Origin of the sequence: Caballeronia sp. AZ1_KS37 (assembly GCF_023631165.1) — a bacterium.
In the GTDB taxonomy this organism is placed as follows: domain Bacteria; phylum Pseudomonadota; class Gammaproteobacteria; order Burkholderiales; family Burkholderiaceae; genus Caballeronia; species Caballeronia zhejiangensis.
The window spans coordinates 57,167-111,154 of record NZ_JALQDP010000013.1 but is presented as its reverse complement, the minus strand read 5'-3'; the positions used below and the strand labels follow the sequence as shown (position 1 = coordinate 111,154).

At 64.2% G+C, this 53,988-nt stretch carries 57 protein-coding genes and 2 tRNA genes (2 of these 59 only partly in view); 31 read left to right on the top strand and 28 right to left on the bottom strand.

Annotation, left to right across the window (positions count from 1 at the left end; genetic code table 11):
- On the bottom strand, window positions 1–1,032 hold the 5' portion of the coding sequence (locus NCS00_RS10425) for a M48 family metallopeptidase (protein ID WP_008342330.1). Its footprint begins 237 nt before the window's first position; only the first 1,032 of its 1,269 coding nucleotides appear in the window; it begins with the start codon at window positions 1,030–1,032; its stop codon lies off the left edge, out of view.
- Between the two features lie 103 nt (window positions 1,033–1,135).
- On the opposite strand from NCS00_RS10425, the gene orn reads away from it, so the two are divergent.
- Entirely contained in the window at window positions 1,136–1,744 is a 609-nt protein-coding gene (gene orn, locus NCS00_RS10420; protein ID WP_033537098.1) for an oligoribonuclease, read from the top strand.
- Here orn and mog read toward each other — a convergent pair.
- Window positions 1,741–2,349 carry a molybdopterin adenylyltransferase gene (gene mog, locus NCS00_RS10415; RefSeq protein ID WP_250440032.1) on the bottom strand — a complete coding sequence of 203 codons (609 nt, stop codon included), beginning with the start codon at window positions 2,347–2,349 and terminating at the stop codon, window positions 1,741–1,743. The genes orn and mog overlap by 4 nt on opposite strands.
- Window positions 2,336–2,941 carry a ribosome biogenesis factor YjgA gene (gene yjgA, locus NCS00_RS10410; protein WP_034472813.1) on the bottom strand — a complete coding sequence of 202 codons (606 nt, stop codon included), beginning with the start codon at window positions 2,939–2,941 and terminating at the stop codon, window positions 2,336–2,338. The genes mog and yjgA overlap by 14 nt, the downstream gene beginning before the upstream one ends.
- A gap of 215 nt (window positions 2,942–3,156) precedes the next feature.
- Here yjgA and pmbA point away from each other — a divergent pair, with 215 nt between their 5' ends.
- Entirely contained in the window at window positions 3,157–4,527 is a 1,371-nt protein-coding gene (gene pmbA, locus NCS00_RS10405) for a metalloprotease PmbA (RefSeq protein ID WP_008342321.1), read from the top strand.
- A 62-nt stretch (window positions 4,528–4,589) separates the two neighbouring features.
- On the opposite strand, the gene NCS00_RS10400 is transcribed toward pmbA, so the two are convergent.
- Window positions 4,590–5,087 carry a dihydrofolate reductase gene (locus NCS00_RS10400; RefSeq protein WP_008342320.1) on the bottom strand — a complete coding sequence of 166 codons (498 nt, stop codon included), beginning with the start codon at window positions 5,085–5,087 and terminating at the stop codon, window positions 4,590–4,592.
- A gap of 101 nt (window positions 5,088–5,188) precedes the next feature.
- Window positions 5,189–5,389 (bottom strand): hypothetical protein, encoded by a 201-nt coding sequence (locus NCS00_RS10395; protein WP_008342315.1) that lies wholly within the window; start codon window positions 5,387–5,389, stop codon window positions 5,189–5,191.
- A 107-nt stretch (window positions 5,390–5,496) separates the two neighbouring features.
- On the opposite strand from NCS00_RS10395, the gene NCS00_RS10390 reads away from it, so the two are divergent.
- The 3 genes from NCS00_RS10390 (at window position 5,497) to NCS00_RS10380 (ending at window position 8,546) form a co-directional block, all read left to right on the top strand.
- Complete coding sequence (locus NCS00_RS10390; protein ID WP_250440031.1) at window positions 5,497–5,661, top strand: hypothetical protein; 165 nt, start codon at window positions 5,497–5,499, stop codon at window positions 5,659–5,661.
- Between the two features lie 383 nt (window positions 5,662–6,044).
- Window positions 6,045–7,424, top strand: coding sequence for a sigma-54 dependent transcriptional regulator (locus NCS00_RS10385; protein WP_008342313.1), 1,380 nt, complete (start codon window positions 6,045–6,047; stop codon window positions 7,422–7,424).
- A gap of 150 nt (window positions 7,425–7,574) precedes the next feature.
- Window positions 7,575–8,546 (top strand): thymidylate synthase, encoded by a 972-nt coding sequence (locus tag NCS00_RS10380; protein WP_250440030.1) that lies wholly within the window; start codon window positions 7,575–7,577, stop codon window positions 8,544–8,546.
- A gap of 65 nt (window positions 8,547–8,611) precedes the next feature.
- Here the strand turns inward: NCS00_RS10380 and NCS00_RS10375 are convergent, their stop codons facing one another.
- Together NCS00_RS10375 and NCS00_RS10370 are read right to left on the bottom strand one after the other, a co-directional pair.
- On the bottom strand, window positions 8,612–10,636 hold the full coding sequence (locus NCS00_RS10375; RefSeq protein WP_250440029.1) for a DUF6600 domain-containing protein: 2,025 nt from the start codon (window positions 10,634–10,636) through the stop codon (window positions 8,612–8,614).
- A 134-nt stretch (window positions 10,637–10,770) separates the two neighbouring features.
- Entirely contained in the window at window positions 10,771–11,520 is a 750-nt protein-coding gene (locus NCS00_RS10370) for an ArsR/SmtB family transcription factor (RefSeq protein ID WP_008342310.1), read from the bottom strand.
- A gap of 146 nt (window positions 11,521–11,666) precedes the next feature.
- Here NCS00_RS10370 and NCS00_RS10365 point away from each other — a divergent pair, with 146 nt between their 5' ends.
- The gene (locus NCS00_RS10365) at window positions 11,667–11,810 is read left to right on the top strand and encodes a hypothetical protein (RefSeq protein ID WP_200889189.1); all 144 of its coding nucleotides are present in this window, start codon (window positions 11,667–11,669) and stop codon (window positions 11,808–11,810) included.
- 52 nt (window positions 11,811–11,862) lie between these two features.
- Complete coding sequence (locus NCS00_RS10360; protein WP_033537097.1) at window positions 11,863–12,384, top strand: acyl-CoA thioesterase; 522 nt, start codon at window positions 11,863–11,865, stop codon at window positions 12,382–12,384.
- A gap of 27 nt (window positions 12,385–12,411) precedes the next feature.
- On the opposite strand, the gene fumC is transcribed toward NCS00_RS10360, so the two are convergent.
- The 4 genes from fumC to NCS00_RS10340 all read right to left on the bottom strand — a co-directional run bounded on the left by fumC (window position 12,412) and on the right by NCS00_RS10340 (window position 17,717).
- Window positions 12,412–13,818 (bottom strand): class II fumarate hydratase, encoded by a 1,407-nt coding sequence (gene fumC / locus NCS00_RS10355; RefSeq protein ID WP_175980381.1) that lies wholly within the window; start codon window positions 13,816–13,818, stop codon window positions 12,412–12,414.
- A 26-nt stretch (window positions 13,819–13,844) separates the two neighbouring features.
- Window positions 13,845–15,419: a phospholipase D family protein gene (locus NCS00_RS10350; protein ID WP_033537110.1), complete on the bottom strand. Its 1,575-nt coding sequence runs from the start codon at window positions 15,417–15,419 to the stop codon at window positions 13,845–13,847.
- Between the two features lie 406 nt (window positions 15,420–15,825).
- Window positions 15,826–17,274: an MATE family efflux transporter gene (locus NCS00_RS10345; RefSeq protein ID WP_034472804.1), complete on the bottom strand. Its 1,449-nt coding sequence runs from the start codon at window positions 17,272–17,274 to the stop codon at window positions 15,826–15,828.
- Between the two features lie 221 nt (window positions 17,275–17,495).
- A complete protein-coding gene (locus tag NCS00_RS10340) occupies window positions 17,496–17,717 on the bottom strand; it encodes an RNA-binding S4 domain-containing protein (protein ID WP_008342305.1) in 222 nt (73 codons plus the stop codon).
- A gap of 298 nt (window positions 17,718–18,015) precedes the next feature.
- Here NCS00_RS10340 and NCS00_RS10335 point away from each other — a divergent pair, with 298 nt between their 5' ends.
- From NCS00_RS10335 to NCS00_RS10325, 3 genes are all read left to right on the top strand, one after another.
- A complete protein-coding gene (locus NCS00_RS10335) occupies window positions 18,016–18,432 on the top strand; it encodes a hypothetical protein (RefSeq protein WP_250440028.1) in 417 nt (138 codons plus the stop codon).
- A gap of 70 nt (window positions 18,433–18,502) precedes the next feature.
- Complete coding sequence (locus tag NCS00_RS10330) at window positions 18,503–18,760, top strand: hypothetical protein (protein WP_250440027.1); 258 nt, start codon at window positions 18,503–18,505, stop codon at window positions 18,758–18,760.
- Window positions 18,761–18,910: 150 nt separating this feature from the next.
- The gene (locus tag NCS00_RS10325) at window positions 18,911–21,031 is read left to right on the top strand and encodes an ATP-dependent helicase (protein WP_250434973.1); all 2,121 of its coding nucleotides are present in this window, start codon (window positions 18,911–18,913) and stop codon (window positions 21,029–21,031) included.
- Between the two features lie 8 nt (window positions 21,032–21,039).
- On the opposite strand, the gene NCS00_RS10320 is transcribed toward NCS00_RS10325, so the two are convergent.
- The 6 genes from NCS00_RS10320 to NCS00_RS10295 all read right to left on the bottom strand — a co-directional run bounded on the left by NCS00_RS10320 (window position 21,040) and on the right by NCS00_RS10295 (window position 25,542).
- Window positions 21,040–21,804 carry a DUF4088 family protein gene (locus NCS00_RS10320; RefSeq protein ID WP_008342301.1) on the bottom strand — a complete coding sequence of 255 codons (765 nt, stop codon included), beginning with the start codon at window positions 21,802–21,804 and terminating at the stop codon, window positions 21,040–21,042.
- Between the two features lie 163 nt (window positions 21,805–21,967).
- Complete coding sequence (locus NCS00_RS10315; RefSeq protein WP_008342300.1) at window positions 21,968–22,291, bottom strand: AzlD domain-containing protein; 324 nt, start codon at window positions 22,289–22,291, stop codon at window positions 21,968–21,970.
- A complete protein-coding gene (locus tag NCS00_RS10310) occupies window positions 22,288–22,989 on the bottom strand; it encodes an AzlC family ABC transporter permease (RefSeq protein ID WP_250440039.1) in 702 nt (233 codons plus the stop codon). The genes NCS00_RS10315 and NCS00_RS10310 overlap by 4 nt, the downstream gene beginning before the upstream one ends.
- 137 nt (window positions 22,990–23,126) lie before the next feature.
- Window positions 23,127–23,948, bottom strand: a complete 822-nt coding sequence (locus NCS00_RS10305; protein ID WP_008342298.1) for a helix-turn-helix transcriptional regulator — start codon at window positions 23,946–23,948, stop codon at window positions 23,127–23,129.
- Between the two features lie 74 nt (window positions 23,949–24,022).
- Window positions 24,023–24,499, bottom strand: coding sequence for a CreA family protein (locus NCS00_RS10300; RefSeq protein ID WP_250440026.1), 477 nt, complete (start codon window positions 24,497–24,499; stop codon window positions 24,023–24,025).
- Window positions 24,500–24,798: 299 nt separating this feature from the next.
- On the bottom strand, window positions 24,799–25,542 hold the full coding sequence (locus NCS00_RS10295; RefSeq protein ID WP_034472660.1) for a FadR/GntR family transcriptional regulator: 744 nt from the start codon (window positions 25,540–25,542) through the stop codon (window positions 24,799–24,801).
- A gap of 110 nt (window positions 25,543–25,652) precedes the next feature.
- Here NCS00_RS10295 and NCS00_RS10290 point away from each other — a divergent pair, with 110 nt between their 5' ends.
- Genes NCS00_RS10290 through NCS00_RS10280 form a run of 3 tightly spaced genes read left to right on the top strand, consistent with a single transcriptional unit; the run spans window position 25,653 to window position 28,362 of the window.
- Window positions 25,653–26,396 carry a (Fe-S)-binding protein gene (locus NCS00_RS10290; protein WP_250440025.1) on the top strand — a complete coding sequence of 248 codons (744 nt, stop codon included), beginning with the start codon at window positions 25,653–25,655 and terminating at the stop codon, window positions 26,394–26,396.
- Window positions 26,393–27,784 carry a lactate utilization protein B gene (locus NCS00_RS10285; protein WP_008342293.1) on the top strand — a complete coding sequence of 464 codons (1,392 nt, stop codon included), beginning with the start codon at window positions 26,393–26,395 and terminating at the stop codon, window positions 27,782–27,784. The genes NCS00_RS10290 and NCS00_RS10285 overlap by 4 nt, the downstream gene beginning before the upstream one ends.
- Window positions 27,781–28,362, top strand: a complete 582-nt coding sequence (locus NCS00_RS10280) for a LutC/YkgG family protein (protein WP_250440024.1) — start codon at window positions 27,781–27,783, stop codon at window positions 28,360–28,362. Before NCS00_RS10285 ends, NCS00_RS10280 begins: the two co-directional genes overlap by 4 nt.
- 66 nt (window positions 28,363–28,428) lie before the next feature.
- Here the strand turns inward: NCS00_RS10280 and NCS00_RS10275 are convergent.
- From NCS00_RS10275 to fdxA, 3 genes are all read right to left on the bottom strand, one after another.
- A tRNA-Asn gene (locus tag NCS00_RS10275) sits at window positions 28,429–28,504 on the bottom strand.
- Window positions 28,505–28,582: 78 nt separating this feature from the next.
- Window positions 28,583–28,658 (bottom strand) — tRNA-Asn (locus NCS00_RS10270).
- Window positions 28,659–28,777: 119 nt separating this feature from the next.
- Window positions 28,778–29,101 (bottom strand): ferredoxin FdxA, encoded by a 324-nt coding sequence (fdxA, locus tag NCS00_RS10265; RefSeq protein WP_008342289.1) that lies wholly within the window; start codon window positions 29,099–29,101, stop codon window positions 28,778–28,780.
- A 290-nt stretch (window positions 29,102–29,391) separates the two neighbouring features.
- On the opposite strand from fdxA, the gene pncB reads away from it, so the two are divergent.
- The 5 genes from pncB to NCS00_RS10240 all read left to right on the top strand — a co-directional run bounded on the left by pncB (window position 29,392) and on the right by NCS00_RS10240 (window position 35,257).
- Window positions 29,392–30,582, top strand: a complete 1,191-nt coding sequence (pncB, locus tag NCS00_RS10260) for a nicotinate phosphoribosyltransferase (RefSeq protein WP_008342288.1) — start codon at window positions 29,392–29,394, stop codon at window positions 30,580–30,582.
- 136 nt (window positions 30,583–30,718) lie between these two features.
- Window positions 30,719–31,390: a LutC/YkgG family protein gene (locus NCS00_RS10255; RefSeq protein WP_034472649.1), complete on the top strand. Its 672-nt coding sequence runs from the start codon at window positions 30,719–30,721 to the stop codon at window positions 31,388–31,390.
- Window positions 31,391–31,394: 4 nt separating this feature from the next.
- Entirely contained in the window at window positions 31,395–32,807 is a 1,413-nt protein-coding gene (locus NCS00_RS10250; RefSeq protein WP_250440023.1) for a sodium:proton antiporter, read from the top strand.
- A gap of 9 nt (window positions 32,808–32,816) precedes the next feature.
- A complete protein-coding gene (locus NCS00_RS10245; RefSeq protein ID WP_250440022.1) occupies window positions 32,817–33,800 on the top strand; it encodes a 2-hydroxyacid dehydrogenase in 984 nt (327 codons plus the stop codon).
- Window positions 33,797–35,257: a DNA recombination protein RmuC gene (locus NCS00_RS10240; protein ID WP_250440021.1), complete on the top strand. Its 1,461-nt coding sequence runs from the start codon at window positions 33,797–33,799 to the stop codon at window positions 35,255–35,257. Before NCS00_RS10245 ends, NCS00_RS10240 begins: the two co-directional genes overlap by 4 nt.
- A gap of 13 nt (window positions 35,258–35,270) precedes the next feature.
- On the opposite strand, the gene NCS00_RS10235 is transcribed toward NCS00_RS10240, so the two are convergent.
- From NCS00_RS10235 to NCS00_RS10210, 6 genes are all read right to left on the bottom strand, one after another.
- Complete coding sequence (locus NCS00_RS10235) at window positions 35,271–35,690, bottom strand: GNAT family N-acetyltransferase (RefSeq protein ID WP_051078884.1); 420 nt, start codon at window positions 35,688–35,690, stop codon at window positions 35,271–35,273.
- 56 nt (window positions 35,691–35,746) lie between these two features.
- Window positions 35,747–36,022: a hypothetical protein gene (locus tag NCS00_RS10230; RefSeq protein WP_008342276.1), complete on the bottom strand. Its 276-nt coding sequence runs from the start codon at window positions 36,020–36,022 to the stop codon at window positions 35,747–35,749.
- Window positions 36,023–36,082: 60 nt separating this feature from the next.
- Window positions 36,083–37,387, bottom strand: a complete 1,305-nt coding sequence (moeA, locus tag NCS00_RS10225; RefSeq protein ID WP_250440020.1) for a molybdopterin molybdotransferase MoeA — start codon at window positions 37,385–37,387, stop codon at window positions 36,083–36,085.
- A gap of 102 nt (window positions 37,388–37,489) precedes the next feature.
- Complete coding sequence (mobA, locus tag NCS00_RS10220; RefSeq protein ID WP_235366333.1) at window positions 37,490–38,044, bottom strand: molybdenum cofactor guanylyltransferase MobA; 555 nt, start codon at window positions 38,042–38,044, stop codon at window positions 37,490–37,492.
- A gap of 82 nt (window positions 38,045–38,126) precedes the next feature.
- Window positions 38,127–39,233 carry a GTP 3',8-cyclase MoaA gene (gene moaA, locus NCS00_RS10215; protein WP_250440019.1) on the bottom strand — a complete coding sequence of 369 codons (1,107 nt, stop codon included), beginning with the start codon at window positions 39,231–39,233 and terminating at the stop codon, window positions 38,127–38,129.
- A 214-nt stretch (window positions 39,234–39,447) separates the two neighbouring features.
- The gene (locus NCS00_RS10210; protein ID WP_250440018.1) at window positions 39,448–42,717 is read right to left on the bottom strand and encodes an Rne/Rng family ribonuclease; all 3,270 of its coding nucleotides are present in this window, start codon (window positions 42,715–42,717) and stop codon (window positions 39,448–39,450) included.
- 495 nt (window positions 42,718–43,212) lie between these two features.
- Here NCS00_RS10210 and NCS00_RS10205 point away from each other — a divergent pair, with 495 nt between their 5' ends.
- From NCS00_RS10205 to NCS00_RS10185, 5 genes are read left to right on the top strand one after another with little or no spacing between them, the layout of a single operon-like run.
- Entirely contained in the window at window positions 43,213–43,569 is a 357-nt protein-coding gene (locus NCS00_RS10205) for a hypothetical protein (RefSeq protein WP_144403826.1), read from the top strand.
- Window positions 43,570–43,614: 45 nt separating this feature from the next.
- Entirely contained in the window at window positions 43,615–44,613 is a 999-nt protein-coding gene (locus NCS00_RS10200) for an RluA family pseudouridine synthase (RefSeq protein ID WP_250440017.1), read from the top strand.
- The gene (locus NCS00_RS10195; RefSeq protein ID WP_008342265.1) at window positions 44,614–45,273 is read left to right on the top strand and encodes an HAD-IA family hydrolase; all 660 of its coding nucleotides are present in this window, start codon (window positions 44,614–44,616) and stop codon (window positions 45,271–45,273) included.
- The gene (locus NCS00_RS10190; RefSeq protein WP_008342264.1) at window positions 45,270–45,644 is read left to right on the top strand and encodes a Rieske (2Fe-2S) protein; all 375 of its coding nucleotides are present in this window, start codon (window positions 45,270–45,272) and stop codon (window positions 45,642–45,644) included. Before NCS00_RS10195 ends, NCS00_RS10190 begins: the two co-directional genes overlap by 4 nt.
- Before the next feature lie 25 nt (window positions 45,645–45,669).
- Window positions 45,670–46,632, top strand: a complete 963-nt coding sequence (locus NCS00_RS10185) for a S49 family peptidase (RefSeq protein ID WP_008342262.1) — start codon at window positions 45,670–45,672, stop codon at window positions 46,630–46,632.
- Window positions 46,633–46,634: 2 nt separating this feature from the next.
- Here NCS00_RS10185 and NCS00_RS10180 read toward each other — a convergent pair whose 3' ends face one another.
- Window positions 46,635–47,354 carry an SAM-dependent methyltransferase gene (locus NCS00_RS10180; RefSeq protein WP_008342260.1) on the bottom strand — a complete coding sequence of 240 codons (720 nt, stop codon included), beginning with the start codon at window positions 47,352–47,354 and terminating at the stop codon, window positions 46,635–46,637.
- Window positions 47,351–47,968 (bottom strand): Maf-like protein, encoded by a 618-nt coding sequence (locus tag NCS00_RS10175; RefSeq protein WP_250440016.1) that lies wholly within the window; start codon window positions 47,966–47,968, stop codon window positions 47,351–47,353. The genes NCS00_RS10180 and NCS00_RS10175 overlap by 4 nt, the downstream gene beginning before the upstream one ends.
- A gap of 322 nt (window positions 47,969–48,290) precedes the next feature.
- On the opposite strand from NCS00_RS10175, the gene NCS00_RS10170 reads away from it, so the two are divergent.
- The 8 genes from NCS00_RS10170 to fabF all read left to right on the top strand — a co-directional run.
- Window positions 48,291–48,911, top strand: a complete 621-nt coding sequence (locus NCS00_RS10170; RefSeq protein ID WP_250440015.1) for a DUF177 domain-containing protein — start codon at window positions 48,291–48,293, stop codon at window positions 48,909–48,911.
- 119 nt (window positions 48,912–49,030) lie between these two features.
- Entirely contained in the window at window positions 49,031–49,210 is a 180-nt protein-coding gene (gene rpmF / locus NCS00_RS10165) for a 50S ribosomal protein L32 (RefSeq protein WP_008342254.1), read from the top strand.
- 138 nt (window positions 49,211–49,348) lie between these two features.
- Complete coding sequence (gene plsX, locus NCS00_RS10160) at window positions 49,349–50,500, top strand: phosphate acyltransferase PlsX (RefSeq protein ID WP_033537090.1); 1,152 nt, start codon at window positions 49,349–49,351, stop codon at window positions 50,498–50,500.
- Window positions 50,500–51,489, top strand: a complete 990-nt coding sequence (locus NCS00_RS10155; RefSeq protein ID WP_008342249.1) for a beta-ketoacyl-ACP synthase III — start codon at window positions 50,500–50,502, stop codon at window positions 51,487–51,489. The genes plsX and NCS00_RS10155 overlap by 1 nt, the downstream gene beginning before the upstream one ends.
- A 121-nt stretch (window positions 51,490–51,610) precedes the next feature.
- Window positions 51,611–52,543 (top strand): ACP S-malonyltransferase, encoded by a 933-nt coding sequence (fabD, locus tag NCS00_RS10150; RefSeq protein ID WP_250440014.1) that lies wholly within the window; start codon window positions 51,611–51,613, stop codon window positions 52,541–52,543.
- Between the two features lie 11 nt (window positions 52,544–52,554).
- On the top strand, window positions 52,555–53,295 hold the full coding sequence (gene fabG / locus NCS00_RS10145; protein ID WP_034473531.1) for a 3-oxoacyl-ACP reductase FabG: 741 nt from the start codon (window positions 52,555–52,557) through the stop codon (window positions 53,293–53,295).
- Window positions 53,296–53,545: 250 nt separating this feature from the next.
- Window positions 53,546–53,785, top strand: a complete 240-nt coding sequence (acpP, locus tag NCS00_RS10140) for an acyl carrier protein (RefSeq protein WP_004197638.1) — start codon at window positions 53,546–53,548, stop codon at window positions 53,783–53,785.
- 143 nt (window positions 53,786–53,928) lie between these two features.
- Window positions 53,929–53,988, top strand: partial view of a beta-ketoacyl-ACP synthase II gene (gene fabF / locus NCS00_RS10135; protein ID WP_008342106.1) — the beginning only. 1,179 nt of this gene lie beyond the right edge of the window; only the first 60 of its 1,239 coding nucleotides appear in the window; the start codon lies at window positions 53,929–53,931; the stop codon falls past the right edge of the window.

Sequence of the window (53,988 nt, the reverse complement as noted above, 5' to 3'; positions counted from 1 at the left end):
CAGCACGAGCATGAAGAGCACGAGCGCGAGCCCGTTATTGCTGCCGACGAGCGACGGCCGCACGCCGAGACCTTCGTAGAACCACGTCGTCTGAATGAGCCAGCCGAGCAGCGCGAGCATCGCGAGGCTGATGCCGAACATGACGACCATCAGCTTCAGAACGTGACGGCGCTTGAAATGGCCGAGTTCGTGCGCGAGCACCGCTTCGATTTCGTTGCCGGAAAGCCGCGCGAGCAGCGTGTCGAAGAACACGATGCGCTTTGCCGCGCCGAAGCCGGTGAAATACGCGTTGCCGTGCGCCGAGCGGCGGCTGCCGTCCATCACGAACAGGCCTTTCGCGGCGAAGCCCGTGCGCGACATCAGATTCGTGATGCGTGCGACGAGTGCTTCATCCTTCAGCGGTTCGAACTTGTTGAAGAGCGGCGCGATGAAGGTCGGATAGATGATCATCGCGAGCAGCTGGAAAGCCACCCAGACCATCCACGTCCACAGCCACCAGAAGGTGCCGGCGCGATCCATGAGCCAGAGCGTGAGCAGCAAGAGCGGCGCGCCGATCACGATGGCGAGCACCGTGCCCTTGACGAGATCGACGAAGAAGAGCTTCTTCGACATGCGATTGAAGCCGAACTTTTCCTCGATCACGAAATGGCGGATGTAGTCGAACGGCAGATCGATGACGCTCGTGATCGCCACCACCGACGCCACCAGCGCGATCTGTCCGAGATAGCCGCGGCCGAGCCAGTCCGAAATGGCGAGATCGAGCGCCTGGACGCCGCCGAGCAGCGTCAGCGCGACGAGCACGACCGCGCTCGTGACGACTTCGATCATGGTGAGGCGCGTGCGCTCGACGGTGTAATCCGCGGCGCGCTGATGCGCCGTGAGCGGGATCGTGCCGCTGAATTGCGCGGGCACGCCGTTGCGATGCGCGGCGACGTAGCGGATCTGGCGCGATGCGAGCCACAGCTTGGTCGAAACCATCGCGACGAGGGCGACGACGAAGATCGTCGAGAAGGCGAGAGTGAGGTTGGTCATCCGGGAATTCCGATTGAACTATGCGAGAATTATAGGTTCTAGGCCGTGCCGGCGCGCTCAGAAACTGTGCGGCATGGCTTTCCCATCTTTCAGGCCGCTTTTCATGACCGACATCTCCACCACGCCCGAATCAGAAGAAAACGCGCTCGCGCGCAGCGACATGAACCTCGTGTGGCTCGACATGGAGATGACCGGCCTCGATCCGGACAACGATCGCATCATCGAGATCGCGGTGGTCGTCACGAATTCGACGCTCGACAAGATGGTCGAAGGCCCGGTCCTCGCGATTCATCAGACGGAAGAAGCGCTCGGCCGCATGGACGAGTGGAATCGCAACACGCACGGCCGCTCGGGGCTGACGGAGCGCGTGAAGGCGTCGACGGTCGATGAAGCCGAAGCCACGCGCCAGATCCGCGATTTTCTCGGGGCTTACGTGCCGCCCGGCAAGTCGCCGATGTGCGGCAACTCGATCTGCCAGGACCGACGCTTCATGGCGCGCTGGATGCCCGAACTGGAGACGTTCTTCCACTATCGCAATCTCGACGTCAGCACGTTGAAGGAACTGTGCCGCCGCTGGCAGCCGGCGATTTACAAGGGCTTTCAGAAGCGTGCGATGCACACGGCGCTCGCCGATATCCACGAGTCGATCGACGAGCTCAAGTACTACCGCCAGCATTTCCTGATTCCGTCGGCGAGCGCAGCCGCGTCCTAATTCTTCGGCGGGCGGATCGCGCTCTTCGGACGAAACGCGGCGACCACTTCCGGCCGCGTTTCGATATACGGCCCGCCGATCAGATCGATGCAATACGGCACGGCCGCGAAAATGCCCGGCACTTTCGTTCTGCCGTCTGCGTCTTTCAGACCTTCGAGCGTTTCGCGGATCGACTTCGGCTGGCCCGGCAGATTGATGATGAGCGCAGCGTGGTCTTCCGTTTCGCGAATCACCGCGACTTGCCGCGAGAGAATGGCCGTCGGCACGAAATTCAGGCTGATCTGGCGCATCTGCTCGCCGAAGCCGGGCATCGGCTTGGTGGCGACGGCGAGCGTCGCCTCGGGCGTCACGTCGCGGCGGGACGGGCCGGTGCCGCCTGTCGTCAGCACCAGATCGCAGCGGTGCGTATCGACGAGCTCGACGAGCGTCGCGGAAATGGTCGCGGCGTCGTCGTGAATCAGCCGCGTCTCGGCTCGAAACGGCGTCGAGAGCGCCGCGTCGAGCCACTCGACGAGCGACGGCAAGCCCTTGTCCTCGTAGACGCCGGAAGACGCGCGATCGCTGATCGACACCAGTCCGACTATCAGTTCGTCACGCGTCGTCATCGCGATCGTCCTCGTCGTCTTCGACATCGTCGTCTTGCGCGCCCGACGCGTTCTTGATCCACTGGAAGAGTTCGCGGTAATAGCGCGGCGGCTTTTGCTGCTCGCGCTCCTTGCGCGCGTTGCGGATCAGCGTGCGGCCTTCCTGCGGATCGACGCCCGGATGCGTGCGGATGAATTCGGTGAGCGCGGCGTCATCGGCGAGCAATTGTTCGCGCGTGCGCTCGATCCAGTGCATGCGCGCGGTTTCGGCCTTGTTCACGCCGCGATGGGTGTCGAGCGCGGTGCGCAGCGCGGCGACTTCGTCTTCGGTCAGCGAGCGCATGACCTTGCCGACGTACTGCAACTGACGGCGCTTGCCTTCGTGATCGGTGATGCGGCGTGCCTCGCGCACGGCGTCGCCGAGATCCTCGGGCATCGGCATGCGTTTGAGCGCATCCTTGGGCAGCGCGATGAGCGCTTCCCCCAGCTCCTGCAGCGCGTGCATTTCGCGCTTGAGCTGGGATTTGCTCGGACGGTCGTAGCCGTTTTCGTCGGCCTCGCGATCGTCGTCGCGGCCGGAATCGATCGGTTGAATGCGGGTTTTACGGTTCATCCCGACATTGTAGCTTGCGCCCGCATCGCTTTTGCCGGGTCGCGGCCGGCGCTGCGACAAACCTTGGCGGGTGAATGCACGCCGTCCTTGCTATGATCGCGTGATACGCCGGTCCCGCTTTGCGATGCTCGACGACGAGCGCATCTGGCCGGGAATCCCGAAGCAATCACGACATGCGCGGGCGCGACACGCCCGACTTCCAAAGGCAACCAAAAATGGCAGCAGACATGGACGTCAAGCAACGCTACTTCCCGCATACGCAGGACGAGCTGAAGGAGATCGCCTCCGACATCCTGCGCTACGCGAAGGAACTCGGCGCGAGCGATGCGGCCACCGAGATCTCCGAGGGCGACGGCCTGTCGGTGAGCGTGCGGCGCGGCGAAGTGGAGACCATCGAGCACAATCGCGACAAGATGGTCGGCGTGACCGTGTTCATCGGCAAGAAGCGCGGCAACGCGAGCACTGCGGACTTCACGCGCGACGCATTGCGCGACACGGTCGCGGCCGCGTACAACATCGCGCGCTTCACGGCGGAGGACAGCGCGGCCGGCCTCGCGGAAGCCGAGTTGCTGGAAAAGTCGCCGCAGGACCTCGATCTTTATCACCCGTGGGACATCGACGCCGAAGAGGCCGCCGAGATCGCGCGCCGCGCGGAGGCCGCAGCGTTCGCCGTCGACAAGCGCGTGACCAATTCGGAAGGCGCGAGCGTTTCCGCGCAGCATTCGCAGTTCGTGCTCGCGACGTCGCGCGGCTTCATGGCGGGCTATCCGTACTCGCGTCACTACATTGCGTGCGCGCCGATCGCCGCGGCCGGCCGCGACATGCAGCGCGACGACTGGTACACGTCCAAACGCGATGCATCCGCGCTTGCGGCGCCCGAAGCCGTCGGCCGCTACGCCGCCGAGCGGGCGCTCGCGCGGCTCAACGCGAAGAGCCTCGACACGCGCAAGTGCCGCGTGCTGTTCGAAGCGCCGCTCGCGGCGGGCATTCTCGGCGCGTTCGTGCAGTCGGTGAGCGGCGGCGCGTTGTATCGCAAGACTACGTTCCTCGTCGATAGCCTCGGCAAGCCGGTGTTCGCGCCGCATATCCAGATCGTCGAGGATCCGCATGTGAAGGGCGGCATGGGCAGCGCCCCGTTCGACGAAGAAGGCGTGCGTACGCAACGCCGTAACGTCGTCGAGGATGGCGTCGTGCAGGGCTATTTCCTCTCGACGTACTCCGCGCGCAAGCTCGGCATGCAGACGACCGGCAACGCGGGCGGCTCGCACAATCTGACGATGACGAGCGCGCACACGAAGCCCGAGGACGACTTCGAAGCGATGCTGAAGAAGCTCGATACCGGCCTCCTGCTTACCGAACTGATGGGGCAGGGCGTGAACTACGTGACGGGCGACTACTCGCGCGGCGCGTCGGGTTTCTGGGTCGAGAACGGCAAGATCGTGCATGCCGTCGAGGAAATCACCGTGGCGAGCACGCTGCAGGAGATGTTCCGCCATATCGAGGCAATCGGCGCGGATACCGTCGTGCGCGGCACGAAGGAAATCGGCTCGGTGCTGATCGAGCGGATGACGGTCGCGGGCCAGTAAGCCGCGCCGGTCGAGAAGAGACAGGCTCCGGAGCGCATCCGGAGCCTTTTTTCATTCCGGCTTCATTCCGACGAGGCGATGCGCTCGTAGGTCACGAAGGCGAACGCGAAATCGTTCGGCGCCGCTGCGCGATGCGGCTCGCGCGACACTTCGCGCCACAACTCGGGATCGGGCGCCGGAAAGCGCGTGTCGCCATCGAAATCGGCGTCGATCTCGGTGACGATCATCTTGTCCGCACGCGCAATGGCATCCTGATACAACTGCGCGCCGCCGATCAGAAACGCTTCCTTCGCCGGTTCGAGCGCGAGCGCCGCTTCGAGGCTCGTCACGACATCGCAGCCTTCGTAGCGCCGGGTGCCGTCGCGCGACACGACGATATTGCGCCGCCCCGGCAGCGCCCTGCCGATGGATTCATGCGTCTTGCGGCCCATGATGATGGGCGCGCCCATCGTCGTGCGCTTGAAGAAGGCGAGATCCTCGGGCAGGCGCCAGGGCAGTTGGTTTTCGCGTCCGATCACGCCATTGCGCGCTCGGGCGACGATCAGAGTCAGCGTCGTCATGGAATAGAAGTCCGGCAAGCTGGCGCGCGCGGGCAGCGCGGCCGGGTGACGATTCTAACCGACGCTTGCGGCGCGGCCAGCGCTCGGCGCGCCGCGCGGGCCTACGCCTCCGGCGCTTCGTCGCCGAGCGGCAGCGTCGTGTGCCATGGGGGCGGCGCGATCTCGTCCCATAGCGTCACGCTGACGCCCGAGCCAGTCGGACGATCGTCGGGCAGGCCCGACGCGGCGGATTCGTCCGCGTTCTCGCCATTTTGATGCGCGTCGGTTGTTTCTCCGCGCCTTAAAGAACTATCGCGTGCCATCGTGACGACATAACCAAGTAATAAATTCCCGCCACGGAAATATCCGGAAATAAAGTAATCACTTTCTCGGTAAAACGATTAAGCGGGAGTCGAATGCAGGGATAAAGATGAACGCTCGTTCGGCAGCGAGTATTGCTTACCTTCGGGCGCGGTTCTATTGGAGCGAATTGCGTGCCATGTCCGGCAGAGCGTTGCTGCGCAATGAATGGCGAAAATCCGACGAAAGTCCGCAGCAAAAATTCGGCTGTAAACGTTTCACTGCTGAAACATGAAGGCAGAAAAACGTGAACTTCCGGCGAAATCGGTATAAGATTTTGTCTTATTAAATTGTGCGCAATCTCGTTGATAATCGTGTGAGAAATTCTTGCCAAGGCCGTCCTGTCAAGGTTTTGTGGCTAATCCGGCGACTCTCGCGATATTTGTTTCCGGGGTTTCTGGGTTATAGTAGTCTCTCAAAAACGGCGCAGAATCAGACATAAAGGGTTTCGTGGAAGGGTGCGTGGTGTTTCGCGCCGTGTCCCGGGGGCGACGGTTCGAATGGCAAATCCTCTCCAGACGTTTGCGAGCAACGTGCGAGGGCAACGAAGTTTGCGATGTAGCGCGAGCCTTGAACTACGTGACCTTTTCAACGAATGTTGAACAAAGGATCTGAATAATGGACGTCGCTCGGCGGCAACTCATCTATGTGACTCGCGATCCAAGCGAGACGCTGTGCGCGCGATTCGAGGAGCGCGGTTGGCATATCGAAATCGTCGCGAACGCGCGCGACACGCGCAAGGCTTTGCGCAGCGATCTGGCGACCGGCGGGCTGCTCGATCTGTCGAGTCATTTCGAATCTCATGAACTGGCGGCGTTCGAATCGTCGCTGACGATGACCAACGTGGGCTGGGTCGCGGCCACGGTTGCCGGGCAACTGGAAGACGCTGCCGTGCGGCGTCTCATTCGCGACTATTGCTTCGATTACGTGACGCTGCCGACGTCCAACGACCGCATCGTCGATTCCGTCGGTCATGCGTACGGCATGGTTTCGCTGCATGACGCCGCGTCGAACGATGCGCGCAGCGAGGGCCGCGCCGAGGGCGAAATGGTCGGTTCGTGCGACGCGATGCTCGCGCTCTTCCGCTCGATCCGCAAGGTCGCGATGACCGATGCGCCCGTGTTCATCTCCGGCGAATCCGGCACCGGCAAGGAACTCACGGCTGTTGCCATTCACGAGCGCTCGGCGCGCCGCGATCAGCCGTTCGTGGCGATCAACTGTGGCGCGATTCCCGCGCATCTGCTGCAATCGGAGCTCTTCGGTTACGAACGCGGCGCTTTCACGGGCGCGAATCAACGCAAGATCGGCCGTGTCGAAGCGGCCAATGGCGGCACGCTGTTCCTCGATGAAATCGGCGACCTGCCGCTCGAAAGCCAGGCGAGCCTGTTGCGCTTCCTGCAGGAGCGCAAGGTGGAGCGCCTCGGCGGACACGGCTCGACGCCCGTCGACGTGCGCATTATTTCCGCGACGCACGTCGACATGCAGACCGCGATGATCGAAGGGCGCTTTCGCGCGGACCTGTATCACCGGCTGTGCGTGCTGCAGATCGACGAGCCGCCGCTGCGCGCGCGCGGCAAGGACATCGAGCTGCTCGCGAAGCACATGCTCGACCGCTTCAAGAAGGACGCGAGCCGTCGGCTGCGCGGATTCTCGCCGGATGCGATCGCCGCGATCCACAACTACGGCTGGCCGGGCAACGTGCGCGAGCTCATCAACCGCGTGCGGCGCGCCATCGTGATGTCGGAAGGGCGTCAGATCACAGCGCGCGATCTCGAACTCGGCGAATACGTCGAAGTCGCGCCGGTCTCGCTCGCACAGGCGCGCGAGGCCGCCGAACGACAGGCGATCGAACTCGCGCTGCTGCGCCATCGCGGGCGTCTTGGCGACGCCGCGCACGAATTGGGCATCTCGCGCGTGACGCTGTATCGGCTGTTGAGCGCGCATGGCATGCGTCACATCGAGGTCGATGCGCCCTCGGAGCACGCCACGCGCGGCTGACAGCCAGGTCGCGGACGAACACCGGACGGGCGCCACAAGGCGCCCGTTTTTTCGTGCCGCTGCACTAAGCGCCCGCATCCATCGCTTGGTAAAATCGATCGTTTACGCCTTCCGCTCGCGAGGGCGCGCAGCGTACCCAGGGAACATCGAATGAAACAGTATCTCGAGCTCGTCCAGACGATTCTCGATACCGGCACTTGGCAGGAAAACCGCACGGGCATCCGCACGATCAGCATGCCCGGCGCGATGCTGCGTTTCGACCTGCAGCAAGGCTTCCCGGCCGTGACCACGAAAAAGCTCGCGTTCAAGTCGGCGATCGGCGAACTCGTGGGCTTTCTGCGCGCGTCGAAGAGCGCGGCGGACTTTCGCGCGCTCGGCTGCAAGGTGTGGGACGCCAACGCCAACGAGAATCCGGACTGGCTCGAGAATCCGTATCGCCAGGGTCCGGACGATCTCGGCGACGTCTACGGCGTGCAGTGGCGCAAGTGGCCCGCGTACAAGCTCGTCGACGCCTGCGCGGGCGACCAGATCGCCGACGCCACGAATCGCGGCTATCAGCTCGTGACGAGTTTCGTCGAAAACGGGCGCGAGCAGGTGCTGCTGTACAAGGCGATCGATCAGTTGCGTCAATGTCTCGACACGATCATCGAGCGCCCGACCGACCGGCGCATTCTGTTTCACGCGTGGAATCCGGCGAAGCTCGACGAGATCGCGCTGCCCGCGTGCCATCTGCTGTATCAGTTCATCCCGAACGCGGTGACGCGCGAGATTTCGCTGTGTCTGTACATCCGCAGCAACGACGTCGGCCTCGGCACGCCGTTCAATCTGACCGAAGGCGCGGCGCTCCTGCATCTCGTCGGACGGCTGACGGGCTACAAGCCGCGCTGGTTCACGTACTTCATCGGCGACGCGCACATCTACGAAAACCAGCTCGACATGCTGCACGAGCAACTGAAGCGCGAGCCGCTGCCTTCGCCGCAACTGATCATCTCCGATCGCGTGCCGGATTACGCGGTGACGAAGCGCTATGAACCGGAATGGCTGGAGAAGATCGAGCCGAAGGATTTCGCGCTCGAAGGCTACAAGCATCACGACGCGCTCACGGCGCCGATGGCCGTATAAGCCGGGTTTCGTCGGTTTGCACAAGAAAACGCGCGGTCGAGGCCGCGCGTTTTGTTTTTGAGGTCTTAACCGCGATGGTGCTCGTTGCCGCCGCCACGTTGCTGTTGCGGTTGTTGCGGTTGATGAGGCTCCCGATTCTGCATCTGCGGCGGCGGAGCCTGACGAACTTCCTGATGCATCGGCTGACGCGTTGGCTCCTGGTGAGGCTGCAGCCGCTGCGCTTCCGGCTGCGGATGAGGCGGCGGCATCTCATGGCGCGGCTGTTCGACCCGCGCCTGGCGATACGCCTCCGGCGACGCGTGATTGGGCTGCGGCTGCATCGAATGCATCGGCATGCGTTGATCGACGTGCGGCGCATCGTTTGCGCGTTGACGCTGCCACATCGGTTGATGCGCCTGCTGCGGCGCGCGCGGCTCGCGCGAAACGGCATGTCCGCGCGATGAATCCCCATGCGCGAAGCGCGGATCGTTCGCGCCGAATTGCGCAGCCTGCGGCGGATGCGCAACGCCGTAGCCATGCGGCTGCGCAGGCTGAGCGGGAACCGGCGCCGGCAACGCGCCGCCCGCGATGACCGACCGCGCCGGTCCATGCGTCGCGACGAGATGCACCTGTTCGTTGCGCGCGCCGTACCCGCCGCGCGGATCGCGATTCTGCTGCACGTACCGGTCATGAAAAGCCGGCGGCGCGACGGGCGCGCGTGTCGCGACCACCGGTCGTCCGAATCCGGCCTGCGGCGGCTGATAACTCGCGCGTCGCCCACCGGGCGCGAAGCTGTCGCGCGTCGGCGCAATGCCCGGCGCGCCCGCGAAGAAGCGCGGATGGCGCCAGCGCGACGGATCGACCGCGTACGGCTGACGTCCGACCGGCTGGCCAAGCACGAACAGGTTCGTCGGCACGGCCGTCAGCCCGCGCGGCGCGTGATAGTTGACGTACGTATTGCGCACATAGACATTGCGGTTCACGCGTTCCAAATAACGCGGACTCCAGCCATCCCGATGCGGACGCCACGCTTCGCCCGGGCCGAGCGGAAACCACGCGACGCCCGCCGCCGCGATGCCGCCGACCGTCAGCGCGACGTTCCAGTCGGGGCCGCCATCGCCATCGCCATCGCCATCGCCATCGCCATCGCCATCGCCGACGAAACCGACGAGCGCAGGCGAATACGCGGGCGGCGCGCTGACGTCCATCGGGCCGGGCACCCACGCCCATCGCGATCCGATATACGCCCAGCGGCCATAGTGATACGGCGCGAAGCCCCACGGCGCGTCGTCGATCCATGTCCATCCCCACGGATCCTGCCAGGCCCAATGTCCCTGACGATACGGCGCCCAGTCGGCGGACACGGCGGTCGGCGTCCAGACCGGCCCGTACGACGGATCGTTGCGCCACGTTCCGTTGGCGTCGAGATCCTGATAACCGGGCACGTCGCGCGATACATATCGCGCCGAAATCGAGCGATCTTCGGATGCGTCGCGCCCGGCGGCCCATTGATCGAACGCGTCGGGCGCGGGCGCCGCATTCGCCGATGCCTGCTGCAGATTCGTGCCCTCGAACGTCATCTGCTGCCCGCCCGCGAGTTGCACGGAGCCACCGTCGCCGTATGCGGTGACACCGCCGCTTCGCACCGTCACAGTCGTCGCGCGGCCATCGGGCGCGACGTCGACTCGCATCTCGCCGGGCGTCGTGATCGCGAGCGCGGTGTTCGGCGTGTCGATCTCGTAGGTCGTGCCGGGCGGGAGTTCGCGCACGCGCGTCGACAGCGTGCCCTGGGCGATCTTGAGTTGCGCGGTGTTGTCGTCGAGCGCGAGGACGGACAGCGCCGTCGATGACCCGAGCCGCACCGCCGTCGAACCGATATGCAGTTCGGAGCGCGCGTTCTCGTCGTTCCAGAGTTGATCGCCCGTCGTCAGCGGACGATTGATCTGCGCGTAGGACCAGTCGGATGCGCCCGCTGGATCGGTCGTCACCGTGCCCGCCATGTAGTTGAGCCGCGCGATGCGTCCGGGCGGATCGCCTTGTCCGGTTTGCGCAAACGCGTTAAGCCCCGATGCCGACAAAAGCACGCACAAAGCGGCGATCCTGATCTTCATTACGTTCTCCGGCGGCCGCGCGTGCGTTCCGTTCGGCGCACTGAGTTCGCGAGACCTGTCGGATCAATGTATCGCCGGCGCCTGTATCCGTACGATGCCGTTTGTAACGGCTCGCAGGCGCGCGTAACAAAGCTTTATCGCGCGGACAGGAAGCCTTCGAAATGCCGATGCCCCGCGGGCGTCACGCGCAGAACGCGGCGTTTCGCCGTGCGCTCGATCCAGCCGTGCGACTCGCACGCGTCGAGAAACGCCGCGCCGAGCGCGCCGCCCAGATGCGGCCGGCGCTCGCTCCAGTCGATGCAGGTGCACGCGAACCGTCGCCGCCGCGCGCGCTGCGCCTTCAGATCGATGCCGAGTTCGGCGAACGCCTGCGCGCCTTCGGGCGTGGCGTCGAGCGCGGCGGGGCCGTGGGCGGCGTCGTGACGATCGGCGGCGGCGAGCCAGTTGCGCGCGATCATCCGCTCGAAGAGCTGCACGGCGAGTTCGCCCGCCAGATGGTCGTAGCAGGTGCGCGCGAAACGCATTTCGACAGGCACGGCGGAAGGCGGCCGTTCCGGCGCGCGCTGCGGCGCGCTCGCCCGCGCGAGATTGGCGAGCGCTTCGATGGCCGCGGCGATATCCGCCGTCGCGATCCGGTAGTACCGATGCCGTCCGCTCACTTCGAGCGCGAGCAGTCCGCCTTCGGTCAGCCGCGCGAGATGCCCGCTTGCCGCCGATGGCGACAGCCCCGCGATCATCGTCAGTTCGCCGGCGGGGCGCGCGGTGCCGTCCATCAGCGACCAGAGCATGGCGGCGCGGCCCGGATCCGCGATCAGCGCGCCGATGCGCGACAGGCCGGGAAAATGGCGCGCGCGGGAATCGGCGTCGTCGAAAGCGGGGTTCATGGCGATTTCCGTATCGGGCGAAGTAGTCGATGCGTCCACTCTAGCGCGATCGCGCAACCGATGTTTCACCGTGCGCCGAAATGTCGATGCGCGAGGCGCGGCGCTAGAATGACCGCTGGCATTTCGAGGCAGCAGGGGAGAGTTCCATGGCCAGATTCATTCTCGCGAGCGCTATAGGCGTTCTCGTGCTCTGCGCGGGCTGCGCGGGCGCGCCGTCGTCGGCGGCGGGCAGCGGCGGCAGCATCACGATGTACGGCACGATCGATCAGGGCATCACCGTCCACGATTGAATATTGCCGACCCTATAATCGGCATTCATTTTCCGCATCAGACGGGCTTCCCATGAATACGCCGACCTCATCCCCCATTCCAGCCGTCCCGAAAAGCCGTGCGGAAACCACTTTCCGCTTTCTCGCCGAGCCGACTTCGGTGAATTTCGGCGGCAAGGTGCACGGCGGCGCGCTGATGAAATGGATCGACGAAACCGCCTACGCCTGCGCCGCGATGTGGTCCGGGCGCTATGCGGTCACGGTGAGCGTCGGCAACATCCGTTTTCGGCGGCCGATTCTCGTCGGCAATCTGGTCGAATTGCGCGCGCGCGTCGTGACGACGGGGCGCACCAGCATGCACATCCACATTTCCGTGCATGCGGGCGATCCGAAAGTCGGCGAGCTTCAGCAGACGACCGATTGCCTGATGGTTTTCGTCGCCGTCGATGAAAAAGGCCAGCCGACGCCCGTGCCTGCGTTCGTGCCGGAAACGGAAGAGGAAAAGCGCCTCGCGAAATACGCGATGGACGTGAAGGACGCGCTCGATGCAATCGTCGAGCTGAAGCCGGAAGAGGTGGCAGCGGGGAAGGTGTAACCCGCCGCTCTTCGGGCAAGAACGCGCTTACCTTTTTCCCACCATTTCCTCCGGCTTGACCCATTCATCGAACTGCTGCTCGGTCACGTGACCGAGCGCGAGCGCGGCGGCCTTCAGCGTCGTGCCTTCCTTGTGCGCCTTTTTCGCGATCTGCGCGGCCTTGTCATAGCCGATATGCGGATTCAGCGCCGTCACGAGCATCAGCGATTCGTTCAGCAGACTGTCGATGCGCTTCTCGTTCGGCTCGATGCCCACCGCGCAGTTATCGTTGAAGCTCTGCGCGCCGTCCGCGAGCAGGCGGACCGATTGCAGCACGTTGTGCGCGATCATCGGCCGGAACACGTTCAGCTCGAAGTTGCCGCTCGCGCCGCCGAAGTTCACCGCGACATCGTTGCCGAAGACCTGGCAGCAGAGCATCGTGACGGCTTCGGATTGCGTCGGGTTCACCTTGCCCGGCATGATCGAGCTGCCCGGCTCGTTCTCCGGGATCGACAGCTCGCCCAACCCGCAACGCGGTCCGCTCGCCAGCCAGCGGATGTCGTTGGCGATCTTCATCAGGCTCGCCGCGACCGTCTTCAGCGCGCCGTGCGCGGCGACGAGCGCATCGGCGGCGGCCATCACCTCGAACTTGTTCGGCGCAGTCTCGAACGGCAGGCCGGTGAGCTTGCCGATCGCCTGCGCGACCTTCACCGCGAATTCCGGATGCGCGTTCAGCCCCGTGCCGACCGCCGTGCCGCCCTGCGCGAGCTGATACAGATGCGGCAAAGTCGCCTCGACGTGCTTCATGCTCTGATCGAGCTGCGCGACGTATCCCGAAAACTCCTGCCCGAGCGTGAGCGGCGTCGCGTCCTGCAAGTGCGTACGGCCGATCTTCACGATCTTGTCGAACGCCTTCGCCTTCTTGTCGAGCGTATCGCGCAACGTTTTCAGCGACGGCAGCAGATGCTTCTTGATCGCCACGGCCGCGGCGACGTGCATCGCGGTCGGAAACACGTCGTTCGACGACTGGCCGCGATTCACATCGTCGTTCGGATGCACGAGGCGCTCCTCGCCGCGCGGACCGCCCATGATTTCGCTGGCGCGATTGGCGATCACCTCGTTCAGATTCATGTTGGTCTGCGTGCCCGAGCCGGTTTGCCAGACGGCGAGCGGAAATTCGTCGGGATGCTTGCCGTCGATGATTTCCTCGGCCGCCTGAACGATCGCCTTCGCCTTCTTCGAGTCGAGCACCTTCAGGCCTTCGTTCACTTCCGCGGCGGCGTGCTTGATGATCGCGAGCGCGGTGATCAGCTCGGGCGACTGCTTTTCCGTCGAAATCTTGAAGTTTTGCAGCGAGCGCTGCGTCTGCGCGCCCCAGAGCTTGTCGTTCGGCACGGCGATCTCGCCGAACGTGTCCTTCTCCATCCGTACGTCGCCCTTCGCATCGTGTGACATGGCGTGAGTTTCCTTACGAAGTTGGATCAAAGCTGCTTGTCGACGGGCAGCATCATGAAGAGGCCCGTCATCGCATTGCGATAAAGACCTGCCTCGGGATCGAAATTGTAGGTGACGAGACTGCCGTTTTCCTCGGTGATCCAGACGAGGCCCGACTGCGGCGCGCCCGTGCGCCGAAGCTCCTCCGTCACCGCCGCGCTCGCCAGTTGCACCTGCCAGCTCACCTTCGGCGAAATGCCGTTCTCGAAGAGTTTCGCGGCTTCCTCGGCGATCGGCTTGCTGTGGATCACGAGCGCGAGCTCGGTATTGAGCTTCGCCGAACGCGGATCGAGATTCATCGAGCCGATCACGAGGATACTCCGATCGATCACATAGGCCTTCGCGTGCAGGCTCGCGCGCGACTGCGAGCCGAAGAGACCCGCGCGCGGACTGCTTTCGCCTTCGACCTGAATCGGCTTGAACTCGTACAGTTCGACGCCGCTTTGCAGCATCGGAATGCGATACGGCGCGTAGCCCGCCTGCACGGCGACGGCATCGGTCGCGGCGAGCGAATTCGTCAGCACCGCGACGCGCACGCGGCGCTTCGTCAGACCGGCGAGCGCCTTCACGCCCGCGTCGTGCGGCACGAAGTAGGGCGACAGGATCAGGAATTCGCTCTGCGCGTCCTTCAGCAGAGCGACGAGGCGCTCCATCGGCGGGCTTTTGTAGTCGTCGCTCGGATGCTCGATCTTCGATGGCGAATCGACCCGGAACTCCGTCGGCGCCCACACGAGGCCCATTTCCTCGCGCGCGATCTGCTGCGCGAGCGGCGTCGCATTGAGCGGCTTCGCGTTCAGCGGATCGGCCTGCTCGCGCCAGTGCTTGCGCAAGTCGTCGCGGGTCTTGTCGAGTTCGCGGGCGTCGAACTTCTGCTTGTTGAGCGCGCGCAGCGGGTACGCGAGCGAACTGTTCCAGTAATCGTCGAAGCTCGCGGATATTTCTTGCGTGACCGGACCGGCGGCGAAGACGTCGAGATCGCGAAACTGCAAGGTCGGGCTCGCGCTGAAGTACTCGTCGCCGAGATTGCGGCCGCCGACGATCGCGATCTGGTTGTCCGCGATCATCGCCTTGTTGTGCATGCGGCGCGTGAAGTGACTGAGATTCGTGAAGAAATTCTGCGTGCGCTCGGAGAAGCTGCGTTGCGCGCTGCCGTACGGGTTGAACACGCGAATCTCGATCTTGTCGTGCGAATTGAGCGCCGCCATGATCTGGTCGATGTCCTTGAAGTTCAGATCGTCGACGAGCATGCGCACGCGCACGCCGCGATCCGCCGCATACAGCGCCGCGCCGAGCAGCAGCTTGCCGGTGTTGTCCTCGTTGGCGATGTAGTACTGCATGTCGAGCGTCTTCGTCGCCGCGCGCGCGAGTGCGATGCGCGCCTGCAGCGCGTCGGTGCCGGTCGGCAGCAGGCGCACCGCCGACTCGTCCGGATGCCGTTTCTCGAGCGGCGCGAGGGCGGTCGCGAGGGGCGTCGTTTCCGTCGATGCCAGCGCGTGGCTCTCCGGCCGGTCGAACGCCGTCGCGGGCGGGCGCGTCTCGCAAGCGGCGACGAGCGTCGTCATCGTCACGATGACGGCGATGTTGCGCACGGCGGCGCCGAATGTTCGTGCGCGCGCGTCGCGGCGCGCGATTTCCCGCAATCCCCGGTTTTCCGACACTTCGATTCCCCGTTCTGGTCGCCGCTCGTGAAGCGCTCGGCGACGTTTTCGCGTTTTCGGTCTTCAGCACGAAAGTAGCAAGGAGCGTACTCGCGCCGGATCTCGAAATTATTCTATGGGAAATCGGGAAAGCGCCGAACGTTGCACTGGGCGGTGGCGTACGGACGAAAAAAAGCCCGCTGGCTAGAGCGGGCCTACAACCCCTGTCACAGATGTCTCAAGGAGGAGACGGGTTCATCGTAGCAATGCGCGCCGCGCGGCCCAACCAAGCATTCGTGCTATGCAAATCGGCGCGCGGATCGTGTGCTTATCAGACGTGACCGTGCGGCGCGGCGCTCGCGGCGCCGGCGTCGTCCGGCCGTGGCGTGATGCCGGTTTCGATGAAGCGCCGGCTGATGCGATGGAAGCGCAGCGTCATCAGCACGGCGACGCTCGCGAGCCCGGCCGCGAGGCCCCACCACAGGCCCTTCGCGCCGAGTTCGAAGTGGAACGCGAGCACATAGCCGGTCGGAAAGCCGACGCCCCAGTAGCCGAACGCGGCGGCGAGCATCGGAATGCGCGTGTCCTTCAGGCCGCGCAGGCAGCCGGAGCCGACCGTCTGCATGCCGTCGACGATCTGGAACACCGCCGCGACGCCGAGCAGCGACGCCGCGAGCGCGACGGTATGCGCGTTGGCGGGATCGTCGAGATGCAGATACAGCCCGACGATCGCGCGCGGCACGGCGATCAGCACGAGCCCGGAGCACATCATGAAGCCGACGCCGAGCGCGAGCGCGACGAAGCCCGCGTGACGCGCGGCGACAGGCACGCCCGCGCCGACCCAGTAGCCGACGCGCACGTTCGCCGCCTGGCCGATCGCCAGCGGCACCATGAACGCGACCGACGCGACGTTGAGTGCGATCTGATGCGCGGCGAGCGGCGCTTCGCCGAGCAGGCCGACCATCATGCCGGTGGCGAGAAAGAGCGTCGATTCGACCCCGTAGGTGATCGCGACGGGCCAGCCGATGCTGAACAGTTCGCCCATCAGCGGCAGGCGCGGGCGCGCGCGCGCGACGAAATGCCGGTAGCGCGGCCGCAGATGCAGCACCGCGACGAGCGCGATCGCGATGCCCCATACGGTGATCGTCGTCGCCGCCGCCGAGCCGAGGAAGCCTTCGCGCGGCAGGCCGTACGCGCCGTGGATCAGGCCGTAGTTGAGAAAGCCGTTGACGAACACGCCGCCGATGGAGATCCACAAGAGCCTGCGCGCCGCGCCGATGGCGGGCAGAAACGCGCGCATCATCCCGACGCCGATCAGACTGCCGGGCGTCCCCCAGCGCAGCACCGCGCAGTATTCGCCGACGTTCTTCGCGAGCGTCGCGGGTTCATGGAACGCGAGCAGGATCGGTTCGGCGTAGCTCAGCAGCACGAACGCGGGCACGGCGAGCAGCAAGGAGAGCACGAACCCGGTCCAGTAGATGCCTGGCACGCGATGATCGGCGTTCGCGCCGCGCGCATGCGCCACCGACACGGAAACGGACGTCAGCACGCCCTGCAGGAGCGTCACGACGACGAAAAAGAGATTCGCGCCGAGGCCGCCCGCGGCGAGGGCATCGGGGCCGAGCGAGCCGAGCAGGATGGTGTCGGTGACGCCCATCGCCATCTGCGAGAGCTGCGCGATGGCAAGCGGCGCGGCGAGACGCGCCGTGTCGACGGCGTGACGCGAGAGGCTCGGCGGTCCTTGATGCGCGCGCGCGGCGCGCGTGACTGGCGGTTGCATGTTGATCGGATCGAAACGAAAAGGCCGCAATGAGTGCGGCCGGACTGGAACGCGAGGGGGCAAGGATCGAAGCGCAAACGCGCTGACGGGAACCGACGCTGAAACCAGAACGAAAGAACAGACCGTCAGCTTATTGCGTCGCGTGCGGCATGTCGATGACGCGTTTGCTTATGCCCGGATTTTCGCAATTGCGCGGCGTGTGCGCGCAAATCGCCGCGCGCTTAATCGGGCGCGCGCACGTAAATCGTCTGGCCGTCGAGCTTCACTCGCTGACCCGCGCGGATCTTGCAGGTCTTGCGCAGTTCCACCTGGCCGTCGACGGTGACATCGCCCATGGCGACGCGTGCCTTCGCCGAGCCGCCGCTGTCCGCGAGGCCCATCAGCTTGAGCAGATTGTGGAGTTCGATGAAGTCGCCCGTCAGGGTGAATTGGAGTGGCGGCATGAGGCGGGCAAGGCGGGAATGCGGGAAGGGCTCAATGATAAACCACGCCGGGCATGCGCCGTGCTCAGGGATCGCGAGGACCGGTAATCCCCACTCAAGCGCGCTCGTTGGCAAATGTAGCCAGATGAAACCGTCGGTAACAGTGACTGGATTTTCGCGAACTTGCCCGATTGACCGCCGGTCCGACCATTTGATCGATGCAGCTTCGGTCATCTTTCCAATCGACAAAAGTCGCGCGGATCGCTCGTTTCACCGTCGTAAGAGCGCCGCCGACGCCAACTAAAGAGAGGACTAGCTCATGACTCGCGCACGAATCCTTTTGATCAGCTCCGCCATCGCCACGTTCGCCGCTTCGGGCGCCTATGCGCAAACCGCGACCCAGTCCGCACCGGTGCAGACTCAAACGCAAGCGCAAGTGCAGCCGATGCAAGCCCAACAGCCGATGACGCCGCCGCCGCAGAACCTCGTCGCGCCCGCGCCGACCGATCCGCTCGTCGAGCGCCGCAATGCCAATGCGAAGGCGAACGCCGAATACAGCGCGTCGAAGAAGGCGTCGAAGGCCGAATTGAAGGCGCAGACCGAGCAGGCCAAGGCGCAGTACAAGGAAGAGGTGAAGAACGCGAAGATCAATCGCAAGGCGGACAAGGACGCCGCCAAGGCCGAATTGAACGCGACCGAGCCGAACGCACCGAAGGACACCGGCTTGCAGCATTAAGCGGGCGAACCGGGAATCGCCGCGAGCTCGCGTTTGGCGCGGCTCGCGGCATCGAACAAGGGAGAAGACCATGAATCGAAAAACTCATGCACTGCTGGCCGCGCTGATCGCGGGGACGTTCGCGAGCGCGAGCGTGGCATCGTTCGCACAAACGGCGTCGGATACGCCGACTGCCGCCGATCAAAAGGCCGCGAAGGAACAGAGCAAGGCCGACAAGAAGGCGGCCGTCGCGCAAGCCAAGGCCGACAAGAAAAAGACCGAGGCGCAATCGGACGCCAATGAAGCCGCCGCCGAAGCGAAGCTCAAGAACGCGAAGAAGGCCGACTGACGCAAATCTTTTGCAGCGATGCGAGCCCGGTTCCGTGCGAGCCGGGCTCGTTGCATTTGGGGCCAAAACCCTTGTCGAGCCAAAGGCTTGCGCGTGCGGGTTGTATGGATATACAGTGTGCGTCACTCATTTCCCGCCGCCTTTTCTCCCGTGCTCACGCTCCCCGACACCGCCGACGAATCCACCACGAAACAGGTCGCCGACTATCTCGCGAAGCTCAACGAGGCGCAGCGTCAGGCCGTCGAATTCGGCGTCGACGAACCGGGGCGCGCGGGCGGGCCGCTGCTCGTCATCGCGGGCGCGGGATCGGGCAAGACCAACACGCTCGCGCATCGCGTCGCGCATCTGCTGGTGAAAGGCGCGGATCCGCATCGCATCCTGCTGCTCACGTTTTCGCGCCGCGCGGCGCTCGAAATGACGCGGCGGGTGTCGCGCATCGCAATGAACGCGCTCGGCACGAGAAGCGCAATCGCGCAGGGTTTGTCGTGGTCGGGCACGTTCCATAGCGTCGGCGCGCGGCTGTTGCGCGATTACGCCGATCTCGTCGGGCTCGCGCCGTCGTTCACCATCAACGATCGCGAGGATTCCGCGGATCTCATGAACCTCGTGCGGCACGAGCTCGGTTTGTCGTCGAAGGAAAAGCGCTTTCCCGCCAAATCGACGTGCTTCGCGATCTACTCGCGCGTCGTCAACACCGGCGCGTCCCTGGCGACCGTGCTCGATCAGTCGTATCCGTGGTGCCGCGAGTGGGAAGCGGACCTGAAGCGCCTCTTCGCCGCGTACGTCAGCGCGAAACAGGCGCAAAGCGTGCTCGATTACGACGATCTGCTGCTCTACTGGTCGCATCTCGCGGCGGAGCCGTCGATTGCCGCCGATCTCGCGAGCCGCTTCGATCACGTTCTCGTCGACGAATATCAGGACACGAACCGTCTGCAGGCATCCATTCTTCTCGCGATGAAACCGGACGGGCGCGGCCTTACCGTCGTCGGCGACGATGCCCAATCCATCTACTCGTTTCGCGGCGCGACGGTGCGCAACATCCTCGATTTTCCCGGCCACTTCGATCCGCCCGCCGCGACCGTCACGCTCGACCGCAACTATCGTTCGACCTTGCCGATTCTCGAAGCGTCGAACGCGGTGATCGGCCTCGCGACCGAGCGCTACACGAAGAATCTGTGGACCGACAAGGCATCGGCGCAAAAGCCGCGCGTCGTTGCCGTCGCCGATGAAGCCGATCAGGCGCGCTATGTCGTCGAAAAAGTGCTCGAAGCGCGCGAAGGCGGCATGAAGCTCAAGGCGCAGGCGGTGCTGTTTCGTGCCGCGCATCACAGCGCGGCGCTCGAAATCGAATTGACGCGCCGGAACATTCCGTTCGTGAAGTTCGGCGGACTGAAGTTTCTCGATTCCGTTCATGTCAAGGACGTGCTCGCGGTGTTGCGCTGGGCCGAGAATCCGCGCGATCGCGTCGCGGGCTTTCGCGTCGCGCAGTTGTTGCCGGGCGTCGGACCGGCGATCGCCGGGCGCCTGCTCGACAGCGTGAGCGCGCCGGACGCGGTGGCGTCGAATGCGATCGCCGCGTTTCAGGCGCCCGCGCGCGCGTCGGAGGACTGGCCGCGTTTCGTCGGCCTGATGGCGAAGCTCTGCGGCCGCGACTCCGGCTGGCCCGCCGAGTTCGAAATGATCCGGCGTTGGTACGAGCCGCATCTGGAACGCAATCACGAGGACGCGGCGATCCGCATCGGCGACGTGTTGCAGATGGAAAGCATCGCGGCGACGTATCCCACGCGCGAGCGCTTTCTCACCGAACTGACGCTCGATCCGCCCGACGCGACCAGCGACGAATCCGGCGTGCCGCTGCTCGACGAAGACTATCTGATTCTCTCGACGATCCATTCGGCGAAGGGCCAGGAATGGCGCAACGTGTTCGTGCTGAACGGCGTCGACGGCTGCATTCCGTCCGATCTCGGCACGGGCAGCGACGAAGAACTCGACGAGGAACGGCGGCTGTTATACGTCGCGATGACGCGCGCGAAGGAAGACCTGCACATCATCACGCCGCAGCGCTTCTACGTGTACAACCAGACGCATCTCGGCGACCGTCACGTATGGGCGCAGCGCACGCGTTTCATTCCGCCGCATCTGATGCAGAACTTCGAAGCGGCCGCGTGGCCGCCCGTCATCGCGCCCGCTGCGCCGACGGCGGCGGGGCTGGCTGCGGCCGCGAAAGCGAAGATCGATATCGCGGCGCGCCTAAAGGGAATGTGGGACTGACCTGAATCTCAGCGCTGCGCGCGCGATGCACGCGGCGCGCGCGGCGACGGCGAGAAGATGCTGCGCAGCCATGCTGCGAAGCGTGTGTAGCCGTCGTAAGGCTCTTCGACGAAAAGCTCGGGCCGCAGCGAGCGCAGATATTCCAGCACTTGCTGCGCTTCCTGCTTCTGGATCGAGCCATAGAAGATGCCGAGCCGCAGCAGGCAGCGCAGTTCGCCGAGCTTCTCGCGCGCGGTCGAACCGATGCTCGTCTCCACCGAAATCTTGGTTTCATACACGCGCTGACGTAGCGAATCGGCGAGACGCCATGCGGGCGTCTGCATCTTTTCCTCGACTTCGCGAATATCCGCCGCCGCCGATTTGATCTGCGAGGCGAGCATGTCGACTTGCGATACGTCGCCGTCCGCTTCGGTGACGATCGCCGTCGCCCACGCGCGCGATGCCTTGACGAGATCCTCGGCGGTCCAGTCCGCGCGGATCGCGAACGCGAAGCCGTGCTCGGCCGCCTGCCGGATCAGGATCTCGACGACATCCGGAAACTCCTTGTCGAGCGCGCGCTTCGCCCACGCGTACTGGCCGTGCGTGAGCATGCGCTGCACCGCCTGCTCGGTGAGCGGCGTGTTGTTGTCCAGGAGCTTCGCGCGCAGGAAGTCCTCGAACGAAGGCGTGACGAATTGCGGATCCAGCTTCAGCGACAGACGCGTGAACGCTTCGAAATCGCGCTGCAGCGAAGCGATGGTCTCGTCGCGTAACGATAAGGTGATTTGACGCATGTTGGTTCCCGGTTCCGCCTTCGGTCTCCGAAGGCGGGAAAAGCTGTCGGCGCCGCGTCTCAGGCGGAGTCCATTCGTTTCTGTTATCGGCGCGCGCTTCGGGAACTTGAGGATTCTTCGATGCTCTTTGAAAGCCGTTTAACGGCTGATGGAGAGAAAACGTTTAGCGCAGCACGGCGAACTGCCACGCGAAAAACACCGCGAGCGACACGGCAATCGTCAAAAGCGGCCGTTTCGTGAACGCGCAAACGATGATCGCGACGATCGCAGCCACGAGCTGCGGATTGCGCCAGGTGATTTCCGCGCCGTTACCGTGCGGCGAGACGGTCATCGGCACGATGATCGCGGTGAGCACCGTCACCGGCACGAACGAAAGCGCGGTGCGGACGATCGGCGGAAAGGGCAGGCGTTCGCCCAGCACGAACACGGCGGCGCGGATCGCAAACGTAACGGCCGCCATGCCGAAGATCAGCGTGACGTAGTTCATTGCGTGCGCTCCTTCGCGTTCTTCAGACGATGTTTCGCGTGGCCCTTCGCTTGCGGACGGTTTTCCATCAGCGTGAGCACCATGCCGACGGCCACGCCGACGAACACCGCCGCGAGCAGGCCGAGCTTGTACGGCCAGCCTTGCCACGCGAACGACAGCACGCCCGATGCGAGCGCCGCCGCGACGAAACGCACGGCGACGAGCTGCGGCACGACGATCGCGATGAACGTCGCGACCATCGCGAAGTCGAGCCCGAGCGATTTCAGTCCGGGAAACGCGGCGCCGAACAGGAGGCCGAGGAGCGTCCACAACTGCCAGTTCAGATACATCGCGACGCCGGAGCCGAAGAAGTAGTGCGGCCCGATCTCGCCCGGCGCGCGCTTCCGATAGTGCGCGTAGGCGACGGCGAAAACTTCGTCGGTGAGCATGCCCGCGAGCGCCCAGCGCCAGCGGCGCGGCAGATGCGCGACATACGGCGCGAGCGTCGCGGAATAGAGCACATGACGCAGATTGACGACGAGCGTCGTCGCCAGAATGACGGCGAAGCTCGCGTGCGACGCGATCAGGCCGACCGCGATGAACTGCGCCGAGCCCGCGAACACGACGAGCGACATCAACTGGCCGTGCCAGAGCGTGAGCGGACTTGCGGTGACGAGCGTGCCGAAGATCACGCCGAAGGGCGCGGCGCCGATCATCATCGGGATGGTGTCGCGTGCGCCGGCGGCGAATTCGCGCAAAGGTGTTGCTTTCAAGATTTCCTCCTATGGAAGCGAGGATACGCAAAACGTCGATGAGAATGCTTGTACGTTCTTGCGCTTTCCCGAGGCCGGACCGCCTAACGCCAGCGGCCGGGCGGCACGCCGAACGTGCGCTTGAAATGGCGCGTGAAGTGACTCTGATCCGTGAAACCGCTCGCCGCCGCGACATCCGTCACGGATGCGCCCGCGCGCAACGCCGGCAGCGCGCGCACGATCCGCAGCTGATTGCGCCACGCATGCGGCGCAAGACCGGTTTCGCGCGTGAAGAGGCGCGCCGCGTGGAAGGTCGAGAGACCGACCGTCTGCGCGAGTTCGGCGAGCGTGACGGGTTCGAGGAGATCGTCGGCGAGGCGGGATTTCATCGTCGTGACGCGGTGCGCGTCGGCGGCGAGCGGCGCGATGCGCGGACGTTCGAGCGCGTGGCGTCCGAGCAGCGTCGTCACTGCATCGACGAGCGCCAGTTCCGCGGCGAGCGGGTCGGCGCCGTTTTCCAGCAGGCGATGCGCGATCTGCAAACGCCGCGCGAGATCGGGATCGCGGATGATTTCATCCGGAAACCACGGCGACGATTCCGGCCGCCCCGACAGGTCGCGCGCGAGCGTTTCGACGAACGGCACCGGCAGATAGAACACGCGATAGCGCCAGCCCGCATCGACGGCCCGCGCGCCGGTATGCACTTCGCCGGGATTGATCACCGGCACCGAACCGGCTTCGGCGACGTGATGCGCGCCGCGATAGTCGAAGCACTCCGCGCCGGCCTCGATCACGGGCACCGTATAGGCGTCATGCCAGTGCGGCGAGAATTCGTGATCGTAGTATTCGGCCGTGACCATGTCCGCGTCCGGCACGAGCGGCGAGCGCCAGTAGCGTGCGGCATTGCGGAAACGGTCGGCGTGCATGATCGAGCAATTCTGAGATAAGCGGAATCGCCCAGTTTACAACTTTGCTTCGCGCCCGGCCGGACAGTTGCGTGTCACTTCACCGGTATGGTCGTGCCCTCGGGTATCGGAACCGCCGTCACGCTGTTTTTCGGGCTGCCGGTCGCGATGCGGTCGCTGTAAGTCAGATAGACGAGCGTATTGCGTTTCGTATCGACGACGCGCACCACATGCAGCGTCTTGAAGATGAAGGACATGCCGGCCGAGAACACGTCGGTTTTCTGCTTGAGCGGTTCGGCGATCTTGATCGGCCCGACCTGGCGGCACGCGATCGACGCTTCGGTCGGATCTTCGGCGATGCCCAGCGTGCCTTTCACGCCGCCCGTGCGCGCGCGGGACACATAGCAGGTGACGCCCTGGACGAGCGGATCGTCGTACGCATCGACGGTCACGCGGTCCGATCCGGTGAAGCGGAAGTTGGTGTTGACGCTCGCGATTTCCTCCGCGTGCGCGAGTCCGGCGCCGGAGAAAAGTGCGAGCGATGCGGCGAGCGCGAGGACGGAGCGGTTCATCGTCATCCTTCGGAAAAGAGAAAGGGCGTCGTATTGTATCGACGCCCTTGGCTCTTCGATGCATCTCGTGCCCGCATGCGGTCAATGAAAGATCAGATACAGAATCACCAGCACGATGACCGGCACGCCGAGCAGCCATCCGAGTAGATAAGGCATGTTGTCCTCCTTCGCATGTTGTTTTCGACGGTTTCAGTATCGCGAGGATGCGCCGCCCGCGTTAGCCGTGCGTGTCCGAAATGCGTGTAGGCGACGTCCTATCATCACTTTCTTGCGGCTTACAGATTCGTAATGTGATTGGATCAGGCCGCGCGGTTTTTCTTCGCGGGAACATCGCGATACAGCGTGCGCACGTAATCGAGATGCGCGCCCGCGCACTCCCGCGCCCGCGCCGGATCGCGCGCTACGATCGCATCGAAGATCGCGCGATGCTGCGTCATCAGGTTCGCTTCGACTTCGTCGTCGTAATCGACGAGACGGTGCGACGTGAGCATCGATTCGCGCACCAGTTCATTGAGTCCGTGCATGACGTGCGTGAGCGCGACGTTGTGCGTCGCGTCCGCGATGGCGAGATGGAACGCCGCGTCTCTCTCCGCGATGCGCGTGCTTTTTTCGGCGACGGCGTTTTGCAGCGCGTCGAAGGCAGCGGCGATGCGCGCCAGATCGTCGTCGGTGGCGCGCTCGGCGGCGTAGGCGGTCGAGAGCGTTTCGAGGCCGTGGCGAAGTTCGAGAACGTCGGCGCTCGCGTTCGGCTGTTGCTCGAGCAGGGCGGCGAGCGGATGCGACACGAGCGGCGCGGTCACATCCGATACGACAAAACCGCCGCGCCCGGCCGCGCGGATGAATCCGTCCGACTCCAGACGGATCAACGCCTCCCGCAGCGACGGACGCGACACGTTCAACTGCTCCGCCAGATCGCGCTCGGCGGGCAGGCGCTGGCCCGGCAGCAGCGTGCCGTTCGAAATCAATTCCCGGATCTGTCCCGACACGACATCGGAGAGACGCACGCGGGCGTAGGAATGCGCATGGACGGGCTGGAAAGTCATCGTTCGGCGTGAATGCGAGGTGAAAGCCGGGGAATGCCCGAGTTTGACACGAAAGAGGCATCTCATTAAAGTCTTGGTCAGACCAAGCTTACCAAATCGCCGAACCCGTCATGAAAGTCGCCTTGTTCGTCCCCTGTTTCATCGACGCTTTTTATCCGCAAGTCGGCATCGCCACGCTCGAACTGCTCGAACGGCTGGGCGTGGACGTCGACTATCCGCAGGATCAGACCTGTTGCGGCCAGCCGATGGCCAATAGCGGCGCACACAAGGAGGCTGCCGGCGCCGAGCGCGTGTTCGCGCGCAATTTCGCCGAGTACGACTATGTCGTCGGGCCATCGGCGAGTTGCACGCATCACGTACGCGAGCATTTCACCGCGATCGAGCAGACGAGCGCCGTGCAGAAGGTGCGGCGCAACACGTTCGAGCTCGTCGAATTCCTGCACGACGTGCTGAAGGTGCGCGAGTTTCCGTGGGCCGAATTTCCGCACAAGGTCGGGCTGCACAACAGTTGCAGCGCGGTGCGGCATCTGCGCGAAACGTCGAATTCGGAAGTGGCCGGAACGCCGTATTCGAAGCCGCGCACGCTGCTCGAACGCGTGAGGGGTATCGAATTCGTCGCGCCCGCGCGTCCCGACGAATGCTGCGGATTCGGCGGCACGTTCTCGGTGACGGAAGAGGCCGTCTCCGTGCGGATGGGTCAGGACAAGGTGCGCGATCACGTCGGCGCGGGCGCGGAGTACATCGTGTCGGGCGACATGTCGTGTCTCATGCATCAGCAAGGCTGCGCCGAGCGCATGAAAGCCGATGCGAAGTTCATCCACATCGCGCAGGTTCTGAACGGAGCGCGCGCATGAGCAAAAGCGTTCGTATCGATCACGCGAAGGCGGCGGGCGCGTTCCTGCAGAAGCCGGATCACGTCGCGTTCCACGACAAGCGTCTGTGGGACTTGCGCAGCAAGCGCGACGCGCAGGCGCACGGCATCCCCGAATGGGAGACGATGCGCAATCTCGCATCGGCGATCAAGGAACACACGCTGTCCAATCTCGCCGATTACATCGCGCAGTTCGTCGATCAGGCCGAGAAAAACGGCGTCGTCGTGCATTTCGCGGCGAACGCCGAGGAGCACAACGCGCTCGTCTTCAAGCTGATGAGCGAGCGCGGCATGACGTCGCTCGTGAAGAGCAAGTCGATGCTCACCGACGAGTGCTACATGCGCGACTATCTCGGACCACGCGGCATCACGGTGATGGAAACCGATCTCGGCGAGCGCATCCAGCAACTCGATCATCAGGATCCGAGCCATATGGTCGTGCCGGCCGTGCACAAGCTGCGCGCGGACGTGGCCGAACTGTTCGGCAAGACGATCGGCACCGATCCGCGGAACAGCGACATCCACTATCTCGCGGAAAGCCAGCGCATGAACACGCGGCCGTATTTCGTGCGCGAGAAGACGGCGGGCATGACGGGCTGCAACTTCGCGGTCGCGGAGACGGGCACGGTCGTCGTGTGCACGAACGAGGGCAACGCGGATCTTTCGGCGAACGTGCCGCCGCTGCATATCGCGTCGATCGGCATCGAAAAGATCATTCCGACGATCAGCGATCTCGGCGTGTTCGTTCGAATGTTGTCGAGAAGCGCGCTCGGCTCGCCGATCACGCAGTACACGTCGCATTTTCGCGCGCCGCGTCCGGGCACGGAGATGCACTTCATCCTCGTCGATAACGGCCGCTCAGAACGCCTCGCGATGGACGATTTCTGGTACTCGCTCAAGTGCATCCGCTGCGGCGCGTGCATGAATACGTGTCCGGTGTATCGCAGAAGCGGCGGGCTTTCGTATGGCGGGACGTACTCCGGTCCGATCGGCGCGATCATCAATCCGACGCACGACTTGAAGCGCTATAGCGCGCTGCCGTTCGCGTCGACGATGAACGGCAGTTGCACGAACGTGTGTCCCGTGAAGGTGAACATTCACGAGCAGATCTACAAGTGGCGCGAGGTCATCGCCGAGAAGCACGAAGTGCCGTTCGTGAAGCAGGAAGTGCTGAAGATGGCGGGGCGCCTGCTCGCGAGCCCGACGCTCTATCGTGCAACGGTCGCATCGCTCGGCGGCGCGTTGAAGCGCCTGCCCAACTTCGTGCTCTACAACCCGCTCAATATCTGGGGACGCGGCCGCGATCTGCCCGAAGCGCCCGCCGAGACTTTTCACGAGTGGTACAGGAAAAACCGGAAGCTCGATAAATGACGACTCGCGAAGCTTTTCTCTCGAAGATCCGCGCGGCGCAGCCCGCATCGCGTCCGCGCCCGGACGTGCCCGTGTTCCCGTCGCCGGAAGGCGAACTGAAGGCGCGCTTTACGAGCGCGCTCACCGCGATGGGCGGCACATGCGTCGAAGCGGCCAGTCTCGAAGACGTGAACGCGCTGATCGCGGCACGCTTTGCCGATGCGAAGGTGATTGCATCGGCGGTTCCGGGCGTCGACGGCACGCGGCCGCTTTCATCCGATACCGTGCCGGCATCGCTTCAGGATGTCGATGTGGGCATCGTGCGAGGGCGCTTCGGCGTGGCTGAAACGGGCTCGGTGTGGTTCAGCGAAGAAGAGTACGTCGTGAACGCGATCGGCTATCTGTCGCAGCATCTCGTCGTGCTGCTCGACGCGGCGCAACTCGTCGAGGGCTTGCAGCAGGTGTATCGACGCGACGATTTCAAATCGGCGCGCTATGCGGTACTCGTGACGGGGCCGTCGGCGACGGCGGATATCGAAGGCGTGCTGATTCGCGGCGCGCAGGGCGTGCGCTCGCTGACCGTCGTGTGGCTTGCGTGAAGCGATGAAGTCAGCGCACAAAGCAAAAAGCCCAGTCATGCGACTGGGCTTTTTGACAGAAGCTTTTGGCTCCCCGACCTGGGCTCGAACCAGGGACCTACGGATTAACAGTCCGGCGCTCTACCGACTGAGCTATCGGGGAACAACTAAAACATCTACAACTGAAATAAAAACTCAGCCAATTGACCGAGTTCTTTTGAAACCGACTTGCTGGAGTTTTTGGCTCCCCGACCTGGGCTCGAACCAGGGACCTACGGATTAACAGTCCGGCGCTCTACCGACTGAGCTATCGGGGAACATCTACAGCAGAGAAGCGGAATTATAGGGGGCTGCTTTTGGCGTGTCAACGCTCAATCTTCATTTGATACGCATTTTTTGCAATCAAATGAAGCGCGTGCGTCGGCGAGCGCAACAATCAACGCTCGAGCAGACTCAGCTTTTCCTTGACGTCCTTGAACTCGTCCGCTTCCGGAAGCGAGCCTTTCGTCTTCGTGATGCTCGGCCAGTTACGCGCGAGTTCAGCGTTCAGTTCGGTGAAGTGCTGCTGGTCGCCAGGCACGTCTTCTTCGGCGTAGATAGCGTTCACCGGGCACTCGGCGACGCACACGGCGCAGTCGATGCACTCGTCGGGATCGATCGCGAGAAAGTTGGGACCTTCGCGGAAGCAATCCACCGGGCACACGTCCACGCAATCGGTGTACTTGCACTTGATGCAGCTTTCGGTCACAACGTGAGTCATTCAGGCTCCTGCATGCGGAATTCGTGGGGGCGGCGCCCTGGCGGCTGCATGGGCCGGAAGGTGCGCTTGCCGAAACGCATATTGTAGCGTAACGGTAAAAGTGGGCGCGCGCCGCGCGAAGCGCTCTTTATATCGATTCGTGATGTATGTATGCGCGGCGTCGCAAAAGGGCAGGGCACGGATCATGTCCGCGCGGACATTCGGGTAACATGACCCTAAAGGCCTCGGGCTGCGCGCTGGCAAGCAGGCAAAGCGCGCGGTCCATTCGCGTGGATGTTCCCGTCAGAACCATGATCATCAATTCGCTGCTTGATACCGACCTCTACAAGTTCACGATGATGCAGGTCGTGCTGCATCACTTCCCCGCGGCGCATGTCGAATATCGCTTCCGCTGCCGCACGCCGAATGTCGATCTCGTGCCGTATATCGATGAAATTCGCGACGAAGTGCGCCAGCTTTGCAATCTGCGCTTCAAGGAAGAGGAACTGGATTATCTGCGGCGCATGCGCTTCATCAAGAGCGACTTCATCGATTTCCTCGCGCTCTTCCATCTGAATGAAAAGTCGATCCGCATTTCGCCGTCGCCCAAGAAGAACGGCGAGATCGACATCGAGATCGAAGGGCCGTGGCTGCACACGATTCTCTTCGAGATTCCGGTGCTCGCGATCGTCAACGAAGTCTATTTCCGCAACACGCAGCGCAAGCCCGAGTACGAAACCGGCCGCGAGCGCCTGCGCGACAAGATCAAGCTGCTCGCCACGCCACCCGAATATTCGGACTGCAAGATCGCCGATTACGGCACGCGCCGCCGTTTTTCGGGGCAGTGGCACGAGGAAGTCGTGCTCACGCTGAAGGACAAGCTCGGCGCGCAGTTCGCCGGCACGAGCAACTGCTTCTATGCGATGAAGCACGGCTTGCGGCCGCTCGGCACGATGGCGCATGAGTACTTGCAGGCGTGTCAGGCGCTCGGCCCGCGTCTGCGCGACTCGCAGATCTTCGGCTTCGAGATGTGGGCGAAAGAATATCGCGGCGACCTCGGCATCGCGCTGTCGGACGTCTACGGCATGAAGGCGTTTCTGCGCGACTTCGACATGTACTTCTGCAAGCTGTTCGACGGCGCGCGCCACGATTCGGGCGATCCCTTCGATTGGGGCGAGCGCCTCATCCGGCATTACGAAGAAAACCGCTGCGACCCGCGCACGAAAGTGCTCGTGTTCTCCGACGCGCTCGATATCCCGAAGGTGCTGCAGCTGTACGAGCGTTTTCGCGGACGTTGCCAGCTCGCGTTCGGCGTCGGCACGAATCTCACCAACGATCTCGGCTATCAGCCGCTGCAAATCGTCATCAAGATGGTTCGATGCAACGGTCAGCCGGTCGCGAAACTCTCCGATTCGCCCGGCAAAAACATGTGCGACGACAAGGCGTATCTCGCCTATCTGCGTCAGGTCTTCGGCATCGAGCAGCCGGTCGGCGACGACTGAGCGACGCGCATTCGTCCATTCGGCCTATGCCGTTCGGCCGAGGTTCGTGCGTGTATGCCGCTCGCTATAATTCGGACGCGTCGTAAATCATCGCGGCGCGCACGAATCTCAAGCACGCCAACACGAGGACGGCACCATGGATACATCGGACGCGCGCCGCAATATTCTCGCGCGCATTCGCAGCGCGCAGGGCCGTCGCGGCACGGCTACGGATGCCGAGCGCGCTGGCGCAGACGAGTATGTCGAGCGACATCCGGCGGGTCCGCGTCCTCCGTTGCCTCAGACGCGTGACGAGCTCATCGCGCGCTTTACGCTCGAAGCGGAGCGTCTTTCCACGACCGTCGCCGAAGTCGAATCGATCGACGATGCGCCCGCCGAAGCCGTGCGCTATCTCCAATCGCTGAACCTTCCCGTCGATGTCGTCGCGTGGCCCGCGCTTGCTCATCTGCGCTGGTCCGAAGCGGGCATTCGGGCGGCGTTTCGCAAGCCTGCCGATGAAGATCTCGTCGGCATCACCGGCTGCTTCTGCGCGACGGCTGAAACCGGTTCGCTCGTGCTGCTCTCGGGCGCGCAGACGCCCGCATCCGGCGCGCTCTTGCCGCAGACGCATATCGCGATCGTGCCGGCGTCGCGCATCGTCGCCGCGCATGAAGATGCATTCGCGTTGATGCGCGCCGAGCGCGGCGAGTTGCCGCGCGCGGTGAACTTCGTGTCGGGTCCGTCGCGCACCGGCGATATCGAACAGACCATCGTGCTCGGCGCGCATGGGCCGTATCGCGTGCATGTGATCGTCGTGCGCGGAGCGTGAGTCAATGCGGCGTCTGGTTTTGTACGTGCCTTGCGCGATGCTGGCGCTGATCGCGGCGCCGGCCGCTGCTGCGACGCCCGACGGCGCGACGCTCCCGGCCACATGGGGCATACCGTTCGTCGGCATCCTGCTTTCCATCGCGGTGTTTCCGCTCGTCGCGCCGAAGGTTTGGCATCACCATTTCGGCAAGATCGCGGCGGGGTGGGCGATCGCGTTCCTCGCGCCCTTCGGGCTTGCGTTCGGTGTCGGCACGGCGGGCAGCGTGCTCGTCCACGCGATGCTCGAAGAGTACGTGCCGTTCATCATTCTGCTCGCAGCGCTGTATACGGTTGCGGGCGGCATTTGCGTACGCGGCAACCTGCACGGCTCGGCTCATCTCAATACCGGACTGCTCGCGCTCGGCACCGCGCTCGCGAGCGTCATGGGCACGACGGGCGCGGCCATGCTGCTGATCCGGCCGCTTTTGCGCGCGAACGACAATCGCAAGCACGTCGTGCATGTCGTCGTGTTCTTCATCTTTCTCGTCGCGAACGCAGGCGGCTCGCTCACGCCGCTCGGCGATCCGCCGCTTTTTCTCGGCTTTCTCAACGGCGTCGGCTTCTTCTGGACTACCGTGCATCTCGCGCTGCCGATGCTCTTCGTCTGCGCCGTGCTCCTCGCGGTGTTCTTCGTGCTGGACGGTTTCTACTGGCGCAGGCACGACGCGCGGCCCGCGTTTCTCGACCCGACGCCGGATACGCCGCCGCTCGGCATCGACGGCAAGATCAATTTCGCGCTGCTCGCGGCGATCGTCGTGCTCGTGCTGATGAGCGGCATCTGGAAACCCGGCATCACGTTCGACATCTTCGGCACGCATGTCCAGTTGCAGAATCTCGTGCGCGACGTGCTGCTCGTCGCCGTGCTGCTCGCATCGCTCGCGCTCACGCCGAAAAGCGCGCGCGCGGGGAACGCGTTCGACTGGGCGCCCATCGAGGAAGTCGCGAAGCTTTTCGCGGCGATCTTCATCACCATCGCGCCGGTCATCACGATCCTGCGCGCGGGTGAATCGGGCGCGTTCGCGGGCATCGTGCACGCGGTGTCGGATGCGCAGGGCAAGCCCGTCGACATCGCGTATTTCTGGGCGACCGGTCTTCTGTCGTCGTTTCTCGACAACGCACCGACCTACCTCGTCTTCTTCAATCTCGCGGGCGGCGACGCACGCACGCTCATGACCAGCGACGCCACGACGCTCGCCGCCATCTCCGCGGGCGCGGTCTTCATGGGCGCGAACACGTATATCGGCAATGCGCCGAATTTCATGGTGAAGGCGATCGCCGAATCGCGCGGCGTACGCATGCCGAGTTTCTTCGGTTTCATGGCGTGGTCGGGCGCGATTCTCTTGCCGCTTTTCGCCGTTCTGGGCTGGCTATTTTTCTAGGAGCAACCGATGAAGAAGAAAGTGCTGGTAGCGCGTCCCACTTTTCCCGACGTGATCGAGCGACTGAAGCAGCATTTCGATGTCGATGTGAATCTCGGCGACGTGCTCCCGCAGGAAGAGTTCGCGCGGCGTCTCGCCGACAAGGACGGCGCGTTCACGGCGGGCGAGATGGTCGGCGAGAAAGAGCTTTCGGGCGCGCCGAATCTGAAGGTCGTTGCGAACATGGCGGTCGGCTACAACAACTTCGACATGCGGGCGTTCGACGCGCACAAGGTGCTCGGCACCAACACGCCCAACGTGCTGAACGAAACCACGGCCGATTTCGGCTGGGCGCTGATGATGGCGGCGGCGCGTCGCGTCACCGAATCCGAGCACTTTCTGCGCGCGGGCAAGTGGCAGAAGTGGTCGTTCGACTCGTTCCTCGGCACCGATGTCTACGGCTCGACGCTCGGCGTGATCGGCATGGGGCGCATCGGGCAGGCGCTGGCGCGGCGGGCGGCCGGCTTCAACATGCGCGTGATGTATCACAACCGTTCGCGCGTCGCGCCGGAAATCGAGCGCGAGCTGAATGCCGAGTACGCGTCGAAGGAAGATCTGCTCAAGCGCGCGGATCATGTCGTGCTCGTCGTGCCTTACTCGAAGGAAAGCCATCATACGATCGGCGCGGCCGAACTCGCGCTGATGAAGCCGACGGCGACGCTGACGAATATCGCGCGCGGCGGCATCGTCGACGATGCGGCGTTGATCGCGGCGTTGCGCGACAAGCGCATCGCGGCGGCGGGCATCGACGTGTTCGAGGGCGAGCCGAATTTCAACCCGGATTTCCTGCTGCTCGACAACGTCGTGCTGACGCCGCATATCGCGAGCGCGACCGAAGGCACGCGCCGCGCGATGGCCAATCTCGCGGCCGACAATCTCATCGCCGCGCTGGGCGAAGGGCCGCGCGCAGGCAATCCGCCGAACCCGATCAATCCGGACGTACTGAAGAAATGATGGAACTGCTGGTTGGCGCGATCGCCGTGCTGGCGATCGCGCTGGTGGTCTCGCTCGTCGCGCTCGTCATGACGATGCGGCGCAATTCGAACGCGGTCATCTTCGACGAGTTCGAAGCGCTCACCGATCGCGTCAACGACATGGGCGAGGCACACGCGCGCGCGCAGGAACGGCTCGAACGCGGCTTGCGTGGCGATATCGCGGAGAGCGCGCGCGTCTCGCGCATGGAATCGCAAAGCGGCTTCGCGCAATTCCATCAGACGCTTTCGACGCAACTGGCGAGCACGTCGAACGTGCAGAACGCGCAATTCGACGCGCTTGCGCAGCAGCTCGCACAGCAAAGCCAGCAGGCGCGCGAGGATCAGGGCAACGCGTTGAAGCGCTTCGCCGATTCCATGTCGCTGCATCTCGCGCAGCTTTCCGAAGCGAACGAGCGGCGGCTCGGCGAAGTGCGCGCGACGCTCGAAGCGCGCCTGAAGGACATCGAGGCGAACAACGCGACGAAGCTCGACGAGATGCGCCGCACCGTCGACGAAAAGTTGCACGCGACGCTGGAGCAACGGCTCGGCGAGTCGTTCAAGCTCGTCTCCGACAGGCTGGAGCAGGTGCATCGGGGACTCGGCGAGATGCAGACGCTCGCGGCGGGTGTCGGCGATCTGAAGAAGGTACTGACCAACGTCAAGACGCGCGGCATCTGGGGCGAAGTGCAGCTCGAAGCGCTGCTGGAACAGTTGCTCACGCCCGATCAGTACGCGAAGAACGTCGCGACGGTTCCGAAGAGCAACGAACGCGTCGAGTTCGCGATCAGGCTGCCTGGCCGGCACGACGCGCCGGGTGCGCCGGGCGACGTGGCTACGCCCGTGTGGCTGCCCATCGACGCGAAATTTCCGCGCGAGGACTACGAGCGTCTGATCGATGCGCAGGAACGCGCGGACCCGGCCGGTGTCGAGGACGCGTCGCGCGCGCTGGAAGGGCGCTTGCGCGCGGAGGCGAAATCGATCGCGCAGAAGTACGTTGCGCCGCCGCACACGACGGACTTCGCATTGCTCTTCCTGCCGACCGAAGGTCTCTACGCGGAAGTCTTGCGCCGTCCTGGCCTGAGCGATTCGTTGCAGCGCGAGTTTCGCGTGACCGTCGCGGGACCCACGACGCTGACCGCGCTCCTCAACAGCCTGCAGATGGGCTTCCGCACGCTGGCCATCGAGAAGCGTTCCAGCGAAGTGTGGCAGGTGCTCGGCGCGGTGAAGACTGAGTTCGGCAAGTTCGGCGAAGTGCTGGCGCGAACAAAGTCGCAGCTCGAAACGGTGACGCGCTCGATCGAAGCGGCGCAGACGCGCACGCGGCAGATGGGCAAGCGCCTTCGGGATGTCGAGGCGTTGCCCGGCGAACAGGCGGCGGGATTGTTGGGCGAGGCGTTCGGCGATCCGTCATCGCCCGAAGGCGACGACGAGCCGTGATGCAGGACGCGATTCAGGACGCGAGGCGTTCGAGCGGCTCGCCCGTCACGCGCACGATGCGCCAGTCGGGCAGCACGGTCGCGCCCATCTTTTCGTAGAAATCGATGGCGTTCTGATTCCAGTCCAGCACCGACCATTCGAAGCGGCCGCACTGGCGCTCGACCGCGAGCGCGGCGAGCTTTTTCAGCATCAGCGTCCCGAGGCCGCTGCCGCGCATCGAAGGACGCACGTAGAGGTCTTCGAGATACAGGCCGCGCTTGCCGAGGAAAGTCGAGAAGTTCTGGAAGAAGAGCGCATAGCTGACGATTTCGCCTTCGACTTCCGCGACGAGCGCTTCAGCGGCCGGTCGTGCGCCGAAGAGCGCGTCATGCACGCCTTGCTCCGTCGCGATGAACAGATGCGTGAGCTTCTCGAACTCGGCCAGCTCGTACATCAGGCCGAAGATCGCGGCGACGTCGGCGGGCGAGGCCGCGCGGATGATCGGGGCGCTCACGCTTCCTCCGGCGCGTCGGAGAGCACGATCTCGATGCCGCCGAAACGCGAGGCCACCCAGTTGTACGCGTGGCACGCGATCCACAGCAGGATGAAACCGAGAATCGCGTTCAGGAGCAGCGCGCTCGTGACGGTGCTCACTTCCACCGAGCCGTATCGCACGAACGCGACCACGACGCCGAGCAGCACAATGGGCACGCTGAAAGTCAGGTACACGAGAATCAGCGCCTTGGCGGTCTGTCCCGGTGCGATGAATGAAATCTGCTTTTTCATGGAAGGAAAGCCCCGTCTATCGATGTAGGAATGTTTGTACCGGCTGGCGGCGGCGCCGGATCAGATCAGGCCGTCGAACGGCACGATTTCGACTTCGTCGCCCGCTTCGACGTCGCCGCGCGCGTGCTCGAGCACGATGAAGCAGTTCGCTTCGCTCATCGAACTCAGCACGCCGGAACCCTGCGGACCGGTGGTGACGACGCGAAAGCGCCCGTCGTCGTCGCGCGTCGCGATTCCGCGCTGGAACTCGGTGCGGCCCGCGCGCTTTTTCATCGGCTCGGCGGCGCGCGCGCGGATGACCGTGAGCGGCTGGCGCATCGCGCCCGACATCGCCAGAAGCGCCTCGCGCACGATGAAGTAGAACGTCGCCATTACGGCGACCGGGTTCCCCGGCAACCCGAAGAAGAGCGCCGACTCGCCCGCGCCCGGGCGCTCGCCCGACCACAGCCGGCCGAATGCCAGCGGGCGGCCGGGGCGCATCGCGATCTTCCAGAAGGCGACGTCGCCGAGCGAATTCATCAGCTCGCGCGTGAAGTCCGCATCGCCAACCGACACGCCGCCCGAACTGATGACGACATCGGCGCTTTCGGTCGCATGACGCAGCGCCTTTTCGAGCGAGGCGCGATCGTCGCGCACGATACCCAGATCGACGGTTTCGACGCCGAGCCGCTTGAGCATTGCGAAGAGCGTGTAGCGATTACTGTCGTAAAGGCTGCCAGGGCTCAGCGTTTCGCCGACCGAACGCAATTCGTCGCCCGTCGAAAAAAAGGCGACGGTGAGCCGCCTGCGGACCGACACTTCGCCGATGCCCAGCGACGCGAGCAAACCGAGATCCGATGCCCGCACGACGCGACCCGCGAGCAGCGCCGGCTTGCCTTTCGCGAGATCCTCGCCGGAGAGGCGGCGATTCTGGCCGGCACGGATCGTCGCCGGCGAAAAGCGGATCGCGTCGCCTTCGCGCGTGACGAACTCCTGCGGCACGACCGTGTCGCAGCCGGGCGGGATGAGCGCGCCCGTCATGATCCGCACGCATTGATCCGCGCCCGGCTCGCCTTCGAACGGCCGCCCGGCGAGCGCCGTGCCCGCGACGGACAAGCCGACCGTATCGCCACCGCGCGAGAGCACATCGCCGGCGAACGCGTAGCCGTCCATCGCGGAATTGTCGTAAGCGGGAACGTCGATGGGCGAGATCACATCCTCGGCGAGCACGCGGCCGAGCGCGTCGAACAGGCTCACGCGCTCGATCTGCGCGTCCCGCATGCGCGGCATGGCCCACTGACGCACGATTTCCTGCGCGGCTTCAACGGGCAGCGCATTCGGATCGTAGTGGGCGACGCAGGCGGAAAAATCCTTGGACGTGGTCATGAATCGGCGTGGATCGCGGCCGGAATCCGGCGAAGCAGCACGTGGCCGCGCGGTGGTTGAGCGCCCGCAATGGCGATGTGAGCGGGCAGCCGGTTGAACGAGTCAGCGGCGTTCCAGATCGGCGAGCTGCTGTAAATCGTTGATATTGTAAAACGCGCGTTCGTCGTGAAATTGGACTTCCACCGCCTTGTGGCGCGCGTACCACGCGCGCACCTTGCGCTCGCCCGCGTCCAGCCAGGCGTCCAGGTCGTCGGCGAGCGATGTACGCAGCAACGCGAAAACGGGGTGGGCCATGACTTCGCCCGACGCGTCGATTGTTGCTGCGTATGCAACGTCGCCGCCGTGCGCGTCGAGTGCTTGCATCAACGCGGCGCCGATGTGTTCGTCGACGAAAGGGGCGTCGCAAGGCGCGGTCAGAACGAATTCGGTGCTCGCAACGCGCAACGCAGCGGCGATGCCGGCGAGCGGCCCGGGGAAATCCGCGCGCGCGTCCGCGACAACGCGCGCGCCGAATGCCGCGCCGAGGCGCGCGTAGTCTTCGATGGAACGATTTGCGCTGATCAGAAGCGCGCCCGCCTGAGGCGCGATGCGCCGCATCACGTGCAACGCGAGCGGCTCACCGCGAAACGGCTGCATGCCCTTGTCGATGCCGCCCATGCGCGAGCCGCGTCCGCCCGCGAGCACGAGCGCCGTGACGCTGGACGATGAATGAGCGCTCAGCACGAACGATCCGCCGCGCTCAGCCGCCGATGTACGACATCTCGACGCGACGTGCATCGTCGCGAGATGGCGCCGATGCGCTGCCGCGCAATTGCGAATACCGGTCGCCGCGCGCCTCCCAGATTCGCGCGATGGCTGTGGCGACTTCGTCGTCGCCCGCGCCGCTGCGGATCAGTCCGCGCAGGTCGTGGCCGGAAACCGCGAAGAGACACAGATACAGCTTGCCTTCCGTCGAGAGCCGGGCACGCGTGCACGAGTCGCAAAACGCGCGTGTGACGCTCGAAATCACGCCGATTTCACCGCTGCCGTCGCGATAGCCCCAGCGCTGCGCCGTTTCCGCGGCCGTGTGGGCTTCGAGCGGTTCCAGCCGAAAGTGCGCGTCGATGCGTTCGACCACTTGCGCCGAAGGCAGCACTTCGCTCATGTTCCAGCCGTTCGACGCGCCGACATCCATATACTCGATGAAACGCAGAACCGCGCCGCTGCCTTTGAAATGGCGCGCCATCGGGACGATTTCCTGATCGTTCGTGCCGCGCTTCACGACCATGTTCACCTTGATCGGAGCGAGCCCGGCGGCTTGCGCCGTCTCGATGCCGTTCAGCACGTCGGCGACCGCGAAATCGGCATCGTTCATGCGGCGAAAGAGGGCGTCGTCGAGCGCATCGAGGCTCACTGTGACGCGCGACAAACCCGCGTCCTTCAGCGACTTCGCCTTGCGCGCGAGGAGCGAGCCGTTTGTCGTGAGCGTCAGATCGAGCGGGGGGCCTTCCGGCGTGCGCAACAGCGCGAGCCGCTCGATCAGGAATTCGATGTTCTTGCGCAGAAGCGGCTCGCCGCCCGTAAGGCGAATCTTTTCCACGCCGTGGGCGACGAATACGCGCGCGAGGCGCTCGATTTCCTCGAACGAGAGCAGGGCGGCGTGCGGGAGAAACTGGTAATCCTTATCGAACACTTCGCGTGGCATGCAGTACACGCAGCGAAAGTTGCAGCGATCTGTCACGGAAATGCGCAAATCCCGCAATGGGCGCGCGAGCGTGTCCGTGAGCAGCCCGGACGGCGATGTCGCGGCGCCGGAGAAATCCGGGATCGCGCTGACATCGGCGAGAGGAATGATGCGTCGGGGCATGATGACTCGGGGCTCGGCTCGGCCGCTTCGGCCTTGTTCGAATAATGGTTGGATCGTTCCATTCTAACGGAAGCGGGACATCGGGACGCACTGCCACGGAGTCGCGGTTTTCCCTCGGTTCAGCCGTTTTACGACGCAAAAAAACGCCATCGATCGGGGATCGATGGCGTTTCTGGCTTTTGCCCGTTCACCGGAGTGAACGGGACGCGCGCGCTTAGTGGGCCTGCTTGCTGGTTTCCACTTGCTGCATGGGCGCGGTGTCGGCCGGCGGAAGTGCCTTGCGTTCGCGCGGCACGCGCACCGCAGCCGGCTCGCGTGCGGCGGCGGCATTGGCTTCGCGCAGCTTGCCTTCGTCGGTGTTCACCCAGACGAGGCCCGCACGCTCCAGCATCGGCTGAAGGGTGTCGACGGCGATCGGCGTCGACGTTGCAGGCGCGGCGGGCGCAGCGACCTTCACCGGCTCGGCGACGACTGCGACAGGCTCCGGCGCGAAGACCGGCGCTTGCGTCTGCGCTTGCGCGATCTCGACCGGCTTCACTGGCTCGACGGCCGTCGCTTCGGGCGTCGATGCGACAGCGGCGGTCTTCACCGGCTCGGCGACTTCGGCAGGCTCGGCCGCGACCGGCTCGACGGGCGTCGGCGCCGTTTCCACGGGCTTCGGCTCTTCGGATGCGACCGGCGCGGACGCGGGTGCGAACGGATCGGCCAATTTCGTCTCGGCGACCTTCGGCTCCGGACCGAACGGATTCTCGACCTCCGGTGCCGGAGCGGGCTTGGCGAAGAGATCGAAGTTCGTCGGTTCGGGCGTTTGCGCCTTCAGTTCGAAAGGCTCGGCCTCAACAGTCTTGGCGACCGGCGCTTCCTCCGCAGCGGCGGGCGCTTGCTCTTGCGGCTTCGCTTCGAGCGGCTGAGCGGCCGGTTGCTGCACCGACGCTTCCACCGGTTGCGGCGCGGCCGGGCGGGGTTCGCGACGTGCAGCCGCTTCCTGCGCGGCTTCCGCATCAAACACGCCGGCTTGCGCCGAAGTGCTCTCTGCTGCGCCTTCTGCTTCGGCGACGTCCGCCGCGTGATTCACCGTCATGCCGTCTTCTTCGCGCTCGCGACGACCGCCACGACGCCCACGGCGACGGCGACGACGCTCTTCGCCGTCACGTGCGGCCGCCGCGTCGGATGCCGCATCGATGCCGGCCACTTGCGCGTCCGCATTGGCCTGCGCCGCTTCGACGATTTCCGACGGCACCGTTTCGCCTTGCGTCAGCGCCTCGACGGCGGCTTCCGGTTGCGGCTTGCGACGCTCGCCGCGTTCCGCGCGCTCGGTTCGTTCAGCGCGGTCGCCACGCTCGGCGCGTTCGCCACGATCCGGACGCTCGCGGCGTTCCGGACGTTCGGTTGCTTCCGGACGCGCTGCGCGTTCCGCGTTGCGGTCGCGCGCTTCACGCGGTTCGCGTGCCTCGCGCGGCTCGCGTGCTTCGCGTGCCTCGCGCGGTTCACGAGCCTCACGCGGCTCGCGGACTTCGCGCAGTTCACGACCTTCGCGTCCGCCACGCGCCTCGCGATCCTCACGACGGCCGCCCTGGCGCGCCGCGCCGTTGGCGCCCGCCGCCGTGCCTGCCGCAGCGCCTTCGCGCGCGGCGCCACCGCTACGTCGATTGCGGTTGCGATCGCCGCCGCCGGTGCGTTCACCGCGTTCGCGCGGCGCGCGCGTGGCCGGTTGCGCTTCGACCGGAGCCGGCGCGGGTTGCGGCGCAGGCTGAATGCCGAACAGATTCTTGATCCACGCGATGAATCCGCCGCTCGCCGGAACGGGCGTCGGCGCGGGCGCGGCCTCGACGGGCGCGGGCTTCACCGGCGCGCTCGGCGCGGGCTTCTCGGGCGTGATGCCCTTCACGGCGGCCTCCTGCTTCGGCTTCACCTCTTCGGTGCGCTTGCTGTAGCCGGTCTCCGATTCGAGCTCGCTCGCCGCTTCGACGGCCATCTTCCACGACGCGCGCGGATCGTCGAGACGCGCATCGTCGTGACGCAGACGCTCCAGCTTGTAGTGCGGCGTTTCGAGATGCTTGTTCGGAATCAGGACGACATTGACCTTGAAGCGCGACTCGATCTTGTTGATTTCGGAGCGCTTTTCGTTGAGCAGGAAGGCGGTCACCTCGACCGGCACCTGGCAATGGATCGCCGCGGTGTTTTCCTTCATCGCTTCTTCCTGAATGATCCGCAGCACTTGCAGCGCGGACGATTCGGTATCGCGGATGTGACCCGTGCCGTTGCAGCGCGGGCACGTCACGTGGCTGCCTTCCGACAGCGCCGGACGCAGGCGCTGACGCGACAGTTCCATCAGGCCGAAGCGCGAAATCTTGCCCATTTGTACGCGGGCGCGGTCGTGCTTCAACGCATCTTTCAGGCGCTGCTCGACTTCGCGCTGGCTCTTGGCCGATTCCATGTCGATGAAATCGATCACGATCAGCCCGCCCAGATCGCGCAGACGAAGCTGACGCGCGACTTCGTCGGCGGCTTCGAGATTGGTGCGCGTCGCGGTTTCCTCGATGTCCGCGCCCTTGGTCGCGCGCGCCGAGTTCACGTCGATGGCGACGAGCGCCTCGGTGTGATCGATCACGATCGCGCCGCCCGACGGCAGCGGCACCGTGCGCGAGTACGCGGTTTCGATCTGATGCTCGATCTGGAAGCGCGAGAAGAGCGGCACGTCGTCGTGATAGCGCTTCACCTTCGAGAGGTTGTCGGGCATCACGATATCCATGAAGGCGCGCGCCTGGTCATGGATTTCGGTCGTGTCGATGAGAATTTCGCCGATATCCGGCTGGAAGTAGTCGCGAATCGCGCGGATGACGAGGCTCGATTCGAGATAAATGAGCATCGGCTGGCCGGCGACGCCGCTCTGCGACGCGGCTTCGATCGCGCGCCACAGTTGCATCAGGTAGTTCAGGTCCCACTGGAGCTCTTCCGCCGAACGGCCGATACCCGCCGTGCGCGCGATGATGCTCATGCCTTCCGGCAGTTCGAGCTGCGCCATGGTTTCGCGCAGTTCCTGCCGTTCGTCGCCTTCGATGCGGCGCGACACGCCGCCGCCGCGCGGGTTGTTCGGCATCAGGACGAGGTAACGTCCGGCCAGCGAGATGAACGTGGTCAGCGCCGCGCCCTTGTTGCCGCGCTCTTCCTTCTCGACCTGGACGATGAGTTCCTGGCCTTCGCGCAGCGCGTCCTGAATGCGCGCGGAGCGCATCTCGACGCCATCGCGGAAATACTGGCGGGCGACTTCCTTGAACGGCAGGAAGCCGTGGCGGTCTTCGCCGTAGTTGACGAAGCAGGCTTCGAGCGACGGCTCGATGCGGGTGACGACTCCCTTGTAGATGTTGCCTTTGCGCTGTTCGCGCCCGGCGGTTTCGATGTCGATATCGATGAGCTTCTGCCCATCGACGATGGCGACGCGCAATTCCTCTTGCTGCGTCGCGTTAAACAGCATTCGTTTCATGAAACGGCTCCAGAATGGCTCCGTCCTCCCTCGTCGTGCGAATCGGCGTCGGTGACTGATACATCACGCGCGCGAAGCGGGAAGGTGGGCGTGCCACGCTTTTTTGTGTGTTGTCACAAAGCACGCTGGAGCGGGACTTCTGGCGGGAGAATTGCCGAAAGCAGGCCGCGGCTTCCGCATCGGACAGCCGCGCCGTGGGGCGCATTGCGAAGCAACTGCGAGACGTACGACAGATCGCTCGGCTCGTGGCGAGGATGAACGGCGGCGCTGCGGCTCCGCGTCTCAAAATGGACGCGCCGAACCGGCCTGCGCTCTTGCAAAGAGCCTGATTCCTCCCAACGGCGGCCGCGAGGAAGAGCGGTCTCGCGCAAACCGGCGCGATGCTTCGTAACCGATCCTCCTTGCTGCCTTGCCGCGCCGGCACGGCCGCGGGCCCGACTTGTTTCTGTCGGCTCCCGTCGGCTCGCGGCCGCATGTCTCGCCTCGTTTGCGGCGTTGTCGCGCTTCGCAGAAATCAGCGCAGCAGCGATTTCGCCGTCAGTTGTTCGCAAAATCGGCGAGCGTCGATTTGCCTTTTTCTCCCGCTCGACGGCAGGGTCGATCCGGGCTGGCATCCGGTTTTGCCGGGCGCCGTCGCTTCTCGCCGATAAAATTCTTTTTGACCAAAAATCCGTTACCGTCGGCGATCGACTCGACCGAACGCGCCTGTGGGCTCCGTCCTTGCCGGTGATATCGCCGTGCGTGCAACTCGTCGCTCTCGATTTTCCGGGTGAGCAACCGACCTTGGGCGCAAGTAAAATGATGGTTTATCGCTTGCACCGATACAGTCTGAACAATTCGGCCGCTGCTTGATCCTAAGCGTCGACCTTTTCGGGCTGCTCGCAAATTATATTCAGAATGAATGAGTTAGGCAAAACATCCCATAAACAGGTCGCAAGCGAACAAGTGTCGATGATCGAAGTCGACGAAACGGCCGCCGGTCAGCGGATCGACAATTTTTTGCTGCGCGTCTGCAAGGGCGTCCCGAAAAGCCATATTTACCGCATTCTCCGAAGTGGCGAAGTGCGCGTGAACAAGGGACGCATCGACGCGGCTTACCGGCTCGAACTGGGCGATCTCGTGCGCGTGCCGCCGATCCGCATCGCGCAGCAGGACGCGGCGCCGGTGTCGTCGAACGCGCCCGCCGCCGAATTCCCGATTCTCTTCGAGGACGACCATCTGATCGTCATCGATAAACCGTCCGGCGTCGCGGTGCACGGCGGCAGCGGCGTCGCGTTCGGCGTCATCGAGCAGTTGCGCAATGCGCGGCCGCACGCAAAATTTCTCGAACTGGTGCATCGGCTGGATCGCGAGACGTCGGGCGTGCTCATGCTCGCCAAGAAGCGCCAGGCGCTCGTCGGGCTGCACGAGCAGATTCGCGAAAATCGGGTCGACAAGCGCTATTACGCGTGCGGTCACGGCGACTGGCAGAGCGACTGGGGCCGCCGGCGCATCGTCAAGGCGCCGTTGCATAAATATGTCGCAGCGGATGGCGAGCGGCGCGTGCGAATCCAGGAGAACGGGCTGCCGTCGCATACGGTCTTCAATCTGATCGAGCGCTGGCGCGACTACGCGTGGGTCGAGGCAGAGCTGAAAACCGGCCGCACGCACCAGATTCGCGTGCACATGGCGAGCATCGGCCTGCCGATCGCGGGCGACGCCAAATACGGCGATTTCGCGCTGAACAAGGAATTGGCCCGCCCGAGCGCGAAACCGTCGCTGAAACGCATGTTTTTGCACGCGTATCGACTGAAAATCACGCACCCGGCGACGGGCGAGCCGCTGCAATTCGAAGCGCCGCTGCCCGTCGAGTGCAAACGGTTCATCGACCAACTGAAAAACCGGGAGACCGAGTAAATGGCGCGGCAGCAATTCGATCTGATCGTTTTCGACTGGGACGGCACGCTGATGGATTCGACCGTCCACATCACGCGCAGCATTCAGGCCGCGTGCCGCGACCTCGGGCTGCCGGTTCCCGCCGATGAATCCGCGAGCTATGTGATCGGCCTCGGCCTGAAGGACGCGCTGCAGATATGCGCGCCGACGCTCGATCCGTCCGACTATCCGCGCCTGGCCGAACGTTACCGCTTCCATTTCCTGACGATGGGCCAGAAAACCGAACTCTTCGGCGGCGTGCGCGAACTGCTGCAGGAATTGCGCGATCTCGGCTATTTTCTCGCGGTCGCGACGGGCAAGAGCCGCGTCGGGCTGAATCGCGCGCTCGACGAATCGCGGCTCACGAGCCTCTTCGACAGCACGCGCTGCGCGGACGAAACGTTCTCGAAGCCGCATCCCGCAATGTTGCAGGAACTCACGCGCGAGCTCGGGCAGGATCTCGGGCGCACGGTGATGATCGGCGACACGACGCACGATCTGCAGATGGCGATCAACGCGGGCGCGGCGGGCGTCGGCGTCGGTTATGGCGCGCATCCGGCCGATTCTCTCGCAGCGCTCAAGCCGCAGTACTGCGCCGACAGCGTCGCGTCGCTCGCCGGCTGGCTGCGGGAGCACGCATGAGCGAACCGGTGCGGGTATGCGCGTCCGACGAACTCGTCGATGGCGGCGCGGGCGTGCGCGTCAACGCGACCGAAGCGAGCGGCGACGCGGTCGTGTTCTTCGTCCGATACGGCGGCGAAGCGTTCGGTTATCTGAACCGGTGCGCGCACGTGCCGATGGAGCTCGACTGGAACGAGGGCCAGTTCTTCGAAAGCTCGGGCCTATACTTGATGTGCGCGACGCACGGGGCGATCTACGAGCCCGATACCGGCAAATGCGTCGGCGGTCCTTGCCGCGGCGCGCGCCTGCGGGCCGTGACGGTCGAAGAGCGCGACACGCCGGAAGGGCGCGCGGTCTTCTGGCTGCCCGACGACGCCGTGCGTCCCGCCTGATTCAATCTCTACATATCCACGACGCATGTCCGACAACATTCCGCCGCGCAATAACGACAACTGGGAGCGCGAAGCGCTCGAACGCATCGCGCTCGCCGCGATTCGCGAGCAGCGCGCCGCGCGTCGCTGGCGCATCTTCTTTCGCTTCCTGTTTCTCGGCGTGATCGCGCTGATCGCCTGGGGCGTGTTCGATTTCACCGGCGATCGTGCCGCGAAGGCTGGCAAGCACACGGCGCTGATCGACCTGCAGGGCGAGATCTCCGCGAACAGCGATGCCAGCGCCGACAACATCGACGGTGCGCTACAGAGCGCGTTCGAGGACGAGAACACGGCGGGCGTGATTCTGCGCATCAACAGTCCGGGCGGCAGTCCGGTGCAGGCGGGAATCATCAACGGCGAAATCCGGCGGCTGCGCGCGAAGTATCCGAAGACGCCGCTGTACGTGGTCGTCGACGACATGTGCGCGTCGGGCGGCTATTACGTCGCGGCGGCGGCGGACAAGATTTACGTCGACCGCGCGAGCATCGTCGGCTCGATCGGCGTGCTGATGGACGGCTTCGGCTTCACGGGCCTGATGGACAAGCTCGGCATCCAGCGCCGCATGCACACGTCGGGCGCGAACAAGGGCGCGTTTGACCCGTTCTCGCCGGAAACGCCCGCGATGAACGCGCACGCGCAGGAAATGCTCGATCAAATTCACACGCAGTTCATCGATGCCGTGAAGCTCGGGCGCGGCAAGCGTCTGAAGGACGATCCGGAGCTGTTCTCGGGCATGTTCTGGACCGGCGAAAAGAGCGTCGAGCTCGGTCTCGCCGATGGTTTCGGCGACGCCAGCTATGTCGCGCGCGAGGTCATCAAGCAGCCGGATATCGTCGATTACACGCAAAAGGAAAGCATCAGCGAGCGTGTGGTGCGGCGCTTCGGCGCATCCGTGGGCGATGCCGCAATGCGCGCGCTCACGCTCGGCGGCAAGCCTCAGTTGCGCTGAGTTTACGAAGCCAGCAAGAGGAAGATCGCCGGGCGCTTATGCAGGTCCGGCGCGGCCTGCTTCTTCCAATCGGCCGCCGTGCGCGTGACGATGTTTTCACCCGGCAGCGTCAGATCGACGGCGACGCAAATGAGCGTCGACGGCGCGCAGCCAGCGATGAGCGCGTCGAGCATCGCCTTATTGCGATAGGGCGTCTCAATGAAAATCTGCGTCTGATTGGCCTTGCGCGACAGTTGCTCCAGCTCGCGCAGCCGTTTCGCGCGTTCGCCGGCATCGACCGGCAGATAGCCGTTGAACGCGAAGCTCTGTCCGTTCATGCCGGAAGCCATCAGCGCGAGCAAGATCGAGCTCGGTCCGACGAACGGCACGACCTTCACGCCACGCTGATGCGCGCGCCGCACGAGCAACGCACCGGGATCGGCGACGGCGGGACAGCCCGCTTCGGAGACGAGGCCGGCGTCGGTGCCGGCGAGGATCGGCGCGAGCAGCTTGTCGATTTCCGCTGGCGGCGTGTTCACATTCAGCTCGCGCACCTCGATTTCCTGAATCGGACGTTCGGTGCCCACTTTCTTCAGAAAGGCGCGCGTCGTTTTGGCGTTTTCGCCGATGTAGTACGCGAGCGCGGCCGCCTGCCCGCGCACCGGTTCGGGCAGAACTTGGGCGAGCGCGTCGGCGTCGCCTTCGCCGAGCGTGTTCGGAATCAGATAGAGAACGCCGCTCATGCCGCCTCCAGCACCGGATAGCCGGCGTTCGCGAGCATTCCGGTCAGCGCGATCAGCGGCAGGCCGATCAGCGCGGTGGGATCGTCGGATTCGATCGCTTCGAGCAACGCGATGCCCAGGCCTTCCGCCTTGGCGCTGCCGGCGCAGTCGTACGGCGTTTCGGCGCGCAGGTACGTCTCGATCTGGGCGTCCGAATAGCGACGAAACCGCACGCGCGTGACGATATCGGCGGATTGCGCGTCGCCCGTGCGGCTGTCGAACAGGCAAAGCGCGCTGTGGAATTCGACGCTGCGTCCGCGCATCGCCTGGAGCTGGGCGAAGGCTTTCTCGTGCGTGCCGGGCTTGCCGATCTGCTTGCCGTCGAAGGTCGCCACCTGATCCGAGCCGATCACGAGGGCGTTCGCGTCGTTGCCGCTCCGTCCGGCCGCCGCACGCGCCTTGGCGATCGAGAGCCGAACCGCGGTCGCTTCGGGCGTTTCGTTGGCGAGCGGCGTTTCGTCGATATCGGGCGACACGACGTCGAACGAAATGCGCAAGCGTTCGAGCAATTCGCGCCGATAAGGTGAACTGGACGCCAGAATCAGGCGTGGCGGCGATTTCGAAGCTTCAGACATGAGACGAACCGGGCAAAAAAGGGTGTAAAAACGACGGGCTGCGATTCAGCCCTTAAGTATTTGACTCGAAAGAACAAAGCCGATATGATTTTGGGCTTTTCATCGGTACGTGCGCGGGCGAAGGCTCTCCTGTCATCGATGAAACCGGTCGAGCCGAAGAGTCAGAAAGCACGAGGTCAGACAGCATGATGCCGGCCAGATGCACATTGGGGCAAATTCGGGCAAGTCGGGCCTGCATCGAAGCTGCATTTAAGCCGAGTCGCGGTGCATACTGAGCACTCACCGGTAGCACTAACCCAAGTAAGGCCAAGCAGGAGCGCACATGACTCAGAATCCTGGCAAACCTGTGAGCCCCGCCGATCCGCGCGCGCTCGACATTTACGAATTCGCCAAGAGCGGCAGGCAATCGGCCGGCGCGCTGCGTGTGTCGCAGATGCCGCGCATGTTAGCCGAAGTGCCGGCTGATGTGCCAGACGGCGATACCGTGTTCACCTGGCAAGGCGAGGGCTCGACCCAGCCGGAATTGCAGGACGACGGCACGGAGGCGCCGCAGCCGTATCTGCGTCTTGCGGTGCACGGTTCGGTGTGGCTCACGTGCCAGCGCTGCCTTCAGCCGTATTCGCAGCATCTCGATGTCGATGCGACATATCGGATCGTGGCGACGGAAGAAGAAGCGGACGAATTTCCGCTCGACGACGATGAAGTCGAAGTGATCGTGGGCTCGCGCCAGTTCGATCTCGTCGACTTGATCGAAGAGGAGTTGTTGTTGTCCTTGCCGCTCGTGCCCAAGCACAACGTATGTCCCGAGACGCACGAAAGTCTGCTTCCGGGCACGGCGGACGACGAGCCGGATGAAAGCGGTGTGACGGATGAGGACGAAAAGCCGAATCCGTTTGCCGTGCTGGAGAAGCTCAAGGGCGGCTCCGACGGCAAGAAGCACTGAAATGGTTTTGTAGCACGCAACAAACTGGTAGCGCGATGTGCGCACCCGATGGCCGAACGGCCGAGGGCTGTCGGCGGATCGGGCTGTGTTAGAATTCGCAAAATTTTTCTGGAGTAATCATGGCAGTTCAGCAAAACAAGAAGTCGCCGTCGAAGCGCGGCATGCACCGTTCCCACGACTTCCTCCCGACGGCTCCGCTGGCTGTCGAGCCGAGCACGGGCGAGGTGCATATGCGCCACCACGTGAGCCCGAACGGCTACTATCGTGGCAAGAAAGTCATCAAGACGAAGAACGACTAAGCGTTCATCGACGCTCGATGCGCCCGCCGGAATCATTCCACGGGCGCGCGGGCGCAACTCGCTCTTGACACTTTCCCGGTACGACGAGAAGGCGGCATTTCACTGCCGCTTTTTTGTGTCCGAAATTCGTCGCGTTCCATGACTGTAAAGATAACCATCGACTGCATGGGAGGCGACCACGGTCCGGCCGTGACCGTTCCCGCTGCCGTCAATTTCGTGCGCTCGCATCCCGACGCGCACCTGATGCTCGTCGGTCTCGAGCAGCCCATCCGCGCTCAGCTCAAGAAGTACAAGGCTTCCGACGAGCCGCGTCTGACCGTCGTTCCCGCCAGCGAAGTCGTCGCGATGGACGACCCGGTCGAAGTCGCGCTGCGCAAGAAGAAAGATTCGTCGATGCGCGTCGCGCTCAATCTCGTGAAAGAGGGCGAGGCGCAGACCTGCATTTCCGCCGGCAACACCGGCGCGCTCATGGCGGTGTCGCGCTATGTGCTGAAGACGCTCGCCGGTATCGAGCGGCCTGCCATTGCGTTCGCGATGCCGAGCCAGAAGGGCTACACCACGGTGCTCGACCTGGGCGCCAACGTCGATTGCGAACCCGAGCATCTGCTGCAGTTCGCGGAGATGGGCCACGCGCTCGTATCGGCGATCGAAGGGCGCGAACGGCCCACGATCGGTCTGCTCAACATCGGCGAAGAAGTCATCAAGGGCAACGAAACGATCAAGCGCGCGGGCGAGCTGCTGCGCGCGAGCACGCTCAACTTCTACGGCAACGTGGAAGGCAACGACATCTATAAAGGTACGACCGATGTCGTCGTGTGCGACGGCTTCGTCGGCAATGTCGCGCTGAAGACCTCCGAAGGTCTCGCGAAAATGCTCGCCGACATGATCAAGGAAGAGTTCAGCCGCAACTTCGCCTCGAAGTTGATGGCGCTCGTCGCGCTGCCCGTGCTGAAGCGTTTCAAGAGGCGTGTCGATCCGGCGCAATATAACGGCGCGGCCTTGCTCGGCCTGCGCGGGCTTGTAATCAAAAGTCACGGTTCGGCCGAGGCCTTCGGGTTTGAGTGGGCCATCAAACGCGGGTATGATGCCGTCAAAAATGGCGTGCTCGAACGCCTGGTGCGCGCGATGGAAGAAAACGCTCCCGCCGCGCGCGAGGCGGACGCGAACGGTCCCGCGTCGGCGGCCGCGGATCAATCGATCCAGCAGGCCGCTTCACAGCTGAACCCACAGCCAAACTCGCAGCCGAACCCGCCGGGCGAGTCCGGTACTGCGCTACATTCGAAGGCATAATGGCTCAATCCAATCTTTACTCTCGCGTGCTGGGCACCGGCAGCTATCTGCCGTCCGAGCGTGTCACGAATCAGGACTTGGCGGACCGTCTCGCGAAGCAGGGCGTCGAGACCAATGACGAATGGATCGTCGCGCGCACCGGCATTCACGCGCGACATTTCGCAGCACCGGATCAAACCACGAGCGATCTCGCGCTGATCGCTTCGCAGAAGGCGATCGAGGCGGCGGGCATCGATCCGCAATCGATCGATCTGATCATCGTCGCGACTTCCACGCCTGACTTCGTGTTCCCGAGCACGGCGTGCCTGTTGCAAAACAAGCTCGGCATCAAGAACAACGGCGCGGCCTTCGACGTGCAGGCGGTGTGCTCCGGCTTCGCCTACGGCGTCGCGACGGCGGACAGCTTCATTCGCAGCGGCCTGAACCGCACGGCGCTCGTCGTCGGCGCGGAGACGTTCTCGCGCATTCTCGATTTCAACGATCGCACCACATGCGTGCTGTTCGGCGACGGCGCGGGCGCGGTCATCCTCCAGGCGTCCGATGAGCCGGGCGTGCTGTCGAGCGCGCTGCACGCGGACGGCAGCTATTCGGACATTCTCTGCACGCCGGGCAACGTGAACGGCGGCGTGGTTCAGGGCAGCGCGTTCCTGCACATGGACGGGCAAGCGGTGTTCAAGCTCGCGGTCAACGTGCTCGAAAAGGTCGCGCTCGAAGCGCTCGACAAGGCGAAGCTCACGCCTGAAGACATCGACTGGCTGATTCCGCATCAGGCCAACATCCGCATCATGCAAAGTACGGCGCGCAAGCTGCATCTGCCGCCGGAGCGCATGGTCGTGACGGTCGGCGAGCATGGCAACACGTCGGCGGCATCGATTCCGCTCGCGCTCGACGTCGCGGTGCGCGACGGCCGCATCAAGCGCGGCGACAACATTCTCATCGAAGGCGTGGGCGGCGGCTTCACGTGGGGCGCGTCGGTCATCCGCTACTGATTCGCCGATCAGATCCCTCTACCCAATTCGTAACTGATCCCTCTTCATCGCTGACCCCGCGCGCTCCTCCAGCGCGCGGTCCATGAGGACATCGCGGATCATTCCAATCAACGAGGACGATATGAAATTTGCGTTCGTTTTCCCCGGACAAGGCTCGCAGTCCATCGGCATGCTCAACTCATTCGCCGATCACGCGATCGTGCGCGAGACCGTACAGCAGGCTTCCGACGCGCTCGGCCAGGATCTCGGCAAGCTGATCGCCGAAGGCCCGGCAGAAGAGCTGAACCTGACGACGAACACGCAGCCCGTCATGCTGACGGCCGCGTATGCGATTTATCGCGTGTGGGAAAAGGAGACGGGCCTGAAGCCTGCGCTCGTCGCTGGTCACAGCCTCGGTGAATACACCGCGCTCGTCGCGGCGGGCGCGCTCGCGTTCGCGGACGCCGTGCCGCTCGTGCGTTTTCGCGCGCAGGCGATGCAGAACGCGGTGCCGGTCGGCGAAGGCGGCATGGCCGCGATCCTCGGCCTCGACGACGACACCGTGCGCGCCGTGTGCGCTGAAGCCTCGTCGGCGGGCGTCGTCGAAGCGGTGAACTTCAATGCGCCGGCGCAGGTGGTCATCGCCGGTTCGAAGGCGGCCGTCGAGAAAGCGTGCGAGCTGGCGAAGGCGAAGGGCGCGAAGCGTGCGCTGCCGCTGCCTGTGTCCGCGCCGTTCCACTCTTCGCTGCTCAAGCCCGCATCGGATCAGTTGCGCGACTATCTCGCCAACGTCGAAGTGAAGGCGCCGCAGATTCCGCTGATCAATAACGTCGATGTCGCGATCGTCTCCGATCCCGCCGCGATCAAGGACGCGCTGGTGCGTCAGGCCGCCGGTCCAGTGCGCTGGGTGGAGTGCGTGCAGGCGATGGCGAAAGACGGCATCACGCACGTCATCGAATGCGGTCCGGGCAAGGTGCTCGCGGGCCTGACGAAGCGTATCGACGGTAATCTCGTCGGCGGCTCGATCTTCGATCCGGCATCGCTCGAAGAAACGCGCAAACTGATCGCTGGCTAAGGACGAACAACATGAATCTGCAAAACCAGGTAGCAATCGTCACGGGCGCGTCGCGTGGCATCGGACGCGCGATCGCGCTCGAACTCGCGAAGCAGGGCGCGACGGTCATCGGCACGGCGACGAGCGAAAGCGGTGCTGCGGGCATCAGCGAAGCGTTGCAGCAAGCGGGCGGCAAGGGCCGTGGCGCGGTGCTGAACGTGAACGACGCCGCCGCGGCGGATGCATTCATCGACGGCATCGTCAAGGAATTCGGCGGGCTGAACGTGCTCGTCAACAATGCGGGCATCACGAAGGATCAGCTCGCGATGCGGATGAAGGACGACGAGTTCGACGCCGTCATCGATACGAACCTGCGCGCGGTGTTCCGTCTTTCGCGCGCGGTGCTGCGCCCGATGATGAAGGCGCGCGGCGGCCGCATCATCAACATCACGTCGGTGGTGGGTTCGTCGGGCAATCCTGGCCAGGCCAACTACGCGGCGGCAAAGGCTGGCGTCGCCGGCATGACGCGCGCGCTCGCGCGTGAGATCGGCAGCCGTGGCATCACCGTGAACTGCATCGCGCCCGGTTTCATCGACACCGACATGACCAAGGTTCTGCCGGAAGAGCAGCGCACCGCGCTCACCGCGTCTATCCCACTTGGCCGACTGGGCGCGCCCGAAGATATCGCGCATGCTGTGGCATTCCTGGCCTCGCCGTTCGCCGGTTACATCACCGGCACGACGCTGCATGTGAACGGCGGCATGTACATGTAAGGCCTTAATAGGCATTTCGCAGAATTTCGCTTAATATCCGCGCCGGAACGGGCGCGCAAAATGCTCGAAAGAGCAACGTGCGTACCGCTTTCGCGCGGCAGTGAAGAATCGATGCAATGCCGGCCGCCGCCCTCTTGATGAAGGGCAGGACACGGTGGAGCATGGAACTGACGCGTCGTATTTTGCGGGTCCAAACCTGATAAAATGCGCGCACTTGTATTTTTGAACTTTTTTCCCCTCGGAGGGCTGCATGGACAACATCGAACAGCGCGTGAAGAAGATCGTCGCCGAACAACTGGGCGTGGCGGAAGCCGAAATCAAGAACGAAGCTTCGTTCGTGAACGATCTGGGCGCTGACTCGCTCGATACGGTCGAACTCGTCATGGCGCTGGAAGACGAATTCGGCATGGAAATTCCCGATGAAGAGGCCGAAAAGATCACCACGGTTCAGCAAGCGATCGACTACGCGCGCGCCAACGTCAAGGCCTAAGGCCGGACGCGCCAGCGACTCATCGTCAATCAGCTCGATGCATCGTCGCTGCAAACCGATTTGACAGCCACAGGGCACACAGGGCGGTTTCCTGTGGCCGCTGTGGCTTTTGTTTTTCGTCATTCTATGGATAAGGGGTTACCGTGAGCCGTCGTCGAGTTGTTGTTACAGGCCTTGGGCTCGTATCGCCTGTCGGCAATACT

What these genes read in the sequence shown, in the direction of transcription:
- orn (WP_033537098.1), top strand. Translation starts at nt 1,136, where the DNA reads ATGACCGACATCTCCACCACGCCCGAATCAGAAGAAAACGCGCTCGCG.
- mog (WP_250440032.1), bottom strand. Translation starts at nt 2,349, where the DNA reads ATGACGACGCGTGACGAACTGATAGTCGGACTGGTGTCGATCAGCGAT.
- yjgA (WP_034472813.1), bottom strand. Translation starts at nt 2,941, where the DNA reads ATGAACCGTAAAACCCGCATTCAACCGATCGATTCCGGCCGCGACGAC.
- pmbA (WP_008342321.1), top strand. Translation starts at nt 3,157, where the DNA reads ATGGCAGCAGACATGGACGTCAAGCAACGCTACTTCCCGCATACGCAG.
- NCS00_RS10400 (WP_008342320.1), bottom strand. Translation starts at nt 5,087, where the DNA reads ATGACGACGCTGACTCTGATCGTCGCCCGAGCGCGCAATGGCGTGATC.
- NCS00_RS10395 (WP_008342315.1), bottom strand. Translation starts at nt 5,389, where the DNA reads ATGGCACGCGATAGTTCTTTAAGGCGCGGAGAAACAACCGACGCGCAT.
- NCS00_RS10390 (WP_250440031.1), top strand. Translation starts at nt 5,497, where the DNA reads ATGAACGCTCGTTCGGCAGCGAGTATTGCTTACCTTCGGGCGCGGTTC.
- NCS00_RS10385 (WP_008342313.1), top strand. Translation starts at nt 6,045, where the DNA reads ATGGACGTCGCTCGGCGGCAACTCATCTATGTGACTCGCGATCCAAGC.
- NCS00_RS10380 (WP_250440030.1), top strand. Translation starts at nt 7,575, where the DNA reads ATGAAACAGTATCTCGAGCTCGTCCAGACGATTCTCGATACCGGCACT.
- NCS00_RS10375 (WP_250440029.1), bottom strand. Translation starts at nt 10,636, where the DNA reads ATGAAGATCAGGATCGCCGCTTTGTGCGTGCTTTTGTCGGCATCGGGG.
- NCS00_RS10370 (WP_008342310.1), bottom strand. Translation starts at nt 11,520, where the DNA reads ATGAACCCCGCTTTCGACGACGCCGATTCCCGCGCGCGCCATTTTCCC.
- NCS00_RS10365 (WP_200889189.1), top strand. Translation starts at nt 11,667, where the DNA reads ATGGCCAGATTCATTCTCGCGAGCGCTATAGGCGTTCTCGTGCTCTGC.
- NCS00_RS10360 (WP_033537097.1), top strand. Translation starts at nt 11,863, where the DNA reads ATGAATACGCCGACCTCATCCCCCATTCCAGCCGTCCCGAAAAGCCGT.
- fumC (WP_175980381.1), bottom strand. Translation starts at nt 13,818, where the DNA reads ATGTCACACGATGCGAAGGGCGACGTACGGATGGAGAAGGACACGTTC.
- NCS00_RS10350 (WP_033537110.1), bottom strand. Translation starts at nt 15,419, where the DNA reads ATGACGACGCTCGTCGCCGCTTGCGAGACGCGCCCGCCCGCGACGGCG.
- NCS00_RS10345 (WP_034472804.1), bottom strand. Translation starts at nt 17,274, where the DNA reads ATGCAACCGCCAGTCACGCGCGCCGCGCGCGCGCATCAAGGACCGCCG.
- NCS00_RS10340 (WP_008342305.1), bottom strand. Translation starts at nt 17,717, where the DNA reads ATGCCGCCACTCCAATTCACCCTGACGGGCGACTTCATCGAACTCCAC.
- NCS00_RS10335 (WP_250440028.1), top strand. Translation starts at nt 18,016, where the DNA reads ATGACTCGCGCACGAATCCTTTTGATCAGCTCCGCCATCGCCACGTTC.
- NCS00_RS10330 (WP_250440027.1), top strand. Translation starts at nt 18,503, where the DNA reads ATGAATCGAAAAACTCATGCACTGCTGGCCGCGCTGATCGCGGGGACG.
- NCS00_RS10320 (WP_008342301.1), bottom strand. Translation starts at nt 21,804, where the DNA reads ATGCGTCAAATCACCTTATCGTTACGCGACGAGACCATCGCTTCGCTG.
- NCS00_RS10315 (WP_008342300.1), bottom strand. Translation starts at nt 22,291, where the DNA reads ATGAACTACGTCACGCTGATCTTCGGCATGGCGGCCGTTACGTTTGCG.
- NCS00_RS10310 (WP_250440039.1), bottom strand. Translation starts at nt 22,989, where the DNA reads ATGATGATCGGCGCCGCGCCCTTCGGCGTGATCTTCGGCACGCTCGTC.
- NCS00_RS10305 (WP_008342298.1), bottom strand. Translation starts at nt 23,948, where the DNA reads ATGCACGCCGACCGTTTCCGCAATGCCGCACGCTACTGGCGCTCGCCG.
- NCS00_RS10300 (WP_250440026.1), bottom strand. Translation starts at nt 24,499, where the DNA reads ATGAACCGCTCCGTCCTCGCGCTCGCCGCATCGCTCGCACTTTTCTCC.
- NCS00_RS10295 (WP_034472660.1), bottom strand. Translation starts at nt 25,542, where the DNA reads ATGACTTTCCAGCCCGTCCATGCGCATTCCTACGCCCGCGTGCGTCTC.
- NCS00_RS10290 (WP_250440025.1), top strand. Translation starts at nt 25,653, where the DNA reads ATGAAAGTCGCCTTGTTCGTCCCCTGTTTCATCGACGCTTTTTATCCG.
- NCS00_RS10285 (WP_008342293.1), top strand. Translation starts at nt 26,393, where the DNA reads ATGAGCAAAAGCGTTCGTATCGATCACGCGAAGGCGGCGGGCGCGTTC.
- NCS00_RS10280 (WP_250440024.1), top strand. Translation starts at nt 27,781, where the DNA reads ATGACGACTCGCGAAGCTTTTCTCTCGAAGATCCGCGCGGCGCAGCCC.
- fdxA (WP_008342289.1), bottom strand. Translation starts at nt 29,101, where the DNA reads ATGACTCACGTTGTGACCGAAAGCTGCATCAAGTGCAAGTACACCGAT.
- pncB (WP_008342288.1), top strand. Translation starts at nt 29,392, where the DNA reads ATGATCATCAATTCGCTGCTTGATACCGACCTCTACAAGTTCACGATG.
- NCS00_RS10255 (WP_034472649.1), top strand. Translation starts at nt 30,719, where the DNA reads ATGGATACATCGGACGCGCGCCGCAATATTCTCGCGCGCATTCGCAGC.
- NCS00_RS10250 (WP_250440023.1), top strand. Translation starts at nt 31,395, where the DNA reads ATGCGGCGTCTGGTTTTGTACGTGCCTTGCGCGATGCTGGCGCTGATC.
- NCS00_RS10245 (WP_250440022.1), top strand. Translation starts at nt 32,817, where the DNA reads ATGAAGAAGAAAGTGCTGGTAGCGCGTCCCACTTTTCCCGACGTGATC.
- NCS00_RS10240 (WP_250440021.1), top strand. Translation starts at nt 33,797, where the DNA reads ATGATGGAACTGCTGGTTGGCGCGATCGCCGTGCTGGCGATCGCGCTG.
- NCS00_RS10235 (WP_051078884.1), bottom strand. Translation starts at nt 35,690, where the DNA reads ATGTACGAGCTGGCCGAGTTCGAGAAGCTCACGCATCTGTTCATCGCG.
- NCS00_RS10230 (WP_008342276.1), bottom strand. Translation starts at nt 36,022, where the DNA reads ATGAAAAAGCAGATTTCATTCATCGCACCGGGACAGACCGCCAAGGCG.
- moeA (WP_250440020.1), bottom strand. Translation starts at nt 37,387, where the DNA reads ATGACCACGTCCAAGGATTTTTCCGCCTGCGTCGCCCACTACGATCCG.
- mobA (WP_235366333.1), bottom strand. Translation starts at nt 38,044, where the DNA reads ATGGGCGGCATCGACAAGGGCATGCAGCCGTTTCGCGGTGAGCCGCTC.
- moaA (WP_250440019.1), bottom strand. Translation starts at nt 39,233, where the DNA reads ATGCCCCGACGCATCATTCCTCTCGCCGATGTCAGCGCGATCCCGGAT.
- NCS00_RS10210 (WP_250440018.1), bottom strand. Translation starts at nt 42,717, where the DNA reads ATGAAACGAATGCTGTTTAACGCGACGCAGCAAGAGGAATTGCGCGTC.
- NCS00_RS10200 (WP_250440017.1), top strand. Translation starts at nt 43,615, where the DNA reads ATGAATGAGTTAGGCAAAACATCCCATAAACAGGTCGCAAGCGAACAA.
- NCS00_RS10195 (WP_008342265.1), top strand. Translation starts at nt 44,614, where the DNA reads ATGGCGCGGCAGCAATTCGATCTGATCGTTTTCGACTGGGACGGCACG.
- NCS00_RS10190 (WP_008342264.1), top strand. Translation starts at nt 45,270, where the DNA reads ATGAGCGAACCGGTGCGGGTATGCGCGTCCGACGAACTCGTCGATGGC.
- NCS00_RS10185 (WP_008342262.1), top strand. Translation starts at nt 45,670, where the DNA reads ATGTCCGACAACATTCCGCCGCGCAATAACGACAACTGGGAGCGCGAA.
- NCS00_RS10180 (WP_008342260.1), bottom strand. Translation starts at nt 47,354, where the DNA reads ATGAGCGGCGTTCTCTATCTGATTCCGAACACGCTCGGCGAAGGCGAC.
- NCS00_RS10175 (WP_250440016.1), bottom strand. Translation starts at nt 47,968, where the DNA reads ATGTCTGAAGCTTCGAAATCGCCGCCACGCCTGATTCTGGCGTCCAGT.
- NCS00_RS10170 (WP_250440015.1), top strand. Translation starts at nt 48,291, where the DNA reads ATGACTCAGAATCCTGGCAAACCTGTGAGCCCCGCCGATCCGCGCGCG.
- rpmF (WP_008342254.1), top strand. Translation starts at nt 49,031, where the DNA reads ATGGCAGTTCAGCAAAACAAGAAGTCGCCGTCGAAGCGCGGCATGCAC.
- plsX (WP_033537090.1), top strand. Translation starts at nt 49,349, where the DNA reads ATGACTGTAAAGATAACCATCGACTGCATGGGAGGCGACCACGGTCCG.
- NCS00_RS10155 (WP_008342249.1), top strand. Translation starts at nt 50,500, where the DNA reads ATGGCTCAATCCAATCTTTACTCTCGCGTGCTGGGCACCGGCAGCTAT.
- fabD (WP_250440014.1), top strand. Translation starts at nt 51,611, where the DNA reads ATGAAATTTGCGTTCGTTTTCCCCGGACAAGGCTCGCAGTCCATCGGC.
- fabG (WP_034473531.1), top strand. Translation starts at nt 52,555, where the DNA reads ATGAATCTGCAAAACCAGGTAGCAATCGTCACGGGCGCGTCGCGTGGC.
- acpP (WP_004197638.1), top strand. Translation starts at nt 53,546, where the DNA reads ATGGACAACATCGAACAGCGCGTGAAGAAGATCGTCGCCGAACAACTG.